Raw genomic sequence first — 57,671 nt, forward strand, 5'->3', positions numbered from 1 at the left:
GTGCGCTCGGCGCCGGCGCGATCCTCCCCATCACCCAGGAGACCTGCCCCCTCGGCGAGTCGCTGCGCGTGGCGCAGTGGCTGGCCGACGAGAGCGCGGGACAGTGCGGTCCCTGCTACCTGGGTCTGCCCGCCGCGGCGCGCGGTCTGGCGGACATCCTCAACGGCGGCGGCCCGGCGGCCCTGGAGGCCGTGAAGCAGGTCGCCAAGTCCGTGAAACGGCGCGGTGCCTGCTCCCACCCGGACGGTTCGGCGATGTTCATCGAGTCGACCCTCAAGGCGTTCACGGACGACCTCGCCGCACACGTCCTCGGAAACGGCTGCGGAAGGCCCGTGGAGGGCGTTCTGCCGCTCTTCGAGGACGGTCAGGTGCCGATGGGCATCCTCAGCGGCCCCGGCGAGCAGGAGGCGGGTCCCAGCCGCCAGAAGATCTTCGTCGACTGGACGCTGTGCCGCGGGCACGGCCTGTGCGCCGACATCCTCCCCGAGGTCTTCGAACTGGGCGCCGACGGCTTCCCGACCGTCGCGCAGGCCCCGGTGCCCGCGTACGCCGAGGCGAAGGCCCTGCGCGCGGTGCGCCGCTGCCCGGCGCTCGCCCTGCGCCTCGAGGAGGACACCAGGTCCTCCGCTCCGGCACGCAACCTGCCGGTCCTCTCCCAGGGGCGCGGTCGCCGCGCGCTCGGCAGCGGCCGCTGACACGAGGAAGCGGGCCACCAGGAACGGTGGCCCGCCTTCGGCACGTTCCGCGGGTCACCGGACGAATGTTCCGCGATGAGAGCTCAAGAACGAAGAAGCGGACCACCCAGATCGGGTGGCCCGCTTTCAACGTCTGTGGAGCTAAGGAGAATTGAACTCCTGACCTCCTGCATGCCATGCAGGCGCTCTACCAACTGAGCTATAGCCCCTTGTGGCCACGCGGCCAGGCCGCGTATTCACCGTGTCGCCCGGTTTCCCCGGCGGCGACGCCAACATTACACGGTTCTCCTGGTGCACCACCAAATCGTTTCCCGTCTGTACCGATTCGGCTCTCATGTCGCGCTTTATGGGCTTTGTCGCTCCCGCCTGCCCGCCCCGCTACGCCCGTTGGGCCGAACGGGTTTCCAGGGCGTCGGGAGGGATGGCGGGGAGGGTGGCCCTCCCGGGCCGTCACGCGGCCTCTGGCGGGCCGCTCAGGCCTCGCGGCGGCCGGTTGGCGGCGAAGGGCGCGGACGTCGCTCCTGGACGGCCGAGGCGTCCCGCGCGGGCGCGCGTGTGGCAGACGTCACGGCGGCCCGGCAAGCGGGAACTACACGGGACCGGCGCCGGATTGACGTCGCCGGCCCGCCACGGGAAGCGGGCGCGCGTCCGGCCGTCGCCGGGGTCAGGCCGTGGCGAACGAGTAGAACCGCTTGAGAGTGCAGTGCTCGTCGAGGAGCCGTGCGTAGATCGGCTCGCCCTCCAGCTCGCGGTACGTCTCGATGGGGTCGCCTTTTATGATCAGCGCCCGCGCGCACTCCTCACACCAGTACTGGTAGTCGTGGTTGACCGGCTCCATGTCGCGGACGATCGGCGTACCACTGCCGCACCAATCGCATTTCCGCCTGTGCGCACCCATCAATCAGCTCCAGCTGTGGCCGCAGGCCGTGCACACGTAGGAGATTCCACCGTTGTCACCGAGAACCTGGGCAACGTGGACCGATCCGCAGGAAGGGCAGTCGAGGAGGGTGACTTTCTTACTGTTCAGTGCCACTTCGAGGAGATCGTCGACCTCCTCGAGGATGCTGGCAGGCATCGCTACTCCCTCCCGTCGGGCCGCGCCCCCTTCCGGCCGTTTGATTCTGCCACGGCCGGAGCAATACGGTCAGCGACGCCTTCGTACCAGTCCGGACACAGGCACCCAGCGCAGCTGCAGCGGCCGGCGCATACACGCACGCCAGGAGCGCGTCCGCAAAGGTATACGCCCCGAGGGCCCCAAGTGACTCAAGCCGGTTCAAGAAGAGTGTGCCGAAGGCCACGGCACACGGGCCGAAAGCCACAGCACCGCCGGTCCGGCCGGTTCGGCCGAGCCGGGCGGAGACGGGGTCCGGGTGACCGCGGCCGCCGTCAGGGCGGCGCGTCCGGTGGTTTCCCACGGCGCGTCCGATGGCGTCCCAGGGCCCGCCCTTGGACGGCCCGGCCGCCAACTGCGCCCACTCCGGCGCCTTCTTCACACCCGAGGCTCCCAACTCGGGGACGAACAACGAAAAATCCCGCTCCCAGACGGGAACGGGATCTTTCTTCACCGATGTCCGACAACTCGCGAGAGAGTCGGTCTGTGGAGCTAAGGAGAATTGAACTCCTGACCTCCTGCATGCCATGCAGGCGCTCTACCAACTGAGCTATAGCCCCTTGCGTTCTTCCCGCCCTGCGGGCCGAACAAGAAGAACTTTAGCCTGCGACCAGCCGGAAAGTGAAATCCGGTCCCGCCGGGCCCGCGCGACCGGACGGAGGGCCGCCCGGTGCAGGTCAGTCGTCGTCGCCGAGCACCGGCTCCGGCAGTGTGCCGGCGTTGTGCTCCAGGAGCCGCCAGCCGCGGGCGCCCTCGCCGAGGACGGACCAGCAGCAGTTGGAAAGGCCGCCGAGGCTCTCCCAGTGGTGCGACTCCAGGCCGAGCAGGCGGCCGATGGTGGTGCGGATCGTGCCGCCGTGGCTGACGACGACGAGGGTGCCGTCGTCGGGGAGCTTCTCGGCGTGCTTCAGCACCACCGGGGCGGCGCGGTCGGCGACCTCGGTCTCCAGCTCGCCCCCGCCGCGGCGCACCGGTTCGCCGCGCTTCCACGCGGCGTACTCCTCGCCGTGGCGGGCGATGATCTCCTCGTGCGTCAGACCCTGCCAGACGCCCGCGTAGGTCTCGCGCAGGCCCTCGTCGTGGGTGACGTCGAGGCCGGTGAGCTCGGCCAGCTCGGCGGCCGTGGCGGCGGCGCGCTTGAGGTCCGAGGCGACGACGGCGTCGGGCCGCAGCGAGGCGAGCAGCCGGGCGGCACGCCGGGCCTGCCCGATGCCCGTCTCGGTCAGCTCGACATCCGTCGATCCCTGGAAGCGGCGGTCCACGTTCCAGGAGGTCTGGCCGTGCCGCCACAGGATGACGCGGCGGCCCCTGCCGGGCTTCTCCTCGCCCTTCGCGCCCGCCGTCCTCCGGGCCTCGGCGCTCACCGCAGTTCCCCCATGTCGGCGGAGTCCTCCTCGGCCTGGAACTTGGCGTGCTCGGCGCCCTTGCCGCGGGTGGCCTTGGCCTCTTCGGGCAGGTCCAGCTCGGGGCAGTCCTTCCACAGCCGCTCCAGGGCGTAGAAGACGCGCTCCTCGCTGTGCTGGACGTGCACGACGATGTCGATGTAGTCGAGCAGCACCCAGCGTGCCTCGCGGTCGCCCTCGCGGCGCACCGGCTTGATGCCGAGCTCCTTGTTCAGGCGCTCCTCGATCTCGTCGACGATCGACTTGACCTGGCGGTCGTTGGGCGCGGACGCCAGCAGGAAGGCGTCGGTGATGGAGAGCACATCGCTGACGTCGTAGGCGATGATGTCGTGCGCGAGCTTGTCTGCGGCCGCCTGCGCGGCGGTGTTGATGAGCTCGATGGAGCGGTCCGTGGCGGTCACTACGCGGCTTTCCGTCGGCGGTCGGTTACGACTCAAGGGTCTCACGGACCGCCGAGGACACCCCACGCGTTTCTCCGGCCACGCCCCGGGTGACCCCCGGGGCGTGATGCCGGTCACCCCTTCGGGGTGCTGCTGACCTTGTAGTCCAGGCCGAGGACGACGGACACGTCCGCGTTGCCGGTGACCGTGCCCTTCTTCACCGTGCTGGTGGGCAGGCCCAGGGTCTTGGCGACCTCGACGGCGTCGCCCTTCCTGGCGGGATCGCTGTAGGTGATCCGCGACACGCTCTGGGCGGCGCCCGCGGTACCGGAGTCCAGGAACGTGTAGCCGCCGTTGACCAGGACGATACGGGCCTGGTTCGTGGCCGCCTTGCCGCCGGTGGCGTTCTCGATGCCGACACGGACCGCGGACCCGGCGTCGGGGCTCTTCGCCGTGCCGCCCAGGACGTCCTTGATCACGCCGCTGGAGGCGCTCGCGCTCAGGGTGCCGTCCTGCTGCACCGGCAGCAGCGCGGTCTTGTAGTCGCCGCCCTTGGCGAGGTCGGCGAGCTTGGCGAGGAAGGCGCCGAGGTCCTGGTCGGTCAGGGACGGGTCGAGGATCTGGGCCAGGGTCTGCACGGTGGTGGTCGCCGCCTGCTTGTCCGAGGACAGCTTGCGCATGACTCCCTGCATGACCTGACCGAACCGCTCCAGTTGCGCGTCCTGGGCCTCGCCGGAGGCCCGGTAGGTGGCATAGGCGACGGCCGTCTTGCCGCTCAGCGTCTGGTCCGTGCCCTTCTTGACGAGCGGCGGGTCACCCTTCTTCTTGGAGTCGGGGTCCGGCACGTCGGTGTTCGTGGTGACCTCGATATTGCCGACGAGCTCGACGAGGTTGTTGAGGTAGGGGGTGTCGAGTCGCCAGGTGCCCTGGATGTTGGTACCGAGCACGGTGTCGAGCGCGTCCCGCGTCCCGGAGGAGCCGTCGCCGTCGACGGACTTGGCGAGCGTGGTCGTCGAGCCGTCGTCGTCCGTCAGGGCCAGGGAGTTGGGCAGCAGGACGGTGGTGCCCTGCTTGGTGGTGGTGTTGTCGACGAGCAGGGCGGTGGAGGTGCCGCCGCCCTTGGTGTTGTGCAGGTGGACGACGATCACGTCGCGCTTCTGCGCGGCGACGGCCGTCGTGGTCCCCGGCTTGGCGTGCGCGGCGGTGCCGGGCAGCTTGCCCGCGTACCAGAGGTAGCCCGCGCCACCGACGACGACCAGGGCGACGACCACGACCAGGGCGACGACCCGGCTGCGGGCTCGGCGCTTGGCCTCCTCGCGGCGCTCGGTACGGTTCTCGGTGAACTTCAGCCAGTCGATGACGTCCTCGGACTCGGCTTCCTGCTCCTCGACGAAGGCGAACTGCTCGGTGCGGTAGTCCCGGTCGGCCCGGGGAGCGCCGTCCTTCGCCGGCCCGTCCGGCGCAGGCCCGGCCTGCTGCGGCCCGGCCTGCTGCGGGATGTAGGCGGTCCGCTCGGCGCCCCGGGGCTGCCGGCCGGAGCTCGCGGCACCCGCCGTGTCGGCGGTCCGCCCGTAGGCGTCGTACGACGTCGGGGTGGCCCCGTTCCCGCCGGCTCGGGGCGTGCCGGTGCCGAACGGGTCGAAGGAGGGGACGGACGGCTGCTGGCCGGTGTCATAGGGCGACACGGTTTCGTGCTGGCCGGTGTCATAGGGCGACACCACTTCATGCTGGCCTGTGTCATAGGCCGACACCGTTTGGTGCTGGCCGGTGTCATAGGGCGACACAGGCGGTTGCCGGCCTGTGTCGTAGGGCTGGACAGGTTCCTGACGGCCCGTCGCATAGGGGTCGTAGCCGTAGCCCTGCTGCTGGGCGCCGTAGCCGTCGTACCCCTGGGCAGGCTGCTGCGGGACCTGCCGGTACACAGGCTGCCCGAACTCGTCGTAGCCGACGAGTTCGTACTGGTCGCCGCCCGAGTATCCGTCGTATCGGTCGTTCACCGGGTGCCCCTCTCGGCTCACTGGCCGCGGTACAGCTCACGCTTGTCGATGTAGCGCACCACACCGTCCGGCACCAGGTACCAGACGGGGTCGCCCTTGGCGACTCTGGCACGGCAGTCTGTGGACGAGATGGCGAGCGCGGGAACCTCGACCAGCGAGACACCGCCCTCCGGGAGTCCCGGGTCGGTCAGGGTGTGACCGGGCCGGGTGACCCCGATGAAATGCGCAAGGGAGAACAGTTCTTCCGTGTAGCGCCAGGTGAGGATCTGGCCGAGCGCGTCGGCGCCGGTGATGAAGAAGAGGTCCGCGTCCGGGTTGAGCGCGCGCAGGTCGCGCAGCGTGTCCGTGGTGTAGGTCGGGCCACCGCGGTCGATGTCGATGCGGCTGACCGAGAACTGGGGGTTCTCGGCGGTCGCGATGACCGTCATCAGATAGCGGTCCTCGGCCGGGGTGACCGTGCGGTCGGTCTTCTGCCACGGCTGCCCGGTCGGTACGAACACCACCTCGTCGAGGTGGAACTGCGCGGCGACCTCGCTGGCCGCGACCAGGTGCCCGTGGTGGATCGGGTCGAAGGTGCCGCCCATGACGCCGAGCCGGCGCTTGCCCGGATTCGAGGGGCCGTTGCCGGGGCCTGGCGTCAGGCGCTTCGCCGTACCGCCGACCGTGCCGCTCGCGCCGCCCGTGGCCTCGCCGACGGCGCCGCTCTCCGTGTCACTCGCCGGACCGGTAGGCATGTCCTGCTCTCCCATGCGTGCAGACCCTACCGGCCCGGCCGACGGGCTCCGGCAGACAGGGGCCCCGAAGCGGGCCCGGTGGGGCTCAGCGGTCGCGGTTGAAGCGCGTGGTGATCCACAGCAGCAGAAGCAGGATGAACAGGGCCCCGCCGCCGGTCAGGAACGGGCTGAGGCTTTCGTGGTTGCCGCCGTTCTCGCCCTCGGCGGCAACGGTGACCAACTGTGCGGCAGTGTGCTGGAAGCTCATCTCGGCAGGACCTATCCGATGGGTGTCCCCCGCGTTCGGCCGAAGCCTAGAGCAGGGGAGGGCGGGATAAAGACGTCGGCCCATCGTATGCGGGCGCCTCGGCCGTGAACACGCCGACTCCGCCGTTGGGGAGGCCGGTCGCGGCGACCGCGCCGGCCGGCGCTCCCGCCCGGCCGCGCCGGGCCGCCGACGGCGTCGGCTCAGTCCTCGCGCTTGTAGCCGCGCAGCAGGAACCAGGCGGCCAGCACCACGCCGATGATCATGACGATCAGCACGACGCGGAGCAGATTGCCCGGACCCTGCTTACCGGCCGCGTCGGCGGCTTCCGTGAGCCATGCGGCTGCGGGGATGTGCTCCATGTCGTACGACTCCTCCTCTGTACTGCCCGTCAACGGTATCTCCGCCTAGGCTGGGCTCTGCCTTGGGGGCACATACGGCACTCAGACGCGCATGGGGGAACACATGTCCGACGACGGCCACGACCAGAACGGCCACGAGAAAGCGCCGAGCAGGCAGCGCAGGCGCTTCGCGGGGATCTCCTCGCGGGCCTACGAACACCCGGCGGACCGCTCGGCCCTGGTGGCCCTGCGCAAGCTCAGCGGCTTCGACACGGTCTTCAAGGCACTGAGCGGCCTGCTGCCCGAGCGCAGCCTGCGACTGCTCTTCCTGTCCGACTCGGTGCGCGTCTCGGACGCCCAGTTCGCGCACCTCAACGACATGCTGCGGGACGCCTGTTACATCCTGGACCTGGAGAAGGTCCCACCGATGTACGTGAACCAGGACCCGCAGCCGAACGCGATGTGCATCGGTCTGGACGATCCGATCATCGTGGTGACGACCGGGCTCGTCGAGCTGCTGGACGAGGAGGAGATGCGGTCGGTCATCGGCCACGAGGCCGGCCACGCGCTGTCCGGTCACGCCGTCTACCGCACGATCCTGCTGTTCCTGACGAACCTCGCGGTCCGGGTCGCCTGGATCCCGCTGGGGAACCTCGCGATCATGGCCATCGTGACCGCGCTGCGCGAGTGGTTCCGCAAGTCGGAGCTGTCCGCGGACCGTGCCGGGCTCCTGGTCGGCCAGGACCTGCGGGCCTCGATGCGCGGCCTGATGAAGATCGCGGGCGGCAATCATCTGCACGAGATGAACGTGGACGCGTTCCTGGAGCAGGCCGAGGAGTACGAGTCGGCGGGCGACCTGCGGGACTCCGTGCTCAAGATCCTCAATGTGCTCCCGCGTACGCACCCCTTCACCGCGGTCCGCGCCGCCGAGCTGAAGAAGTGGGCGGAGTCCCGCGACTACCAGCGGATCATGGACGGCCACTACCCGCGACGCGACGCGGACAAGGACACCTCGGTGTCGGACTCCTTCCGGCAGTCGGCGGCCAGTTACGCCAGCGACATGAAGAACTCCAAGGATCCGCTGATGAAGCTGGTCAGCGACATCGCCGGCGGCGCGGGCGACCTCGGGGGCCGGGTGCGGCGCGGCTTCGGGGGCTTCGCGAGCGGCGCGCCCAAGGACGCCGGGAACACCACGGGCACCGGGAACGCCGGGGAAGCCGGTGCCGAGCAGGCGCCGCCCGAGAGCCGCTCCGACGACGAGGACACCCACGGCCGGGACACCGACGGCCAGGACTGATCACCCCCCGCCGGGTGCCGCCGCCATGACCCCGCGGCGCCGCCCGGCGGTCCGACTACCGGCCACCGGCCACCGGCTACATCTTCGGCTGCGCGCTCCTGGCCAGGGAACCGCACAGGGCGGTCGCGCTGCCGGTGGCGTACGGGTCGGTGCCGGCCGGGCCGCCCGCCTTGGCCGTCTCGCCCGCGAGCAGCGGCCGGAGCTTGCTGACCGAGTCGTCGGAGCAGGCGAGCGGGCCGGCCTGGACGTAGGACACCGCCAGCTCGGCCTGGTGCAGGCGCAGGTCGTCGCGGTCGAAGCGGAAGGTCAGCTCGCGCCGGACGGTGAACAGGGATGCCTTGGCCTGGGCGTTCGCGCCGGCCGGCTTCAGCGCGTAGACGAAGGTGTGGTCGGCGACGACCTCCAGGGTGTTCGCGTCGAACTCCGCGGCCTGGAGGGTGCCCTGCACCCGTATCCCCTTGTCGGCGAGCTGCGCCCGGGTCGCGTCGAAGCGGACCAGCCAGCCGGTCGGGGCGTGCCGTCCGTCGGCGACCGGGTGGTCGAAGCTCTGGTCGAACTGGTCGAACTGCCGCGGGTCGAGCAGGATCCGTACGGGCCGGGTGGCGCCCGCGGTCAGCACGCTCGGGTCGAGGGACGATTCGACGAGGTAGTCCTTGGCTGTGGTCAGGGCGGTGACGACCTGGCTGTCGGAGAAGTGCGGGGTGCGCCGGACGGCGGGGAACGTGATGCCGTCGGCGCCGATGCGGAACTGGGCGGCCGGGCTGTCGGCGTACAACTGGTCGGTGCTCGCGGAGCCGGGCACGGCGGTCTGCGGGGCCAGCGGGATCACGGTCATCCGCAGCGGTTCGGCCGACTGGGTGGCGGGGGTCTCGTACGGGTGGCGAACACCCATGTAGATCGCGGTGCCGAAGGCGATGGCTATCAGCAGGACGAGGATCAGTGCCTGCCGGGACAGTCCGCGCTGAAGGGGCGGGCGACGGCGTACGGCCGGGCTGTGGTCGGCCATGCGCTCCTGGGCGGAGAACTCCTGGAGACGGGCAGCCCGGACGAACGACTCGTCGAAGACGACGGATCGGTACTCGTCCTCTCCACCAGCGGGAGCACCCTCGGGTGTCCCCTCAGGTGGGTCTCCAGGCCCGCCCATACATTCAGAGTAGGTCTCCGGGAGCTCTGGTAAACGCTGTGGTACGCGACAAGTTCTGACAGGTTCTCACCAGGACGGTCACGCTGTGCGACGGATCGTCCGTGCCGTGGAAGGAAGACCGGCCTCAGGGCGTTCGCGGCACCGCCGACACCGCCGGCTGGGAATAGGAGGCGGAGGCGGAGGGGCCGGTGCCGGTGGCTTTCTCCCGGCCCTGTTCGAGGCCGGAGGAGGCGGGTGAGGGGACCTGGTCCCGGCCGCCCGAGGAGGCGCCCCGGTAGACCGCCGTGAAGGCGAGGGCGACCATGCCGATGCCCATGACGAGGGCGAGGATCCAGGCGACCGGGCGGTGCCAGCGGGTCTGCTTCCCGTAGGGCCTGCCGTACATCCCCGGGAAGCCGTAGCGGCCTTCCAGGACCTCGGTGCCGTCCGGATCGTCCAGGTCGGGGTCGTGGGCGAAGTCGCCGTGGTCGTCGGGGCCGAAGCCGTCCTCGTAGCGTTCGTCGTCGCTCCGGGCGCCGCGGGCGTGCGCCCGGCGCGCCTCGGCCTCGGAGGCCTCGGCGCGGGCCTGGGCGGCCGCGAGCAGCCTCTCCACGGCGGTCGGCTCGTGGATCACCGCCGCCCGGACGAAGTCCTCGTCGAAGACCACGGAGGCGAACTCTTCGTCCGCGCCCCCGCGGTCGTGGTCGTCGTCGGGCTCCCAGCCGTCAGGGAACGGCGTGCCCCCCACGTCCTCCGGCACGGATCCAGAGTAGACCTGGGGGGTCAATTTGGGCAGACGGTACGGAAATTCATCTGCCCGGGGGACCGCGCCTCAGCGGATCGCGGGCCGTGCGCCGTCCGCCGCGCGCCCCGGCGCTCGGCACCGCGCCGCCCGTACGCCCTGCGCGCGCCCTCGGCACACGGCTCACGGGCGCCCCGTACGCCCTCCCGGCCCGCCTCCGGGCCTTCGAGGGGTGCCCGGGTCCCGCGGAAGCCCGCGGCTCGCCCGGCGCGCGGCTGCGGCCGTACGAGGCCGCCGTGCGCCCGGTCCCGGCCGGGGGAACGTTTCCGCCCGCTCCGTGGCCGCGCCGCCCAGGGCGCGCCGCCCCCGCCGCTGTCTCAGCGGCGGATGTGGCCGTCGCCCGTGACGATGTACTTCGTGCTCGTCAGCTCCGGCAGCCCCATCGGACCGCGCGCGTGGAGCTTCTGTGTGGAGATGCCGATCTCGGCGCCGAAGCCGAACTGGCCGCCGTCGGTGAAGCGGGTCGAGGCGTTCACCGCGACCGTCGTGGAGTCGACCAGCTGGGTGAAGCGGCGGGCGGCCTGCTGCGAGGTGGTCACGATGGCCTCGGTGTGGCCGGAACTCCACAGCCGGATGTGCGACACGGCCTTGTCGAGGGAGTCCACGACGCCCGCCGCGATGTCGTAGGACAGGTACTCGGTGTCCCAGTCCTCGGCCGTGGCCTCCACGACGGTGGCCTTGGAGTCCTTGGCGTAGGCGAGGACGCGCTCGTCGGCATGCACGGTGACCCCGGCGTCCGCGAGGGCGTCCAGGGCACGCGGCAGGAACGCGGCGGCGATGTCCTGGTGGACGAGGAGGGTCTCGGCGGAGTTGCAGACGCTGGGCCGCTGGGCCTTGGAGTTGATCAGGATGTCGACGGCCATGTCGAGGTCCGCCTGGGCGTCGACGTACACATGGCAGTTTCCGGTGCCGGTCTCGATGACCGGGACGATGGATTCCTGGACGACCGTGCGGATCAGGGACGCTCCCCCGCGCGGGATGAGGACGTCGACCAGGCCGCGGGCGCGCATCAGCTCACGGACCGACTCGCGGCCCTCGCCGGGTACGAGCTGGACGGCGTCGGCGGGCAGTCCGGCGCCGCCCACGGCGTCGCGCAGGACCCGGACGAGGGCCGTGTTCGACTCGTAGGCGGAGGAGGAGCCGCGCAGCAGGACCGCGTTGCCGGACTTCAGGCACAGGGCGGCCGCGTCGACGGTCACGTTCGGGCGGGCCTCGTAGATGATGCCGACGACGCCGAGGGGGACGCGGACCTGGCGCAGGTCGATGCCGTTGGGGAGGGTCGAGCCGCGGACGACCTCGCCCACCGGGTCGGGCAGCGCCACCACGTCCCGGACGTCGGAGGCGATGGCGCGCACGCGCTCGGGGGTGAGCGTGAGCCGGTCGATGACGCTCTCGCTGGTCCCGGCCTCGCGGGCCTTCGCGATGTCCTTGGCGTTGGCGGCGACGATTTCGCTCGTACGGACTTCCAGCGCGTCCGCGATCGCGAGCAGCGCGTCGTCCTTCTCGGCCCGCGGCAGAGGCGCCAGGTCGGCGGCGGCGGACTTCGCGCGATAGGCGGCCTGGGCCACCGGGGACATGGAGTCGTACGGCGAGAGCGTGGTCATGAGGGAAGGGTAGTGGGCCGGGCGGGGCGGGCCGGCGGTTGTCCCACACGGCGAGACGGGTTCAAAAGGGGTGAACTCCGACGGGTGTCGCCGGCAGTGGTCCGTACCCTTCCGCGATCCGCTGGTGGTAGGTCTCGCGGTCGATGACCTCCAGGCCGACGATCTCCCAGGGCGGGAGTTTGGCGGTCTGCCGGTGCTCGCCCCACAGGCGCAGCGCGACGGCCGCCGCGTCGTGCAGATCGCGGGCCTCTTCCCAGTAGCGGATCTCCGCGTGGTCGTTGGCGTACCGGCTGGTCAGCAGGAACGGGTGGTCGTGGGCGAGCTGTTCGAGACCGCGTCGCACCTCGGTCAGCGGGGCTTCGCCGCCGGACACGCTCAGCGTGACGTGCCACAGCCGGGGCTGGTCGGCCGGCTGCTCGCCCTCGTAGGTGTCACCGGCGGCGACACTGGTCAGGGCCCGCTCCTCGCCCATCGCGCGCGAGGCGGGACCACCGCGGGACGCCGCCGCCCCAGGGCGCACTCGTCTCACGACGGCCTCCTTTACCCGATGGTGGTACCGAATCCCGGACTCTCCCTGCCACAAAGTTGAGCAGGTGAGAAGCCGCCGTGTGGCGGTTTTACGGAACGTCCCCCGGTGGGGGCGGGGGAATCGGCCGTTTACGGGTGTAGTGGACAGCCGTTTCGGCGACGCGCGCGGGGCTCCGGAACCGGCGCCCGGCCGGTGAGGACTCCGTGACATCCGCAGGACGGGACGCGTGTCTCAGGGACGCGGGTGGTGGAACGGCTGTTTCCGGGATGCGGACGGCGGAGATCGTCTTCTACGGATTCAGCAGGACGAGGTCGTCGCGGTGCACGACCTCGCGCTCGTACGCGGGGCCCAGTTCACGCGCCAGCTCCCGGGTGGAGCGGCCGATCAGCTGGGGGATCTCCTTGGCGTCGAAGTTCACCAGTCCCCGCGCGACGGCCCGGCCCGTGCTGTCGCGCAGCTCGACGGGGTCGCCCGCGGTGAACTCGCCCTCGACGGCCGCGATGCCCGCGGGCAGCAGCGAGGTGCGCCGCTGGACGACCGCACGCACGGCGCCGTCGTCCAGGGTGATCGCGCCCTGCGGGGTGGAGGCGTGCTGGAGCCACAGCAGCCGGTCGGCGGACCGCTTGCCGGTGGCGTGGAAGAAGGTGCCCGTGTCGCGGCCCGCGAAGGCGTCGGCGGCGTGGACCGCGCTGGTCAGCACCACCGGGATGCCGGCCGCGGCGGCGATCCTGGCCGCCTCGACCTTGGTGACCATGCCGCCGGTGCCGACGCCGGCCTTGCCCGAGCTGCCGATCTCGATGCCGGCGAGGTCCGCGGGTTCCCGCACCTGCGCGATCCGCGAGGTGCCGGGCTTGCTGGGGTCTCCGTCGTAGACGCCGTCGACGTCGGAGAGCAGGACGAGCAGATCGGCGCGTACGAGATGGGCGACGAGGGCGGCGAGCCGGTCGTTGTCGCCGAAGCGGATCTCGTCGGTGGCCACCGTGTCGTTCTCGTTGACGACGGGCAGGGCGCCCATCGCGAGGAGTTCGTCGAGGGTGCGCGAGGCGTTGCGGTGGTGGGCGCGCCGGCTGGTGTCGTCGGAGGTGAGGAGCACCTGTCCGACGCGGATGCCGTAGCGGGCGAAGGAAGCCGTGTAGCGGGCCATCAGCAGGCCTTGGCCGACACTGGCGGCGGCCTGCTGGCGGGCGAGGTCCTTGGGGCGGCGGCGCAGTCCGAGCGGCGCGAGTCCCGCGGCGATGGCACCGGAGGAGACGAGGACGATCTCCTTCTCGCCGCCGTCGCGCGCCTTGGCGAGGACGTCCACGAGGGCGTCGACCCGGTCCGCGTCGAGGCCGCCGGAGGCCGTGGTGAGCGACGAGGAGCCCACCTTGACGACGACCCTGTGGGCCTGCGCCACAGCGTCCCTGCCGGCGTGCGTCTCGGTGTGCCTTGCCGCTGCCACCTGCTGCGTGTCCCCTCGGGTCGGTCCGGGTGCCCCCGCCCCGCAATCTACGCGAAGGGGAAGGAGGTTGGCCCGCCGGTCCAGCAGACGGACGGCACCGCGTAGCCGCGCGATCACGAGCCGCTCACACAGAAAACGCCGTACGCGTTCCTCATGGCCCAGTAGGCCGGTGGGGCCTCGGCGGTTCAGGCCCGGCGCAGGGCCCTCCGTACCCGCCGTGCCACCCGGCGCAGGAGCCGGAGGCGTGGCGGACGGGGTTTGAAGCCGTCGATGGCGACCGCCTCACGGGCCGCCGGGACGTAGTAGCCGTCCGGGATGCCGGCGGCCTCGTCGCGGAAGTGCGGATAGGCGAGGTAGGCCTTGCGGCCGCGGGACTCCAGCACGACCCCTGGGGTCTTCTTCGCCTTGACGAACTCCACCACGTCGAGGAGGAGATCGCCGCGGCCGCGGGCCACCAGATGCAGCCGCAGCCGCTCGTGGACCTTGAGACGGGTGGCGACGCCGTCGTGCCAGTAGGCGTCCATCAGCGGCTTGGCCAGCTCGAGTTTGTGCCGCCGCACTTCCTCGCTCTGCTTCAGGAGGCCCGGGCCGAACTGCGGGAGCAGGGTGATCAGGAACGGCCGGACCATCAGGTTGTCGCGGCGCGGCCCGGCGGGTACGTACTCGGCTATGAGGCCCATCAGGGCGCGGGCCGAGTCGAAGCGCAGGCTGTAACCGCCGCTCTTGGTCACGTGCTTGCCGTCGTCGCGGCCGACCAGGTGGTAGCAGGCATAGTCGGAGATCACGGAGACGCCGTCGGCGCGGAGATAGGCCTCCATCGTGAACAGCGCGTCCTCGCCGGTCTTCAGCGACTCGTCGAAGACGATCCCGTGCCGGGTGAGCAGGTCGCGACGGAAGAGCTTCTGCGCGCTGAGGGTGAACTTGATGTTCGAGGAGAAGACGTCGGTACGGGGCTGGTTCTTGTCCCACATCGACCTCGGAGCGGTCCTGTTGACCCCGACGACCTTGCCGAGCACGACGTCCGTGCGCTGCTCGTCGGCCATGGCGACCATGCGCTCCAGGGCCTCGTCGCCGAAGTAGTCGTCGGCGTCGAGGAAGAAGACGTAACGTCCCCGCGCCTTGCTGAGGCCGACGTTGCGCGGGCCGCTGGGGCCGCCCGAGTTGGCCTGCCGGATCACCGTCACGGACATGGCCGCCCGCTCGGCGAACTTCTCCAGATACTCCCCCGTGCCGTCCGTGGACCCGTCGTCGACGGCGACTACCTCGATGCGTTCGGGGCCGAGCGTCTGGTTCTCCACGGATTCCAGGCACTTGACGAGGTACGGCATCGCTTCGTACGCCCCGATGACGATGGTCACATCAGGCAGCGTCACGTTTCCCCCTTGTTTGGAACATGTCACGAGAACATTTCCCGCTTATCACCTCAATCGCTACTTAGGAGACGACTGGAAGTACGGAACGGTTGCCCGGACCTCCTCATTTCGTGACTCAGGTCACAGGAAACGGCGGGTGACTTACCCGTGAAGAATTACAGAAGGATGTAAGAGAAACGGCTATAAGCGTAAGAAAGGGGCATGGCCCCGGGGAGAACTCCCCGGGGCCATGCCCCTGTGTGCCTACGGACCGGATCAGCCGGTGACCGTGGCGCCGTCCGCCTCGCCGGTCACCCGCTGGCCGGGTACCGCGGCCGCGAGGTTCACGGCCGCCGCCGAAGTGCCGTTCTTCTGGCCGAGGTTGCGCCGCTCGGCCTGCCGTGCCAGCTCCCGCACCGCGGAGTTGAACTGGTCGATCGAGGCCGGCTCGTCCGGGCCGAGCAGGTAGCGCTTGAGCTCCTGGCGGCCGGATGCCTGCGCGTCCGCCGCCGGGTCGGTCACCGCGTCGAGCAACTCGCCCAGTTCGGCTGCCGAGTTGGACAGGATCACGGCGCCGCGCACCGCGGTGTTCTGGCGCTTGAACTCCTCGGCGCCGAGCTCCGCGGAGTCCGTGACGGCGTACGGCTTGCCGCTCGCGATGAAGTCGGAGACCACGCTGGAGATGTCCGAGACCATCGCGTCGGAGACGTTGAAGCAGTCGTACAGACGCGGTTCGGCACCCGTGATGACGCGGTGCTCGGCGGTGCTGAAGGAACGCCAGTAGGCGTCGTTCCACTCGGCGCGCAGCCGGGCGACCTCGGTGTGCCGGGCCATGTCGACGAGCCCGTCGCGGGTGGCCTCGGCCTCGTCGCCGTTCCCGTCGGAACCGGTCAGCACGGCGATACGGGCCTCGATGCCGGCCAGTCGCTCCTTCGCCGCCGCCTGTCCGGCGGGGTCGGACACGAACTGCGGGTTGGCGGCGCGCCCGGCGCCCGCGGCCTCGACCAGCGCGGTGATCCGCCCGTGCGCGGCCTTGGCCGCCGCGCTGCGGGTCCCGGTGAACGGGTGCGGCTTGTAGAGGACCCGGACCGGCGGCTCGGCCTGCAGCAAGGAGCGCACGATGTTCTCGCCCGCGAGCAGGATCGAGGTGTTGCCGGGGTTGTCGTCCCAGCCCTCCCAGGTGGGGGCGTACAGCACGGTCGGTATGCGGCCCTCGGGCACGCCCTGCCAGGTCTGGATCGGGGCCAGCTGAGGACGGCCGACCTCGACGATGTCGTCGTCGCGGACACCGACGTCGGCTATCGCGTAACGGTCGCGGCCGGCACGGCCCGCCGTCCACACCTCGTCGTACACCTTGCTGAACGGGTTGACGCTGGCGAGCTTGTCGCTGTCGCCGTGGCCGATGAAGACGTGCTGGATGGTGGGCACGCGCAGCATGTGGATGTTCTTGCCGACGTTCGCCGGGTAGAGCGCGACCCGTACCGTCGACAGGTCCATGTTCATCAGGTGCACCCCTCCGGGCACGCAGATGACCGGCACCGTGGTGGGCGCCACACGCTCCAGGACCGCCCGCTCGCGGAGGATGATCAGCGGCCGGGTGTCCAGCTGCTCCATCGTCTCCAGCCACATGTTGGCCTGGTACGCGGAGTCCTTGGAGCCGGAGAAGTAGAGCACCGTCTCCGGACGGTACTCACGCAGCCAGTCGTCGACCGCCGCGAGGACCGTCTCGCCCTTGGGCGGGATCCTGCGGCCGCGCACGAACGGGACGAGGGCTACGACACAGCCCAGGGCCAGCACCAGCGACACGGCGATGCCCACGAAACCGTAGACGCTGTTGTCGGTCGCCCCCGTGATCAGGAGGCCGGCGACGGCCACCAGGTCGAGGTGGAGCATCTTCTCGGCGGACCGGGAGAGCAGAGCGCCCGGCGGCGCGTCCGGGATGCGCACGCTCGAACCCAGGTCGACGTTGCGGGTCGCGACGGGCAGCTTGCGGCGCAGCTGGATCAGCGTGACCAGCGCGCCGTGCGGTGCCTGCAGGCCGAAGAAGGCCAGGAAGCACGCGATGGCCGCGTTGAAGACCGTGCTGTCGGACAGGTCGAGCCGAGCCAGGAGCAGGACGAGCAGCAACTGCCGGATCAGGAACCTGATGGACAGACCGGCCCGCACCTTGCCGAGGCGATTGACCAGATAGCTGCCACGCCGGTGCAGATAGTGGTCCGCCAGATACGTCACGGCGGCCGCGGCCGCGAAGGCGTCGACGCTCGGCAGGAGCGCGGCGAGCATCAGGCAGGGGAAGCCCAGCATCATGAGGGCCGCCGCCGCCAGCTCGGCCGCGCTGCCCACCCGGGCGACGCGAATAGCGGTGGAAATCACGGAGAAACCTGCTCTTGAGGGGTGAGTGCCGGTTTGATACCAAAAGTTCTTTTGATACCGAAGATGAACCAAAAGCGAAAAGTGAACTTTACGGAGTCAGGCCTTTGTGAATACGCGGCGAACGCGCGGACACAAAGGCCTGAATTCCGAAAGACTATTCGTTTTTGATTATGCCACGCCGTCCTGGCGGTCCAGGACGCTGGCCAGAGCCGCCTCGAAACCGGAGGCCCTGCCCGCGCCCGCCGTGGGGTCCTGCTGGCGGACGTCGATGACGTGACCGGTGAGCTCGGAGAGCAGGACGTCCAGGGAGGTGCGCGCCACGGCCTCGGAGGACAGCAGCGAACCCGCGGGCTCCTGGCCGAACGCCTTGGTGCGCATGGGGGTCGCGGTGCGCTCGGGGTTGATGCAGTTGACGCGGATGGCGTCGCCCGCCCACTCGTCGGACAGCGCCTGGGTCAGGTTCACCATGGCGGCCTTGGTGGAGGAGTAGAGGCTGTACTCGGCGCGGCCCCGGGTGTAGCTGCTGGAGGTGTAGAGCAGCAGCTGCCCCCTGGTCTCCGCCAGGTACTTGTACGAGGAGCGGGCGATCTGCACCGGGGCCAGGTAGTTGACCTTCAGCGCTTCCTCGATGGTCGCGTTGTCCGTCTCGGCCAGCTTGCCGATGCGCAGCACACCCGCGGTGTTGATGACGTAGTCGATGCGCCCGGTCTCCGCGTACGCCGTGGAGAGCGCGTCGTCGACCTCCTCGGGGTTCTCGACGTGCGTGCCGGTGGTGGAGCGGCCGAGCGCGTACGTCTTCGCGCCGTAGGCCTCGGCGAGCTCGGCTATGTCCTTGCCGATGCCGTACGAACCGCCGAAGACGACGAGGGTCTTGCCGGTGAGCAGCTCGCGGTAGGCGGCCTCGTCGGCCTGCTCGGGCGCGGCGGTGGAGGCGAGCTGGAAGAGCTTGTCGGCGATGAAGACGTCGACGGGCTGGGTGACCTTCATGTTGTACTCGTCGCCCGCCACGACGTGGATCGGCACGTCCGGCAGATACTTGAGCACGACCGAGCAGTCGTCCGTGGCCTGGAAGTTGGGGTCACCGGCCGCGACCTGGTAGGCGCGGCGGATGGTGGACAGCTTGAACGCCTGGGGCGTCTGGCCGCGGCGCAGCCGGGAGCGGTCCGGGATCTCGGTGATGAACTCGCCGTCCTCGCCGTGGGTGCGGGTCACGATGATCGTGTCCGCGGACGGGATGGCGACGTCGACGGCCTGGTAGCGCTCCAGGGCCGTGACGCAGTCCTCTATGACCCGCTCGGACAGCAGGGGGCGCACGGCGTCGTGGAACAGGACGTTCGCGTCCTCCCCTTCGGCCAGGCCCTCGCCGAGGGCGGCGATGGCGCGCTCGGTCGTCTCGTTCCGCGTCGAGCCGCCCTCGATGACCCGGGTCACCTTGGTGAAGCCCGCCTTCGCGACGATCTTCTCGACGTCCGGCACATAGCCCGGGGCCATGAGAACGATGATGTCGTCGATCGAGTCGGCCTGCTCGAAGGTGGTCAGCGTGTGCTCGATGACCGCCTTGCCGGCGATCTTCAGCAGTTGCTTCGGAATCGACAGTCCCACCCGCTGACCGGTGCCGCCGGCCAGGATCACTGCGGTGGTACGGGGCTTGGCAGAGTGCTCAGACACAGGTGACCTACCTTGGGGCGACAGGGAACCCGGGAATGGTCCCACCTACGGTTACCGCCATGCAAGGTGAGCGCCGCCTGCCGCATATGTGCGCGCAACCGGCTATTCACCTTGCATGCAGGAGACTTCGGAAACACCGGTCCGGATTGTCCGTATTTGCTGTGAGTAACTGCACACGTCTCGCGCGCGATCCTCACGTTCTTCTCAGACGCCTGAGCGCCCGGTGGCCGAGCACACGGACGAGTTCCCCCGACGGCGTCCGCTGAACCGAACGGATCCCGGCGTCGCGCGCGGGCTCGGCGGCGGCCGCGGCGAGCGCTCCGTACAGCGCCTGGGCGGCGGCCTCGGGGTCGATCCGCGGCACCGCCGGCGCGGTGCCGGACCGCGCCGGGGACGGTACGGCGGACAGCAGCGCCGGATCACCGATGACCCGGACGCCCAGGGCGCCGATCCGTCCGGCCATCTCCGCGCCGATGGCCCCGGCCGCCTCCAGCGCCCACACCGGAGTGCTGATCCGGACGTCGTCCGACGGGGGACGGCAGGCGTTCTTGAGCCGCGGGACCGCGCCGTTCCGCACGAGCTTCGAATAGATCTCGTCCGGGAGCCCGTTGCCGCGGAATTCCACGTTGAGCAGCCGCAGCATTTCGGTCTCGGCCAGGGTGAGGGAGCGGTTGGCCGTGTCCGGGACCTCCGCCAGAAGGCCTCCGGGCAGCCCGAGCAGCGACTCGAAAACGCGCATCAGGCCGTCGCGGTCGCGGTCGTCGACCACCACGACCGTGATGTTCCCGGCGCCCACGACCCGCGTCCAGCGCTCGACGAGCCGGTCGTGCCGGTGGCGCCGCCAGAAGCTCGGGTTGGGCTTCTCGTACGGAGCGCGGCGCAGCATGTGGTCGAGCCAGTCCTCGTATCCCATGCGCAGACCGTTCTGCACGTACTGCTGCCACTGCGAGGGCATGATCTTCGCCAGCGGGCGCAGCGTGACCAGGACATGGACCCGGTCGCGGCCCAGGTCACCCGTGATCCGGGCGACGGTCTCGTCGTCGGGAGCGTCGGCGAAGAACTCGCTGCTGACCAGTGAGGTGCGCCCGCCGGTGGCGTGCACGGCGTCGAGCAGCCGACGCCAGTGCCGCTCGGCCGGCCGGGTGTCGCCCATCATGCCGGGCCGGCCGCAGACCGCGAGGGCGGCTTCCATCGGGTGTCTGCTGTGCGCGGGGAAGTCGACGCCGTGGGCGGCCATCGCGTCCTTCGCCGCGAACAGGGCGCCCTGGATCGAGGTGGTCCCGGTCTTGTGCGGGCCGATGTGCAGCAGCCGGGTTCCGACGGGCAGCGGCGCGGCCGCCACGGGGGCTGTCGTGTCAGGTGTCGAACAGTCGGTCTCCATGGTGTGAGGAGGCTAAGGACGGATGCTGAGCACCACGTGAGAATGCCCTGGGACTCCAGTGAGTCCCGGGGCTCTCGGGCCCGGGGGCGATCAGGGACCGGGGCGATCGGGGACCGGGGCGATCGGGGACCGGACAAGGCGGGAGCGACGTACGCGACGGGCGCGGCGCGTGCGACACGCACGACCGGCACGGCGAGCGCGACCGGCACGGCGGATGCGCCATGCGCGGCTGTACGCCGGTGGGCCGTGCCCGGATCGGACGAGCGTCCCGCCCGGATCAGCCGAGCCGTCCGCCCGGATCACACGAGGCGCACGCCCGGAACCCCGGCCTCGACCCGCAGGCGGGCCAGGGTGCGGGAGGCGGCGCCCGGCTTCAGCACCGTCTCCGGGACGCGCACCTGCGCGTCGATGCCGTCCCGCCGGATGTCGAAGAGGTGGTAACCGCGGTGGGCGTCGATGAACTTCCAGTGCGGGTTGTCCGGCATCCGCGCTTTCCACTCGCTGTGGAAGACCGCCAGGTCCTGGTCGCCGCCGGTGGAGATGGAGGTCCCGACGAACTCGGAGCCGACCACCTCGGAGTGCGGGTCGGCGAAGTCCTTCTTGAGGTCGCTGATCATCGTGTAGTGCCGGTCGCCGCTGAGGACGACCGGGTTGCTGACGGTCGCGAACTCCCTCATGAGGGCGTTGCGTTCGGCCTGGTAGCCGTCCCAGGCGTCGTAGTACCAGAGCTTGCCCTTGCCGGCCTGGAGGTCGGTCTCCGCCATCATGATCTGGGAGGCGATGACGTTCCAGCGGGCCGGCGAGTGGCGCAGTCCGTCGAGCAGCCACTTCTTCTGCCCCGCGCCGAGCATGGTGAGCGAGGGATTCTTGGCGCCCGCCTGGCTGGTCACCTGGTTGCTGCGGAACTGCCGGGTGTCGAGGACGTTCAGCCGGGCGAGGCGTCCGAAGTCGAGCCGCCGGTACATGCGGATGTGCGGCCCGTCCGGAATCGCGGTGGCCCGGACCGGCATGTGCTCGTAGTACGCCTGGTAGGCGGCGGTCAGCCGGGACACGAACGCTCGGTGGGTCTGCTTGTCCGGGTCCTGCGGGACCTCCCCGGCGAAGTCGTTGTCGACCTCGTGGTCGTCGAAGGTGACCACCCAGGGGGCGTTCGCGTGCATCGCCGCGAGGTGCGGGTCGGTGCGGTACTGGGCGTACCGGTTGCGGTACTGGACGAGGGTGTACGGCTCCCCGGCGCCCTCGTGCCGGCGCACGGCCGTCGCCGACGGCGGGGACTCGTAGATGTAGTCGCCGACGAACAGGACGACGTCGGGGTCCTGGCCGAGCATGTCCGTGTACGGGGTGAAGTAGCCGTGCTGCCAGTTCTGGCAGGAGGCGAGCGCGACGCGCAGCGAGCCGCCCGAGCGGGAGGGGTCCGGCGCGGTTCGGGTGCGGCCCTTCGGCGAGAGCTGGCCGTCGGCCCGGAAGCGGTACCAGTACACGCGGTCCGGTCGCAGCCCGCGGACGTCGACGTGAACACTGTGGCCGTACTCCGGACGTGCCTGCGCGGTGCCGCGGCGGACCCCTGTGCGGAAGCGGGCGTCCTCGGCGATCTCCCAGTCGACCGGCACCACCCGGTGGGGCATACCGCCGCCGTTGAGCGGGTCGGGGGCGAGCCGGGTCCACAGCACGACGGCGTCGGGCAGTGGGTCGCCGGAGGCGATTCCGAGGCTGAACACTCCCTCGGGCAGAGGGGGTTGGGCCGCACGCGCGGTGCCGGGCAGCCAGAGCTGGGCGGAGGCGGTGGCCCCGAGCACGGCGGCCGAGGCGGTGAGAAAGTGGCGTCGATCGCGTGAGACTGCTCCGGACATCGGCGAACTCCCTTGCGTCGGTTGCCTCCTGGACACCGGGAATCTCGCACGGCACGGCAGCCCGCCCCTTGAACTAAGCGCTTCATAAGCATGACAAATGCACGAGCAACGAACGACTCGCCACGGCGACGGACTCCGGCATTCCTCCAGCGGGGACCAGGGGGAACACCTGCGCCCCGGCGGGCCTGACACCCGATCAGTGAATGCCGGCCGGCCATCCGGAAACGCGAAGCGGGCGCGGAGAGGAAGTCCTCTCCGCGCCCGCTGTGCTTCTGTCCGGCCGGGTCGGCCGGTCGCCTAGAACGGCTCGAAGTCGTCGTACTCCTTCTGCGACTCGTCCCGCTCGGCCTGCTTGTCGCGGCGGCGCTGGGCGGCGGGGCGAGGCTCGTCGAGACGGTGGTCCTCGCCACGGCGGCCGAGCATCTCCGCACCGGCCATGACCGTCGGCTCCCAGTCGAAGACGACCGCGTTCTCCTCGGGGCCGATGGCGACGCCGTCGCCCGAGCGGGCGCCCACCTTCATCAGCTGCGCCTCGACACCGAGACGGTTGAGGCGGTCGGCGAGGTAGCCGACGGCCTCGTCGTTGTTGAAGTCGGTCTGGCGGACCCAGCGCTCCGGCTTCTCGCCGCGCACGCGGAAGAGGCCGTCCTCCTCCTGCACCACGGTGAAGCCGGCGTCGTCGACCGCCTTCGGGCGGATGACGATCCGGGTCGCCTCCTCCTTGGGCTTCGCGGCACGCGCGCCGGCGACCATCTCGGCGAGCGCGAAGGACAGCTCCTTCAGGCCCATGTGGGCGATCGCGGACACCTCGAAGACGCGGTAACCGCGGCGCTCCAGGTCGGGGCGGACCATCTCCGCGAGGTCCTTGCCGTCCGGCACGTCGATCTTGTTGAGGACGACCATGCGCGGACGGTTGTCCAGGCCGCCGTACTGCTTCAGCTCCTCCTCGATGATGTCGAGGTCGGAGATCGGGTCGCGCTCGGATTCGAGGGTGGCCGTGTCCAGGACGTGGACGAGCACGCTGCACCGCTCCACATGGCGCAGGAACTCCAGGCCGAGGCCCTTGCCCTGGCTCGCGCCGGGGATGAGACCGGGCACGTCCGCGATGGTGTAGACGGTCTCGCCCGCGGTCACGACGCCCAGGTTCGGGACGAGGGTCGTGAACGGGTAGTCCGCGATCTTCGGCTTGGCGGCGGACAGGACCGAGATGAGCGAGGACTTGCCCGCGCTCGGGTAGCCCACCAGGGCGACGTCGGCGACGGTCTTCAGTTCCAGGACGATGTCCTGGAGGCCCCCGGGCACGCCGAGCAGCGCGAAACCGGGCGCCTTGCGGCGGGCCGAGGACAGTGCCGCGTTGCCGAGGCCGCCGCGGCCGCCCTCGGCGGCGACGTACGAGGTGCCCTGGCCGACGAGGTCCGCGAGGACGTTGCCTTCCTTGTCGAGCACGACCGTGCCGTCCGGCACGGGCAGGATCAGGTCCTGGCCGTCCTTGCCGGAGCGGTTGCCGCCCTCGCCGGGCTTGCCGCTGGTGGCCTTGCGGTGCGGTGAGTGGTGATAGTCGAGCAGCGTGGTGACGGACTGGTCGACGACCAGCATCACGTCACCGCCGCGGCCGCCGTTGCCGCCGTCCGGTCCGCCCAGCGGCTTGAACTTCTCCCGGTGTACGGAGGCACAGCCGTGCCCTCCGCTACCCGCGGCGACGTGCAGCTCGACGCGGTCCACGAAGGTGGTCATGTGGGGTGCCTCCAGCACTTCGGTTACATCGGTTACTTCAGCGCGTACGTACTTCGGATACTTCAGTACGTACGGCAATGTCTCTTGCGTAACACGCGAAAGGCGGACCCGCTTCCCGTGGGGGAAGTGAGGTCCGCCTCGCGAAGAACTCTGTTCTACGGAGCCTGGGCCCCGAGGCACTGGATCCGGTCCGCGTGGAACCGGGTCAGCCTCGACGGGACTCGATCAGGCGACCGGAACGATGTTCACGACCTTGCGGCCACGGTGCGTGCCGAACTCGACCGCACCGGCGGCCAGCGCGAACAGCGTGTCGTCCTTGCCACGGCCGACACTGACGCCGGGGTGGAAGTGGGTGCCACGCTGGCGGACCAGGATCTCACCGGCGTTGACGGTCTGACCGCCGAAGCGCTTCACACCGAGCCGCTGAGCGTTGGAGTCGCGACCGTTCCGAGTGGACGATGCGCCCTTCTTGTGTGCCATGTCTCAGTCCCTACCCTTACTTCGCAGCCGCGGGGATCTCAGTGACCTTGATCGCCGTGTACTGCTGGCGGTGGCCCTGACGACGGCGGTAGCCGGTCTTGTTCTTGTAGCGAAGGATGTCGATCTTGACGCCCTTGTGGTGGTCCACGATCTCGGCCTGGACCTTGATGCCCGCGAGGACCCAGGGGTCGCTCGTCACGGCTTCGCCGTCGACAACGAGCAGGGTCGAGAGCTCGACCGTGTCGCCAACCTTGGCGGTGGGAATCTTGTCAACCTCAACGATGTCGCCGACAGCAACCTTGTGCTGGCGACCACCGCTGCGCACGATGGCGTACACGCGGATCTCTCTTTCGCTCGGAACGGACCCCGCAGTCCAGCCGCCCGGTAACGAACACGGGCGAGCCTCTCCCAGCCACTGCGGCAACCGAAGCGACCGGGAGGAAAAGGTTTACGGGGATGTGGCAGGTCATTCGACACGCCGACGGTCCAGGTTACGGGGCCGGGCTTGAGGGGTCAAACCGGGCCTCCGGCCGGTGTGCGGCCCGCGGTCCCCCGCGCTCCGGACGGGCCCACGGGACGCGGTGCGCCTCCAGGGACGCCCACCACGGGCGGGCACGCCTCCCCCCGTATGCTCCCCGAGCGAACCCAGACACCGAAAGGCAGACAAGTGAACTACAGGGTCCAGCCCAGCGCCCAGGTCGACGAGACCGCCGAGATCGGCGCGGGAAGCAGCGTCTGGGACCTCGCGCAGATCCGTGACGGCGCCCGCCTCGGCGAGGGCTGCGTGATCGGTCGCGGCGCGTACGTCGGCTCGGGCGTCCGTATGGGCGACAACTGCAAGCTGCAGAACTACGCGCTCGTCTACGAGCCCGCCGAGCTCGGTGACGGTGTCTTCATCGGTCCGGCCGTGGTCCTCACCAACGACCACAACCCGCGCTCCGTGGACCCCGAGGGCAAGCAGAAGCGCGGTGGCGACTGGGAGGCCGTCGGCGTGAAGATCGCCGACGGTGCCTCGATCGGTGCCCGCGCGGTCTGTGTCGCGCCGATCGGCATCGGCCGCTGGGCCATGGTCGCCGCCGGTGCCGTCGTCACCAAGGACGTGCCGGACTTCGCCCTGGTCGTCGGCGTTCCCGCGCGACAGGTCGGCTGGGTCGGCCGGGCCGGCGTCAAGCTGGTCGAGCACGCGACCGAGGCCGGCGTGTGGGAGTGCCCGCAGACCGGCAGCCTCTACGAGGAGAAGGACGGCGTCCTCGTCGAACGGAACGCCTGAGGCCGTACGAACCGGCTGAACGTCGTCGCGTGAGCCAGGGGGAGCGGGTCTTCCCCTTCTCCCGGCTCACTCCGGTTCAGCCTCCGGGCTCACTCCGGTTCAGCGGGATTCCCCGGCACCGGCGCGGCCGTCCTCCAGCGCTGTCACCGGAACCGGGGACCAGTGGCGGTCGACGAGGAGGGGCAGGCCCAGGATGACGGGCGTCCACATCAGGACACCGAGACGGTCGGCCTCCTGGACGAGCGGATGGGCCGCGACCACGCACGCTCCGGTGAGCGCGGTGGCGAGAGCGAGCGGGCCCAGTCCGTTGCCGTAGCGGACCAGCGCCCAGGCCGCGAGGGCTGTGAGGACCAGGAAGTACGGCAGCCCGGCCTGCTGGGCGGACCAGTCCCGCCCGAACCGGGCGGCGAGATCCAGCAGCGCGCTCCAGGGGTCGGCGATCTCCGGAGTGTCGAAGTGGTGGGTGAAGGTGTCCTGAAGGGTCACCTGTGAGGACGCCAGGCCGAGCATCCGCATCGCGGCGACGACTCCCGCGGCGGCCGCCGCGGAAGACACCAAGAGGACGGCCGTACCCCGGTGCCGCGACGCGCGGTGGCGGCACAGAGCCCACGTCGCCGCCGCGCCGAGGGCCGTCGCGAGGACCAGGACCGACGAGTAGCGGGTGACCCCGCCGGCCACGTACCCAAGGGCCACCAGGGCCGTGCCCTTCACCATCGACCGTCGTCCGAGCAGCACACCGCCCCAGAGCACGCACAGCACGCATGCCGTGAACAGCCCCTCGCCCAGAGCCTGGACGCTCCACCAGCCGAGCGGTGTGGCGAGGAACGCCACCTGGCCGACGACGGCGGCCCGCCGGTTCAGCCCCGCTGATCCGAGCAGCCCCAGAACGAGCAGCGAGCCCCCCGCAGCCAGGAGCACTCCCAGCAACCGCATCCCTCTGAGCACCCCGAGGGCCCCGACGAACGGCGCCGCGAGCAGGGGGTAGCCCGGCCTGCCGGAGAAGATGGCCTGGTAGCGGGGGTCGCCGGTGGTGATGTCGGGGGCGTCGGTCCACCGGTCGAGGCAGGCGCGTTCGGCGGCAGCCTTGAGGGCGGGGCCGCTCTCGGGGACCGTCGGCCGGAGCCGCTCGTCGTGCGCCGCGCGGTCGGCGCGGCTGGCGCAGAAGGCGGCGAGCGCCGTGTGATGCGCCTCCTCGCGCGAGGCGCCGAGGTACTGCTCCGCCGCCCGCGCGTACCGGTAGGAGTCCGGGAACATCGTCCACCGGGGCCCCGCGACGAGCTGGAACACCACGTACAGGAGGCAGACCGCCAACGGCAGAACGGAACGGCTGCGGCGCGCACGGGCGGCGATCCGTGCGGTGGCGGACGTGGGGACGTCTGTGACGTCGGTGACGACAGCGGGCACGTGATGATCCTGAGCAGTGAGCGGCCGGCCCCAGCAGCGTGGCCAGGGGCCGGATTTTAGACGACTTACGTAAGACCGGTTCCTTAACCACTGGTGAGGGGCCGCGCGCACCGTGGGGGCGAAGGACCCGTTCCCCCGGCTCCTCCCCGCCGGGGCACGGCAAGGGCCCGTCCGGTACGCCCGGACGGGCCCTTGGCTGCGGGTGGGGCGTCAGCCGCCGATGACAACCCGGCGGACGCCCTTCCAGGCCTCCGGGTCGGTCGTACGGCGTCCGTCGACCAGGACCGTGACGTCCGGCAGGTCCGCCGGGGTCAGCGTCCGGTACTCGGCGTGGTCGGCCTGGAGGATCGCCGCGGTGACCTTCTCACCGGCGTGCGGGGGCAGACCGTGCGCCGACAGCTCCTCGGCCGTGTACATCGGGTCCGAGACGAAGGGGACCGCGCCACGGGCCCTGAGGGCCTCGACGGTCGGGAAGACGCCGGAGAAGGCCGTCTCCTTCACGCCGCCGCGGTAGGCCGCGCCCAGCACGAGGACGTTCGCCCCGGTCAGGTCGCCGTACGCCGCCGCCAGCAGGTCCACCGCGTACTCCGGCATCGCCGCGTTCGCCTCACGGGCGGAGCGGACGACGGTCGCGGACGGGTCGTTCCACAGGTACATCCGCGGGTAGATCGGGATGCAGTGGCCGCCGACGGCGATGCCCGGCTGGTGGATGTGGCTGTACGGCTGCGAGTTGCAGGCCTCGATGACCTTCTTGACGTCGATGCCGTTGCCGTCGGCGAAGCGCGCGAACTGGTTGGCCAGACCGATGTTGACGTCGCGGTAGGTGGTCTCGGCGAGCTTGGCGAGCTCGGAGGCCTCGGCGGTGCCCAGGTCCCAGACGCCGTTCGGCTGCGCCAGGTCGGGGCGCTCGTCGAAGTCGAGGACCTGCTCGTAGAACTCCACACCGCGGGCGGCCGACGCCTCGTCGATGCCGCCGACCAGCTTGGGGTAGCGGCGCAGGTCGGAGAAGACGCGGCCGGTGAGGACCCGCTCCGGGGAGAACACCAGGTGGAAGTCCTCGCCGGCGGTCAGGCCGGAGCCCTCGGCCAGCATCGGCGCCCACCGGGTGCGGGTGGTGCCGACCGGCAGCGTGGTCTCGTAGGAGACGAGCGTGCCGGGCTTGAGTCCCTTGGCGATCGCCTTCGTCGCCGCGTCCATCCAGCCGAAGTCCGGGGTGCCCTCGGCGTCCACGAACAGCGGGACGACCACGATGACGGCCTCGGACCGCGCGACCGCGTCCGCGGTGTCCGTCGTCGCGCTCAGCAGTCCGGCGTCGACGGCCTGCTTGAGCTTGACGTCCAGGTCGTGCTCACCGGGGAACGGCTCGGTGCCGGCGTTGACCAGCTCGACGACCTTCTCGTTGACGTCCGCGCCGATGACCCGGTGCCCCTTGGACGCGAACTGCACGGCCAGCGGAAGCCCGATCTTGCCGAGGGCTACTACACAGATGTTCATGGACGGTCGCTACTTCCTTTTCGAACGGCTCGTGGGGGAACCGCTCGGCTTCGGGCCGGCGGATCGGAACTTCAGTCGCCGGGCGAGGGCCGACTTCGCCCGGGAGGCCAGTGACCGCTTCGGCCGGGACAGGGGCCCGGTGGTGATCACCACGCGGCCCTTGGGGTTCACCTTCGCCCTCGCGTGGTACGGGTCCTCGTAGGCGCCCCAGCGGCGCGCCAGCGGCATGGGCTTGCCCTCGCCGCGCACGGGGATCTCGTACGTCGAACCGGCGACGTCGACATAGACACGGACACCCAGTTTGGCCGTGCACCGCTCCAGCGGGATGCGCGCGCGCAGCACCGTGGCGGCACCGTCATCGGCGAGTTCGGTCGTGAAATCGCCCACAGGAGCCGGGAGTTCGTGTCCCTGCGGGAGCTTTCTGGCCTTGGGCTTGTCCGCCGACGCGGGCATGGCGCCCTGGGCGAGCCGCAGGACGGCTCCGCCGACGTCACCGAGGACACCCAGCCGCAGGGTGGCCGTGTACGTGATCCCGTCGCCCTCCTGCTCCCAGGTGGAGGCGAGCAGTTCGGTGCCCTGCGCGAGACGGCCGGGAACGGCCTCCCCGACGAGCTCGTAGCAACGGTCGGACAGACCGATGCGGGGATCGCGGAAGCCCGCGTAGCGGGCGTAGGCGCGCTCGCCCTCGACGACGAACGGCGGCGCCCCGTTCGCCTTCTCCGAGGTGATCGCCTCGCACAGCTCGTCGACCGCGCCGGCCTGGGCCAGACAGATGCGCACCCGGCGCTTGACGTCCATGGCGTCGCGGATGCCGTCGGTGAAGTACGCGTCGGCGAGCCGCGCGACGCCCGCGCAGAGCTCGCGCTGGAGCTCGCGGTCGAGCGCGGGGAAGTCGTCCTGGACGAGCTTGGCCACTTCCCAGGTGAAGTGCCGGAGCAGTACCGCGTCGCGCTCCGGGCCCGCCTCGACGAGACCGGCCGTGAAGTCCATGATCTCCACCGCGCACCGCAGCCGCGCCAGGTGATCGGCGCGGTAGGTGATGTTGCTGGCGTCGCCCCGCTTCACCGCGTAGTAGCAGGTGTAGTCGGCCACCACGGAGATCTTGCGCGCACGCACGCAGGCCTCGATGGTGAACGGCTGGTCGCTGCCCACGGGCAGGTGCTCGGGGAAGCGCAGCTTGTGCCGTTCGACCAGGTCGCGCCGGAACAGCTTGGTGTTGGCGAGCGTCCACGGCAGCGCGGAGTCGGTGAGGCCGACGTCCGGGTTGTTCTCCTTGTAGAGAGCCTGGTGGACGTACCGGCCGTTCGTGCCGACCATCTTGCCGACGACGACATCGGAGCCGTGCTCGTCGGCACAGGCCACCATGCGCTCCAGCGCTTCCTCGCCGAGGTAGTCGTCGGAGCCGATGAAGTAGACGTAACGGCCCGTGGCGATGTCCAGCGCGCGGTTGCTGGGGGCGGCCGGACCACCGGAGTTGGCCTGGTGAAGAACCTTGACGGTGCCCGGGTACCGCTCCGCGAAGCGGTCGAGCTCGGCACCGCTCTCGTCGGTGGAGCCGTCGTCGACCGCGACGATCTCCAGCCGGTCCCGGCCGATGCTCTGCCCGATCAGGGAGTTCAGGCACTCCGTCAGATAGGGCATGGTGTTGTAGACCGCGACGACGACGCTGACGTCGGGGGTGCCACTCATGTCCGCGCCTCCACCGGTCTCGGCTCGGCCGCCGGCCGGGCCCCGCTGCCGGGCAGCAGCGCGCTGTAGACCTCGTCCAGCACGTCGGCCTGGGCCTCCCAGGTCCACTGGTCGAGGAGCCCCTGCTTGTCGTAGACGCTGCGGTAGCGCTCGGCGTCGCCCAGAACGGACTTCACCGCGCGGACGTAGTCCTCCACGTCCTCGGCCCGGAACACCTCGCCCTGGCCGGTCTGCTCGACCATGGAACCCATCGTCTTCACATCGCTGACCACCAACGGCAGCCGGGCGTGGGAGTACTCGAAGAACTTGGTGATGAGCGCGATCTCGTGGTTCGGCCAGTGGTGGATCGGGATGACCCCGAGGTCTGCTGTCGCGAGGAAACGCACCACCTGGTAGTGCGGCACGTACGGCAGGATGTGCAGCCGGTCGTCCACCCCCAGCTCCTCCGCGCGCGCCCGAAGGGCCCGCATGTACTCGGAGTCCGTGTTGAGCACGACGAACGCGGTGTGCACGTCGGAGAGTTGGGGCAGCGACTCGACCATGGTGTCGAGGCCGCGCTGCGGAGCGGCGGCACCGCTGTAGACGGTGAGGGGCACGTCGTGCCCGATGCCGCACAGCTCCCGCAGGTCCGGAACGGGCTCGGCCGCCTGCTCCGGCGAGACCTCGGCGTCGGGCGCGTTGAGGACGACGGTGGGGCGGGCCTTGAGGCCGTGCCGCTCCTGGAGCATCCCGGCAAGGGTGTCCGAGACCGTCGTCACGGCGTCGGCGTGCCGCGAGTACTCCAGCTCGTGGGCGCACTGCGCGACGTGCCAGCGCGGATGCGGGCTCCACGGCTTGATGCCGGGCAGGAACTCGTGCGCGTCCCAGACGAGCTTGACCTTCCGGCCCTTCGCACGGGCACGCAGCGTGGCACGGGCTCCGACGCCCAGCATGCGGAAGTCGTTGGCGTGGACGAGGTCGGGCTTGAGCTCGTCGATGACCTTGCCGTAGGCGAGCTCGAAGTCCCAGAGATGAGGATCGAGCCTGCGCCAGGCGCGGGTTCCCATGGTCTTCCGCCAGAAGGCGGTGGTGAACCTGTCCAGCGCGGAGTCCATGTCCTTGCGCCGCTTCTCCAGCGCCATGGTGCTGCGGTAACGCAGTTTCACCCAGGAGTACAGGAAGCGGGCCAGGAAGCGGGGCACCAGGAGCCTCAGCCGGTCGAGGGCCGAACCCTCCTGCTTGGCGAGGATCAGCCGGACGTTGAGGTCGGCACGCCGGGCCTTGAGCTTCTGGCGCCGGTACGCGGCCAGCGGACCGGGCCGGTAGGCCAGCGGGGAACGCAGCACGGCACGCCGGTACTCGTGGCGCCGACGGGACATCGGGCCGGGTACCGACAGGAGACGGACCTCGGCGTCACCGATCTGCCAGGTCTGCTCCTTCTTCCCCTTGGCCTTGCCAAGCAGTACGACGTCCCAGCCCGCTTCGGCGGCCGACCTGGCCTCCTTCTGGACGCGCGAGTCGCCGTTCACCCCGTTGTCGACGAGCATCACGATCCGCCCGCGCACGGGCCGGTCCGCCGACGTGTTGTTCTCAACTGCCATGGATGGCCAGGTCCTCCGAAAGAAGCGAAACGCTGCGGTTGTTCAGCGCCGACTCGAGCACAGCAGCCGCCACCTCCACCGTCCGCGTGCCCTGGCGCAGGGTGCAGATGTCGGCGGGCTTGCCGAGCACTGCGTCGCGGAACAGCTCGTGTTCGACGAGGAGCGGCTCGCGCTTCGGGATGGCATAACGGATCATGTCGCCCTCGGAGACGCCACGGAAGGCCTGGAGGGCCTCCCATTCCGTCGCCATGGCGGAGTTGGAGTGGAACGTCAGGTCGGCGGTGAGCGTGTCGGCGATGAAGCAGCCGCGCTCGCCGGTGACCGAGGTGAAGCGTTCCTTGAGCGGGCTCAGCCAGTTGACCAGGTGGTTGACCATCGTTCCGTCGTCGAGACGGCCGACGGCGGAGACCATGTCCTCGTGCTCGCGGCCGCTCTTGGAGACGGTGTGCGCGGCGATGGACACGTACTCGCGCCCGGTCACCCAGCCGGTGAGGTCGATGTCGTGGGTGGCGAGGTCCTTGACCACGCCGACGTCCGCGATGCGGTGCGGGAAGGGACCCTGGCGGCGGGTGACGACCTGGTAGACGTCACCGAGCTCGCCGGACTCCAGCCGGGCGCGCATCGAGCGCAGCGCCGGGTTGCACCGCTCGATGTGGCCGACACCGGCCACCAGGCCGCGCGACTCGAACGCCTCGACGAGACGGTGCGCGCCCGCCACGGTGTCGGCGACCGGCTTCTCGATCAGCGCGCAGACACCGGCCTCGGCGAGCTGCATACCGACCGGCTCGTGCAGCGCCGTGGGGCAGGCCACGACGGCGTAGTCGATGCCGAGGGCGATGAGCTGGTCGACCGTGTCGAGGACCGGCGCGCCCTGGGCCGCGCCGAACGTGTCGCCCATCGGGTCGACGACGGCGACGAAGTCGACGCCCTCCAGACCGGACAGGACGCGGGCGTGGTGACGCCCCATGGAACCGAGGCCGACGAGTCCGGCCCGCAGCTTCTTCCCCGTGCTCACAGCTTCGCCCCCAGCGCGTTCACGGCGGACACGATCCGCTCCAGGTCCCCGGCGGACAGAGCCGGGTGGACGGGCAGCGAGACGACCTCGGCGGCGGCGCGCTCCGTCTCGGGCAGGTCCCAGGTACGGCCGGCCTTCTGGTCCGGCTCCCAGTACGGCTTCAGTCGGTGGATCGGCGTCGGGTAGTACACGGCGTTGCCGATGCCGGCCTCGGTCAGGCCCGCCATGGCGGCCTCACGGTCGCCCCGGACGCGCACGGTGTACTGGTGGAAGACGTGGCGCGCGCCCTCGGCGACGCTCGGCGTGAGCACGGACGGCGCGCTGATGTGCTCCGTCAGGTACGCGGCGTTGGCGATGCGCTGCTCGGTCCAGCCGTGGAGCTTCGCGAGCTGCACCCGGCCGATGGCCGCGGAGACGTCCGTCATACGGACGTTGGCGCCGACGATCTCGTTGGCGTAGCGCTGCTCCATGCCCTGGTTGCGCAGCAGCCGCAGGGTGCGGGCGATCTCCGCGTCGGCGGCGGTGACCATGCCGCCCTCGAGGCTGTGCATGTTCTTGGTCGGGTAGAAGCTGAACGTACCCGCGCTGCCGAAGGCGCCGACGGGCGTTCCGTGCAGGGCGGCCGCGTGCGCCTGGCAGGCGTCCTCGACCACGGCGAGTCCGTGCCGCTCGGCGATCGCCATGATGCGGTCCATGGCGGCGGGGTGGCCGTAGAGGTGGACCGGCATGATCGCGGCGGTGCGCGGTGTGATGGCCGCCTCGACCGCCGCCGGGTCCAGGCAGAAGCTGTCCGCCTCGATGTCGGCGAAGACCACGTCGGCGCCGACGAGCCGCACCGCGTTGGCGGAGGCCGCGAAGGAGAACGACGGCACGATGACCTCGTCGCCCGGGCCGACGCCGAGAGCGAGCAGCGTCAGGTGCAGCGCGGAGGTGCCGGAGTTGACCGCGACGCAGTGCCGCCCGTCCACCACGTCCGAGAACTCCGCCTCGAAGGCGGCGACCTCGGGGCCCTGCACGACCCGGCCGCTGCGCAGTACGCGCACCGCGGCCTCGATCTCTTCCTCGCCGATCACAGGTCTTGCGGCGGGTATCAACTCATGGGCGTCGGTCATCGACATCCCCTCCTCATCAAGCGGCCTCTAGGGCGCACCACGTTGTGCATAGGCCGGGAAGGAACGGTGTCGAGCGTGGCACGTCCGCATCCCTGGAAACCCGCCGACGCCTCGCGACGGCGATCGTCTCCCGCAAGACCCTGCCCGTGGGGTTCCTCGCGTGATCTACGGCCCGCATGTCACCAGCGGCCGAGTCCGCGGTCAGATTACCAGCAGAAGTACAAAGCTTTTCCTCAGGGTTGCGACAGAGAAACCCGGAGTTGGGGTGCTGTGCCTCACACATTCACCTGACCCGGCCCCCAGCTGGGACGGAGGGGGCGATGGCGCACGCGGGACGACAAAGCGCGGGGCACCGGTCGACCGGTGCCCCGCGCTTTGTCCGATGATCCGGAGGTCAGTCCTCGGTCGTCGCCGAGACGGACGGCGCCGTCTGCTCGGAGGCCACGGTGGACTTCTTGACGGCCGTCTTCTTCACGGTCGCCTTCTTGGCCGTGGTCTTCTTGGCGACCGTCTTCTTGGCCGCCACGGTCTTCTTGGCAGCGGCCTTCTTCGCCGTCACCTTCTTGGCCGTCTTGCGGGCGGCCGTCTTCTTGGCGGCCGGGGACCCGGTGTCGGCCTCGGCCGGCTCGACGGCCTCGGGCTCGGCGACCGGCTCGGCGGCGGCCGACGGGACGACCGTGACGGCCGCCTCCTCGGACGCGGTGGGCGCGGTGGCCTTGCGCACGGCACGGCGGCGCGGACGGGCCGGCGCGGCGCTCTCGGCGGGGGCCTCGGCCACCGGCTCGGGCGTCGGCGCGGTCTCGGGCGCGGTCTCGGCGACGGGCGCCGGAGCCGGCTCCGTGACCGTCACCACGGCCTCCTCGGCCGTCCGGGGTGAACCGGCCGGCGCCGACACCTTCCGGGTCGCACGACGACGCGTACGGCCCGGAGGAGCGGCCTCGACCTCCGTCACGGCGGCCACGGGCGCCTGGACCGTCTCGGCCTCGGCCACCGGCTCGACGAACGGCTGCTCGGCGACGGGCGCCTCGACGACCGGGTCCTCGGCCGCGAACGGCTCGGCCTCGGCTTCCTCACGGGACCGGGCGGCGGCCCGCTCGGCCCGCTCCTCACGCCTGCTCCGGGGAGCGCGCTCCTCGGTCTTCGGCGCACCCGCCGGGGCGGACGCGCGCCGGGGGGTCCGGCGCCGCGAACGGCCACGGGTGGCCGCGGCCTCGGCCTCGGCGGCGCTGCCGTAGAACTCCTCGTCCGGCTGGAACTCGGTCTCGACCAGCGCGACGGGAGCGGCGACCTCGGCGGCCACCTCGGCCTCGGTCTCGGCCTCCGGCTCCTCGGACGACTCGTGCGTGAACTCGTGCTCGTGGTCGTGGTCGTGGACCTGCTCGGCACCGCCACGGCCGCGCTTCTTGCGCTTGCCGCCGCCACCGATGGACGTCGGCTGCTCCATGTGCACGATGACGCCGCGGCCGTTGCAGTGGACGCAGGTCTCGGAGAAGGACTCCAGCAGGCCCTGGCCGACCCGCTTGCGGGTCATCTGCACGAGGCCCAGCGAGGTCACCTCGGCCACCTGGTGCTTCGTACGGTCGCGGCCCAGGCATTCGAGCAGGCGCCGCAGCACCAGGTCGCGGTTGGACTCCAGGACCATGTCGATGAAGTCGATGACGACGATGCCGCCCAGGTCGCGCAGCCGCAGCTGGCGCACGATCTCCTCGGCCGCCTCCAGGTTGTTCCTGGTGACAGTCTCCTCGAGGTTGCCGCCCTGGCCGGTGAACTTCCCGGTGTTGACGTCGACCACGATCATGGCCTCGGTCTTGTCGATCACCAGCGAACCGCCGCTGGGCAGCCAGACCTTGCGGTCCAGCGCCTTCATCAGCTGCTCGTCGATCCGGTACGTGGCGAAGACGTCGACCTCGGAGGTCCACCTCGACAGCCGGTCGGTCAGGTCGGGCGCCACGTGCGAGACGTAGCCGTGGATGGTGTCCCACGCCTCGTCGCCGCTGACGATGACCTTGGTGAAGTCCTCGTTGAAGATGTCCCGGACGACACGGACGGTCATGTCCGGCTCGCCGTAGAGAAGGGTCGGGGCGTTGCCGCTCTTCGCCTTCTTCTGGATGTCCTCCCACTGCGCCTGCAGACGCTCGACGTCGCGGCTCAGCTCGTCCTCGCTCGCGCCCTCGGCGGCGGTGCGCACGATGACGCCCGCGTCCTCGGGGACGATCTTCTTGAGGATGGTCTTCAGACGCGCGCGCTCGGTGTCGGGCAGCTTGCGGCTGATGCCGGTCATGGAGCCCTCGGGCACGTACACGAGGTAGCGGCCCGGCAGCGAGACCTGGCTGGTCAGACGCGCGCCCTTGTGGCCGATCGGGTCCTTGGTGACCTGCACGAGGACCGACTGGCCGGACTTGAGGGCGGACTCGATGCGGCGCGGCCCGTTGGCCATGCCGAGCGCCTCGAAGTTGACCTCACCGGCGTAGAGCACCGCGTTGCGGCCCTTGCCGATGTCGATGAAGGCCGCCTCCATGGACGGCAGCACGTTCTGGACCTTGCCCAGGTAGACGTTGCCGACGTACGAGGTCGCCTGCTCCTTGTTGACGTAGTGCTCGACGAGCACGTTGTCCTCGAGGACGCCGATCTGGGTGCGCTCGCCGCTCTGGCGGACGACCATCACGCGCTCGACGGCCTCGCGGCGGGCCAGGAACTCGGCCTCCGTGATGATCGGAACACGGCGACGGCCCTGCTCACGGCCCTCACGGCGGCGCTGCTTCTTCGCCTCGAGACGGGTCGAGCCCTTGATGGACTGGACCTCGTCCGAGGGCTGCGGCTCCTCGCGCCTGCCGCGCGGCTCGCGGACCTTGACGACGGTGCGCTCGGGGTCGTTCTCGCCGGCCTCGGCCTCGCCACCGGAGTCACCGGCGCGACGACGACGGCGACGACGGCGGCGGGAGCTGCTGGAGCCGCCCGACTCCTCGCGCTCGTCGGCCTCCTCGGCATCCTCCTCGGCCTGCTCGGCGGTGTCCTCGGCGTCCTGCTCGGCCTGCTCGGCGGCGTAGTCGTCCTCGCCGGCCTCACCGTCCGACTCGGCGGACTCGCCACGGCGACGGCGACGGCCACCGCGACGGCGACGGCGACGGGAGCCCGCGGACTCCTCCTCGCCCTCGTCACCCTCGACGGCGTCCTCGGCCTCGTCGGCGTCCTCCGCGTCCTCGGCGGACTCCGTGTCCTCGTCCTCGACAGGCTCCTGCGGCTCCTCGGCCACGGTCACCGGCTCGTCCTCGACGGCCCGGCGACGGCGGCGACGGCGTCCGGCGGCCGGCTCCTGGACGGCCTCGACCGGCTCGGAGGTCTCGACGACGGACTCGGTGGCTTCCTCGGCGGCCTCGGCGGCTGCCGCGGCGGCGGCCCGCTCGGGCGTCTGGAACATCGGCTCGGTGAACACCGGCGCCTGGAACACGGCGACGGCGGGGCGGCCGGGGCGCCGCGAGGACTCCTCGGTCTCCTTCGGCGCGGGCGCCGAGAAACCGACGGCGGCCTTGCGGGTGGCGCGGCGGCGGCTGCGGCGCGGGCCGCCGTCGCCTTCCTCGGGCTGCGCGGCCTCGGCCTCGACGGCCTCCGGCCGAGCGCCCTCCTCGGACTTGTTCTCGCTGGTCACGGGCGCCTCCACACGCTCGTCGGCGGTGTCGCCCTCGGGCGCACCGGCGGGGGCGGAGACACGCCGGGTGGCGCGACGACGGGTCGTACGACGCGGGGCGGCCTCTTCGGCGGCGGGCTCGGCGACGGGCGCCTCGGCCTCCTCGGGGGCGGGGGCGGCCACCGGCTCGGCGGCGGTCGTCACGACCTCGGCCGGCTCGGCCGCGGCGGGCGCGCCGGTGGGCGCGGAGACACGGCGGGTGGCGCGACGGCGGGTACGGCCGGCGGGGGCGGTCTCCTCGACCGCGGCCGGGGCCTCCCCGACGGGCGCGTCCTCGGGCTCCACGACCGCGGCGGCGGGCACCACGGTCTCGGCGGTCTCGGCCGCCGCGGGCGCACCGGCGGGGGCGGAGACACGGCGGGTGGCACGGCGACGGGTACGGCGCGGTGCGGCGTCGTCGGTCTCGGTGGTGAGGGCGGCCTCGGCCGGAGCCTCCTCCGTCTCCTCGACCGCGGTGACCGCGGCCGTCTCGACAGCCTCGTCGGCCTCGTCCGTCTCCTCGACCTCGTCGTTCACAGAGGCTTCGGAGGTCGCGGAACGCGCGGAGGCTTCGTCCGCCATGAGGTCGGCGGACGCCACGGCCGGTATGGCCGGCGCGGTGGTCTCGGCCACGGCCTCGGAGGCGGCGGCCGGCGGACCGGCGGGGCGCGACGCCGCACGGCGGCGGCGCCGCGGCGGCAGGGTGTCGCTGGGTGTGTTGTTGTCGGAACCCTCGGTGGGTTCGGTCGGCTCGAGCATGCGGGTGGATCTCCCGTCAGGCTCCCGGGCGCCGCGCCTGGTCCGGCAGTGCCGGTGACGTCCGCGGCTCGCGCGATGCGCGGTGCCGCCGTCCGGGGCGCGGGCGCCGCACGGGAGCTCTCTGTGTCCTGTCTCGCCGGTTCCGTACGCCATGTGTGCGTACGGCCTGGCGAAAGTCTTCTGGTCGGTGCGCTGCCCGACCCAGGTGGCTCCCGGATACGAGGGCGGCGTTACGACATCTGTCCTTACGCGGGACCTTCCTTACGCCGACGCCTTCGCGGCGGCAGTTTCGGCGGCCCCTGTGCGATCGGCTGGGGCGGCTGCGACTGCCTCGCGGTCGGGCGCGAGCGGGTCGGTCACCGTGCCGGTCTCTTCATCGAACAGCCCCTGCGCCAGCCTGGTCACCGCAGCGGCGACCGGCGGCGCCAGGTCGGCCACGGCGCGAAGACCGGACAGGACGTCGTCGGGTCGAACGGCAGGCGTCACGTGCCGAACAACCAGCCGCAGTATCGCACAGGGCTGGTCCGTCGGCCTATCAGCCTGTGGACTCTGCGTCTCAGGGGCTGTCTCAAGGCTTGCCACGGCACCGCGGGCGTCGAACGTCCGCATGCCGTTCTTGGCCTTGCGGCTGACCTCGACGGTGTCGGCCGCGTTGAAGGCCTCCACCGCGCGCTCCGCGACCGCCGGGTCCACGCCGTCGAGGCGCAGTTCCCAGATGGAAGCGGTGAGCCGCTCGGCGAGACCCGAGACGCGAGCCTCGACCGCCTCGATGATGTCGAGGCCCTGGGGCATCGACTCGTCGAGGAGCTCTCTCAGCTTCTCGGGGTCGCGCCTGTCGGTGAGCGCGATCTCCAGGTATTCCGCCTCGCTGCCGGTGCCGGTGGGTGCGGCATTGGCGTACGACACCTTCGGATGCGGCGTGAACCCCGCCGAGTACGCCATGGGTACGGCGGCACGGCGCAGGGCACGCTCGAAGGCGCGCTGGAAGTCACGGTGGCTGGTGAACCGGAGGCGGCCGCGCTTGGTGTAGCGCAGTCGGATGCGCTGCACCGCGGGTGCGGGCGGCGGGCCTTCGGGCTGTCGCTTGCCCAGTGTCGCTCAGTCCTTCATGAGTGCGGTCGTACTGCTACCTAGAGTACGTGTCTCACCGCCCGCTGGTTCCCGCCGGGCGACCGGCCGTGGCTCCGGGGGCGCCCCGAAGAGCATCCGCCGGAAGTCGGCGCGGGCCTGCCGGGCGCTGTCCCGGGCGGCGTCCAGCGCCTGCCGGGTCGCCCGCCGGACGCCGCGCGCCATCTCGGCCGCGGGCTTCAGCACCAGGTCGCGCACGACGTGCCCGGCCGGCGTGAGCACGGTCCGGTAGGCCCAGCGCGCCGGTTCCACGACGGTCCACCGGAAGAGGCGCGCGAGGAAACGTCCGACGGCGAGCGAGATGTGGCCGGCGACCCGCCACGCGTGCCCGAGGGCCTCGCCGATCTCCCGGGCGACGACGGCGAGGACGCGCCCGACCGGGACCAGGATCCAGCGCCACACCGCGAGCGCGGGCAGCACCAGCAGGACGCGCGCCGTCCAGTGGAGCGCGCCCCCGATACCCACGAAGACCGTCCGTACGGTCCACGCCATCCCTCCGGCCAGCAGGGCGATCACCCGGCCGACGGGCGTGAGGACCCGGGCGTGGAGCCACAGGGCCGGTACGACGAGGAGGTACCGTGCCAGCCAGGCCACGGCGGTGTACGCCCCGACCCCGACGGCCGCGAGGACCGGCCCGACAGCCTTCAGGAGCCGGCCGACGCATCGTCCGGCAGGCGTGAGCAGCCGTACGTAGACCCGGTCGAGCACGGTCACGACACCGGCGGCGATCCAGGTGACCACGGCCGCGACACCCGCGAACAGCAGGGCGAACCCGGCGCCGGTCCCCCGGGCCGCCCAGGCGACGGCGTGACCGAGCGGGGTCAGGACCGTGCGGTACAGCCACACGGCGGGCACGACGAGCAGCACCTGCCCGAGCCGGGCCAGCGCTCCGCCGACCGGCAGGACGACGTAGCGCCACAGCGCCACCCAGGGCCAGAGGAACAGCGCCCGCGCCACCCAGCCGAGCGCCCTCCCGAGCGCTCGCCCCAGTGGCCGCAGCAGGGTGTCCCGAAGAAGCCTTCCGCCGACGACGAGCGCGTCCCACGCCATCCGTACCGGCACGACGAGGACGAGCACCACGATCCGCACCGGAACGCGGATCGCCACGGCAAGACATCCCGCGGGCTGTGTGGCGGGCCGGCCGGCGGACGGCTTTTCCAGATCCATACCCGCGTAGACGCAGCGGCCGCCGCGATGGATGCGACACATCGGCACATCGGCACCCCGATGTGCCGACCGCCCGTCACCTCCGCGGATCCCACCGCCTCACCTCTTGGCTGGCCTGCCCGCGCGGGACGCCTTCGGCCTGCCGGGGACGGAGGCCGGGGCCGGGACGGTGGAGAGGCGCTGGACCGAGAACTCGCGGTTGATGCCGGTCTGGCGCCGGATGGCCTCGGGCAGGTCGGGCAGGGCCAGCAGCCGGTCGCAGGCCTGGACCGAGCCGGCGTGGTCGCCCACCCAGTACGCGGTGATCGAGTACTCGAAGAGCAGACCCCAGCGGTACACCCAGCCCCTGGTGAAGAGCAGGTCGTCGGGTTCGGGCCGGTCGAGGGCGGCGCCGAGCAGGGCGTGTGCCGTGTGGTGACGGCCCTGGACCCGCAGCCGGGAGGCCAGTTCGTAGCAGGCTTCGAGCCGTTGCGGACGCGCCTCCCAGGCACGGGAGAAGGCGTCCATCGCCCCCGGCCAGTCCCCGGCCCTGTCGGCCTTGAGGAGACCGGCCTCCAGCAGCGAGCAGTAGACCTCCTCCGGCCAGCCGCCCATCGCCGCGCGCCGTTCGTACAGCGCGATCGCCTCCTCGGCGTGCCCGAGGTCGCGTTCGGTGTTGGCGAGGTAGAAGACCGTGCGGGTGTTGGCGGGGTCGCGCTCCAGCTCGCCCCGCAGCAGGCGGGCGTCGCGTTCGAACTTGTCGGCGCGGCAGCCGCCGTCGGCGTGGTCCTCGATCACCAGCGCGTCCAGGTTCGCCTGGACGTCGGGCTCGTCGGTGCACGGGTACTCGTGGGTGACGCCCTCGTAGCGCCATGTCCTGTCGCCGCGCATCAGGTGCTTGAAGCGGTGCTGGGTGCCCGGAGTGTCGTAGCGCAGCATGTACGAGGTCGCCGTCAGCCGGGGCAGCGGGGCGTCCTGGCGCAGGACGTGGTCCGCGTCGATGGTGAGGAGGAAGTCGGCCTTGCCGCGGGCGTACTGGATGTTCCGGGTGCGGTTGTGGCCGAAGTCGACCCAGGCGTCCTCGCGGAGTTCGCCCGGGATGCCGGCGAGTGCCGTGCGGATCAGGTCCTGGGTGCCGTCCGTCGAGCCGGTGTCGGAGATCACCCATGTGTCGATCAGGTGGCGGACCGAGCCGAGGCAGCGTTCGATGACCCGCGACTCGTTCTTGACGATCATGCAGAGGCAGATGGTCTGCGGCTTCACGGCGGCCAATGTGGCACAGGCCGGGCGCCCGGGATCGCAGGGCGCGGGTCCCGGAGCCGAACAGCGCCCGATTGGCCGAAAGCACCTCCAACTTCGTACCAATAGCAGGTAATTGCCCCATCAGGGCACCCGTAATTGCGCTGATTCGATGATCCATGGGCGCGTCGACGGAGCGTGATGATCCGTTCTTCATCGGCGGGTCAAGCTCGCGATCGGTTCCAGGGAATTCCCCGCCACCATCGCCACGGCGCGTACCGGGCCCTCCCGGGCAAGACCTCCGGCGGCAAGGACGCATGCAAGGGCCCGACAGGTCCGGCGCACCCGACCGGAGCCACCGGGCTCCAGGGCGACCCTGGAGTCACCGGCCCCACGGCCCCACAGGCCCCACGGCCCCGACCGGAACCCCTCGGACACCCCTCGTCGGACTCGGTGCTTCAGCCCGAAGAACACCGAGCCGAACAGCACCCGATTGGCCGCAGTAAGTCCAACTTCGAACCAATGGCGGGCAATTGCACCACCAGGCCGCCTCCAATTAGTCTGATTTGATGATGTATAGGGCGCGTTTCGGCGGAATGCGCCTGTCCGACCGGCGTCGGCGGGTCAAGCTCGCGATCGGCTTCGGGGAATTCCCCACCGATCGATCCAAGGAGCACCCCCGCATGAATCCTGAGTCCAGGACCGCCCGCTTGCTGGGCCCACCGGGCCGCGGCCGGTTCAAAAGGGCTGGCGTGGTCGCCTCGCTGGCGCTGGTGACGGCGTCGGGAGTGGTCGGCCCCGCGACCCCGGCGACCCGAAGCGTGTCCGATCGCACGACATCGGCGGCGGGCGGTGCCGACCGGTGCAGGCCGCGCCACCACGAGGTCCAGGCCCTCCCGGGCGAGTCCGCCGACAGCAGGGGGTGCAGAGGACCGCGGGGTCCGCGGGGCGCCACCGGCGCGACCGGGCCCATCGGGCCTCAGGGAGAGACCGGCGCCATCGGAGCCACCGGCCCGCAGGGGGAAACCGGCGCGACGGGCCCGACGGGACCCTGTGTCGCCCTCGACGCCGATCAGGCCTCGGAGGATTTCGAGATCCGTGTCGCGCTCAGCGGCGGAAGGACGTACGCGGGCATCCGTGACCAGCGGACCGGCGAGAAGCAGGACTTCCTGTGGACCGACCTCACCGGCCGTCCCGACTATCCCGCGGGCGGCACGGCCGGCCTGCCCTGCGACGTGTCCGTCAACGCGCACAACCGGAACACCACGGTGAAGCGTGTCAAGTTCGACGTCATGACCACCACGGGCCAGATCTGGGAAGCCGCCTGCGTCGCGTTCACCACCACCCACCCCGCGACCCTGAACTGTGCCGACCGTACGGGCCATCCCAAGCCCTGGATCCTGGTCGCCCGGCAGCCGACGCCCGACGCCCTCAACGGCGGCGTATGACCATCGGCTCGCCGCCACCGGCTTCCCGTGCGGCCCGTACACCCCGTATCTGAACCGGCCGGACGACCGCCAGGCGAAAGGGGTGTCCGACGGGTCGGCACCCGACCCCTAGGACACCCCGCGCGACGGACGGCGGTCGGGACAGCCGCGCCCGGTCAGTCCTCGGTCCAGTCCCCCACGTAGAACAGCTCCAGTTGGCCGTACGGTTCGTCGATGTTCGACAGTTCCTCGGCCAGGCTGTGCAGCACCGTCACGGACCGCACGAAACCGTGCACGTCCGCGCGCAGGAACGAGTGGGCCGCCGTGAACACCATGGCGATGAGCCACGGACGGTCCTCACCGCGCTGCTGAAGGAGGTCGCGGAGCGCGTCCCAGTTGTCGGCGTACTCCTGCGGCCTGACCAACGCCCGGCCCAGCGCGGCCTTGAGCTGCCGCTCCTCACGAACCGTCGCCAGGTCGATCTCCAGTACGGAGAAGCCCGACCGTTCCAGTTCCTCCACCAGGAGGCCGTGCCGTTCCTCACCCACGAAATAGGGGTCGAGCGGCAGCCAGGGCAGCCGTTCCTCGACGTCCACCCAAGCGTCAAGCATCTCGTCCTCGGTACTCACCAAGTCCCCCGCACGCAGTCTTGTGATGATCGCCGGATGAGTACACCACACGCGGCTTGATCGCGATCCGGCTGTCCGCCCACGAACAGGGAACGGCCGGGGGCCGAGCGCACTGTCCGGCACGACGAAGCCGCCCACCAGGATCTTTCGTGGTGGACGGCTTGTGTCCGGGTGTTCAGAGATCGGAGTCGGCGGCGGCGACGTGACGTCCTGGGCCGCTGGACGACACCGGCCGGGGCCGGCGACGGGATTCGAACCCGCGTTGTTCTCTGTACAAGGAGAAGTAGCCGCAGCCTGCGCACCTGAACGACGCCCACACTAACGGCGGTCGGCGCGTCGAGCATCCGACTTACCGTACGTCCGGACCGAGTTGAGCCCGCCGGAACGGCGGGAACGCGGGCGCACACGACCGCGTCCTCGGCCGCCGGGTTCGGTCCGCGTCATCATCAGCGGGCCTTCCCAACAGGTTCTAGGCAGTGGTGCCGCCCGCGTAGTCGCTGTTGAAGGTGGTCTCGACGGTGGTGGCGACGGACTGGGCCACGCCGGTGCCCGTGAGGATGAGGCCCAGTTCCCGATTGTTGCTCAGCGAGTTGCTGCTGATGTTCATGGAACCCGCCTCCACCTCCTGGGTGGACAGGCCGTAGTCGGCGACCATCGCCTTTGCGTGGATGTAGAACCCGTTGGGGTCGGAGTATCCGACGACGGTGCCGCCGGCGGCCTTGATCGCGGACACCTGGGTGGAGTAGCTGGACGGGCTCTCCAGGACCACCCGTACGGCGACGCCCGCCTTCGCCCTGGCCACGATGGCGTTGACCACCGTGCTGTCGCTGAACTCCAGTTCCTCGACGTCGAGCGTCTTGGTGGCACTGTTGATCACGGACACCAGGCGGCCGCGGGAGTCGGTGGGCGACCAGAGCAGATGATCGCCGTCGGTCGGGGTGATCGCGGTGCCGGCGTAGTCCGCGTTGAAGACCTTCTCGATCGCGGCGACGTCGCGGCTGTCGTCGTCGAAGACGCCGTAGTCACGCCCGGTCGGGTAGTACTGGGAGGTGAGGTTGCCGGTGAGGATCAGCGACTTCGTGCCGTCCACCGTGACGGTCTTCTGGTGGGTGTAGACGAAGGTGGACGACGACCAGGCCACTCCCGCGCCCGCGCTCGTCAGGGAGTTGTACGCCGACTGGTTGGCGGACTTGTGCGCGCTGTCCAGGATCACCCGCACCGTGACGCCCTTGTTCTCCAGGGCTATGAGGTCGTTGACGGCCGTGGTGTCCTCAAGCTCGTACATGGTCATGTCGAGCGACGTGGTGGCCGAGTTGATGAAGCCGTAGATCGTGGGCTGGCTGCTGCTCTGCGAGAAGGCGAACGCCGTGTAGCTCGCGGCGTTGGCGGGGATGGCAGTGGCGAGCACGGCGGCGCCCGCTGCCAGCGTGACACCGGCGCGGCCGAAGACCTTCCACAACATGCGTGACTCCTAGTCGAGTTGACGCCCACCCGGGGGGATGGTGGGCGTGTGCATGACACCACGCGCGTAGACTGCCGAGGAAGAGAAGATGAGTGAACGCGCAGTTACCGGTCCGCCGTACGGTCGGACAAAGAGGACTCCGCGCAGATGGAAAGCGGTTCATGCGATCCCCGCGCGATCGCAAAATCTTCGTAGCGAGCCCTGAGAGGTACGCGAGCCGCCCCCGGAAGGGCCCGGCCTCAGCGCCGCGACACGGGCGCGGTACGGCAGGAACCCTCCACCACCGCGCCCCCGAGCGGTTCGCGTCCACCAGGGTGACGAACACGCGTCCCACCCCGGTCACCCCTGGCCGCCGGCACCGCCAGGTCCTCGACGACCTCCTCCGGTCCGGTGTCCAGCGGCGCGGTCTCCTCCACCGCCGCCACGCGCAACGGATCCGACGGCGCGGCGGGAAGGCCGTCTGCCCTCAGTCCCCCGGCGAAGTCGACCCCGCCCGCCACGCGTCCGTCCTGTCCTGAACCTGATCCGGCCCCAAGACAGCCAGATCGACTTCCTGCAGGTCAGTGTCGCAATCGGGAGGAGAAAAGCACCCGCGGTCAGTCCCGAGAACGACACGCGCGGACAGCCCGGGCGGCGAGTCGCAGCCGTCGACGGCGGGACAGGATTCACCTCGCCCGGCTGAAAAGCTCCGATCGGGGCACTCGCTCTGTGCGGCACCAATGGGTACCGCTCCCCGAAGGAAAGAGAAACCCGTGTACATAGGCCTGGGTACCGTCGTCCTCATCATCGTCGTCGTCGCTGTCGTCATGATGCTGCGCCGCCGCTGACACACGCCCCCGCCCGCAGGTCACCTGTGAGACCTCCTGGACGGGCGGCGCGCCCGCCATTGCCTGCTGCCCCGGGAGACGGTCCCTGAGGCGCCTCCAGGGCCCGGCAGCGCAGTGCGGGACGAGGCCGGCCGGCGGCGCGCGAAGGCGAGAACACGAAGCGCCTTCCGCAGCCGCCGCGGCGGCGACCCCATCCTCGCTCGCCCCCCGGCAGAGCGCCCATCGGGCAGAGCGTCGCTCACCGATCGAATGCCCCGTCCACGTCTGTGGCTGTGACCGCTCGGTGCCGACGTGGTGTTCCTGACCGTCAGAGTCAGAGGCGGCAGCTTCTTGCCGGTGGGGCCGATCTGAACGCTGTGTGTCGACGGACGGGCCACTCCACCAGCAGCCGAAGAAGTGAAGGACCGGGTCTCTGACCTGTGACTGCGGACTTGATCAACGCTGCGACCGCGACCCTGCCGAGACCCACCGATGAGTTCCGCCGACTGCGCCGGTCTACCAGGACGTACGCCACCGAGCTGCCGACTGGAGACCCACCATGACCCATCCCGCACACGCCGGCCGCATGCTGTTCGTGAACATGCCCGTAGCGGACCTCGAGCGCAGCAAGGCGTTCTTCGCTGAGCTCGGGTTCAGCTTCAACCCGAAGTTCACCGACGAGAGCGCCGCCTGCATGCTGGTCGGCGAGCACGCTTTCGTCATGCTGCTCAGCCGCGAGAAGTTCGCGGAGTTCTCGAAGCTGCCGATGGCCGATCCCACCACGCACACGCTGGCGCTGTACTGCTTCAGCGTGTCGTCCCGCGACGAGGTCGACGCGGTCAGCGCCACCGCGCTCGCGGCCGGCGGCACCGAGGCGGACGGCGCCGAGGACTACGGCTTCATGTACTCACGCAGCTTCTTCGACCTCGACGGCCACGGCTGGCAGGTCATGTGGATGGACCCGGCGGCGGCGGAGCAGGGCCCCGAAGCGTTCGCGGCCTCCATGCCGGACGCCAACACCCCGGCCTGACCCACCGCGTCCCGCACGTGCGCCGCCGTGCGGCCGAGCGCCCCTCCCGGACAGGGTGGAAGACGCCGGCGGCGCCGGGCGAGGGGACGAAACGACGACCACAGCCACCACCTCCCCCTCGCTCACCCCGCCGGCGTCTCAGCCCGTTCGCGTACCGTCGGCGCCGCACTTCCTGTTGCATCGGTTGAGCCGGCACTGCTGAGCCGGGATCAGGCATCACCCGCCTGTGGGGCGCTGAGTGTGTAGGTGGTTCCGACGCTGGTCTGCACCCATGCGTCCGGGAGGGCTGCGGCGAGGGTGTGCTGGGCGCGCCAGCCGGTGCAGTGACCCGGGACGATCAGCTCGGGTGCGAGTTCGGTGAGCGCGGCCACTGTCGGGCCGATGACCGGTTCGAAGGCGGGGCCGGTCAGGTGGAAGCCGCCGATGAGGGCCAGCAGTTCGCTGATGCCGGTCAGCCTCATGGCGTGCCGGATGATGTTGACCACTCCGGCGTGGCCGCACCCGGTGATGACGACAAGTCCCCGGCCGCGCACGTTGATGACGAGTGCCTGATCGTCGATGACGGTGGGGTCGTGTCGCCAGCCGTTCCCGTCCCAGGCCTGGTGTGCCTGCGGCATGCCGTGCTCGAACTCGGTGACGCGGTCCACCTCGCCGGTGATCAGAATGCCGCCTGCCAGCAGCGACGGCTGCCGCCGCTCGATCACCTCGAACCCTTCGCGTTCCAGGGCACCCCGTGACAGCGTGGGCATCTCCAGACCCTGGCCGGCGGGTAGTTCCAGGCGGCGGCGGGTCCAGACCGCGGGGTGGACCGTCAGCGGCAGGCCGGAGCGCCCGCGCAGCCGGGCCAGGCCGTCGAAGCCGCCCGCGTGGTCGAAGTGTCCATGGCTGAGTACGACGCCCTGCAGGCTGCCGGCATCGATGCCAAGACGCTCGGCGTTCACCGCCAGCCCGTCCGGCGACGCGCCGGTATCGAACAGCAGCGTGCTGCTCACGTTCCCACTTCGGACGGTGACCAGGGCGGAGAAGCCATGCTCGGCACGCAGCCCCGCGAGGGCCTCGCCGCCGGCGAACTGTCGCGCGGCGGTCCGCCCGGCACCCATCGACGCCCGGGTGACGCCTTCGGCAGAGGCCAGCAGGGCGTCGAAGGTGTTGTCGACCATCGTCGTGACCCTGACCTCGTCGACCTCGGGCAGCGTCACCGGGTCAACAGCCGGTCCCTCCGCGACGCGAGGCGCCGACCACGCCGCCGCGGCCCCCGAGTGCCCGTGATCGTCGCACATGCTAGAAAGCGCCTCCCCGCCGATACGACCGGCCGGGGAAGCAGATCCCGGTACAAGCCGCAGGCCCACGGCGGTCGCGCCGGCCGCAGGCGCCGCGCGGTGTCATGCTTCCACTCGCGCGGGCGGGACGACGACGTCGATGAGCCCGGTGGCCACGTAGTACACGAGCCCTGAGACGAAGACTCCGGCCGGAAGCTTCCGCTTGAGGATTTCGACGTCGACGCGGACGGCGGAGACCGGATCGGTGACCGCCTTGGCGTCCAGGTCCCCGGCCGGAACTTCGAAGTAATCGGCCAGCAGCTCGGGGTACGCGGCCAGGTCCGTGATCCCGCAGTCGGTGTGGTGCAGGACCGCATAGTGGACGTCACCCGGGCGAGGGCCGCCCGTGCGGGCCTGGACGACATTCGCCAGCATCTCCAGCGTCCGGAGTGTCTCCGGCGTCACCCGCCCTCCGACGTTGCGGATCACCGCTGCCTCGCCGAGCTTGAGCCCGAGCACGTCGGACGGGTCGACACGAGGGTCGACGCATCCGATGACCGTCAGGCTGCCACTGGGCATGAGCTTCAGGTCGGCGAATGATCCGCCGTCGGCGAACCCGGCGTTCCGCTTGGCTAGTTCGTCCGTGTCGATCACTGTGACGGTAACCCCTTGCCGCTCTGAGCCTGGACCCCGATGACGCCGACGGCGACCTCCGATTGCCGTCAATCCTGGCCCGCCGCCGCCTCCCGTGCCACTCGACTTTGCGGCACATCGTGGTCACGCAGGTCAACGCCTTCCGTGATCCGCCAGGCGAATCGGCGTCGAGGACGATTCAGCCGGCGAGCCCCCTTCCCGGTCAGGAAAGGGGACTCGCGGCCACACCGTCACGTACAGCCCGATACGGACCTCGGACCCGCTCCACCTCGGAAACGATGTGCGCCGAAGCCTCAGGTCCCGGCAGCGGCGTCCGAGAGGGTACCGACGACTCCGGCGGGCGAGGGACGGAAACGCCGGCCGCAGCCGGCGCAGCGGTCACCTCGTCCTCGCCCCCCGCCGAACGCCTCGATCACCCGATCGAGTGCCCCGCTCACGTCAGTGAGAGTGACCGCTCGGCCGCGGCCTTTACCGTGCGGACGACCTCACACCCGCTCTCGGGCAGTGCCCGCCGGATACTCAACACGGCATACCGGAAGTGGCTGAGATGAGCGAGGCTAGCGAGCCCCCCATGGTGTGCACGACCGCTCGTGAAGACTGTGCGGAGCAGCCTTTCCATGCCCCGCGCGAGACACCGGATCGGAGTCCATGACCGACACTCCCGACCCCCGGGTGGCCCCGCCGCGTCAGATGTGGCCGTTGTACGCGGCCGGATTCACGACCGCGTTCGGCGCCCACGGCATCGCCGCGAACCTCGGCGGCCACGGGAGCGGCGCGGTCACCTCGCTGATGGTGCTCGGCGGTCTGCTCGCCCTGTACGACGGCGCCGAAGTGCTGCTCAAACCGGTCTTCGGCACGCTCGCGGACCGTGTCGGGGCGCGCCCGGTCCTGCTCGGCGGGCTCGTCGCGTTCGCCGCCGCCTCCGCCGTGTACGCGCTGGCGGACAGCCCCGGATTGCTGTGGGCGGCGCGCCTCGGTCAGGGCGCCGCCGCGTCCGCCTTCTCGCCCTCGGCCTCCGCGCTGGTCTCCCGGCTCAACCCTGCGGCGAAGCAAGGCAGGGCTTTCGGCAGTTACGGCTTCTACAAGTCCGTCGGCTACACCCTCGGCCCGCTGCTGGGCGGAGTGCTCGTGTGGGCCGACGGGCTACGGCTGTTGTTCACGGTCCTGGCGGTACTGGGCGCGGTGGTCGCCGTGTGGGCGGCGCTCGCCGTTCCGGTGGTGCCGCCGCTGCCGAAGGCCCGGCAGACCGTGTTCGACCTTGCCAGGCGACTGACACACCCGGATTTCCTGCGTCCGACCGCTGCGTTGGCCGCCGCGACCGCCGCGCTCTCCGTCGGTGTGGGCTTCCTGCCCGTCTCGGGCCGGGCGGCCGGTCTGGGCACGGTCGCGACCGGCGCGGCCGTGTCGGTGCTCGCGGCCTGTGCCGCCGTCGTCCAGCCCCGGGCCGGACGCGCACTGGACGCCGGGCGCCTCACCGCGCGCGGCGGCATCTTGGCCGGGTTGCTGCTCGCCGCCGCGGGTTTGGGCTGCGCGACCCTGCCGGGCGTGCCGGGGGTGCTGTCCGGCGCGGCCCTGATCGGCACCGGAACCGGCCTGATCACCCCCCTCGGCTTCGCTGCTCTGGCCGCCTCGACTCCCGCCGAGCGGCTCGGCCAGACCATGGGTGCCGCCGAGCTCGGCCGCGAACTCGGCGACGCGGGCGGCCCGTTGCTCGTCGCGGCCGTCGCCACGCTCACGACCCTCGACCACGGTTACGCGACTCTGGCCGTGGTCCTCGCTCTCGCACCCACGGCCGCTCTCGTACGCCGAGCCGCCGGGCTGCGTACCCCCCGCTGACCGGCTCAGCAGGGCACGTCGAGCGTGACGGCTGCTCCCGTGGCTCCCGTGGCTCGCGGTGGGACGTTCTCGGCGCGGGCCGTTCCGCCGTGTGAGGCCGCGACCGCCGCCACGAGCGCCAGGCCGAGGCCGGCACCGGGCGTGGTGCGGCTCGCCTCGGCCCGGCTGAAGCGGTCGAAGGCGTGCGGCAGGAAGTCCGGCGGGAAGCCAGGTCCTTCGTCGCGGACCGACAGGGACAGCCCGCCGTCGTATGTCTCGGCGCGCACCACGATCGCGCCGCGGCCGTGGCGCAGGGCGTTGTCGAGGAGGGTGCCCATGGCCGGTTCCAGCCAGCGGGGGTCGACCCGCACGGTGGCGTGGTCGTACGTGACGGTCAGGGCGCGGCCGTCGCGTTCCGCGGCCGTCCGGTACTGCGCGCAGGTGCCGTCGAGGAGACGGTCGAGAGAGATCGGGACGCGTTGGATGCGTTCCCCGCTGCCGAGTTGCTCGAGGTCGAGGAGGGCATTGGCGAGGGTGACCAGACGGCGCGCCTCGGCGTCGACGGCGTGCAGGGTCTCGGTCAGCTCCTCGGCGGTACGCGGCCGGTGCAGGGCGACGTCGAGTTCGGCGCGCATCAGAGTGAGCGGGGTGCGCAGCTCATGGCTGGCGTCCGCGATGAACTGGTGTTCGCGGGCGGCCGAGGCGGCCAGTCGGTCGAGCATCCGGTTGAGGGTGTGCCCGAGCCGGGTGATCTCGTCGTCGCGGTCGGTCGGCACTTCCAGCCGCAGTCCCGGTGCCGCGTCGGCGCCGTCGGCGAGGGCCGCGGCACCCACCCGGTAACGCTCGACCGGGCGCAGGGCGGCGCGGGCGGTGCGGTAGCCGACGTACGAGGCTGCCAGCAGCGTCAGCCCCGAAGCGAGGGCGAGCTGGGCGAGGAGCTCGCGCAGCGCTTCGTCGCGGTGGCCTCGTTGGACGGCCGCGATGACGATGCGCGGCTGTCCGCCGGCGGTGACGCGCTGCGCGCGCAGGCGCAGAGTGCCGTCGGTGATGGGCAGCAGGGCGCCTATGTCGCGCCGGACGACGGCTCCGTGCGCGGCGGCGGCCCGTTCGGTCGGCGTGAGCAGTCGCTGATCGCGGACGACGGAGCTGGAGCGCAGCACACGGCCGTCCGTGTCGAGGACCTGGCTCAGACTTCCGTTCGGGCCGGCCGGCAGCTCCTGACCGTCGCGGACGGCCCGGTCGAGGGTCTGCTGATAGGCGGCGAGATCCTCGTCGAGTTGACTGTCCAGCGCCGTTTCGACGCGCCAGTAGACCAGGCCCGCGGCGCCCGTGAGGACAAGTGTCATGGCGAGTGCGACGGCGAGCACCAGACGGCCGACGACGGGCAGCCGCTGGAACCGGGTGAGGAGCGGTCCGGGCGGCCGTGTCACGGGGTGGTCTCCAGGCGGTAGCCCCGGCCGCGGAGTGTGGTGATCGTGGCACGGTCGAAGGCACGATCGACCTTGGCCCGGACCTTGGAGACATGGACGTCGATGGCGTTGCTGCGCAGATCGGTCTCGCCGTCCCAGACCTCGTCGAGGAGTTGGAGCCGCGAGACGACCCGGCCGGCGTTCTCCATCAGCACCCGCAGGACGTCGAACTCCCGGCGTGACAGGTCGAGCTCGCAATCACCGCGCCAGGCCCGCTGCTGCTCGGGGTCGAGGACGAGATCGCCGGCCTGGAGGCGACCGGCCGGATCGGGGCGGCGCCGCGATATCGCGCGCAGCCGGGCCAGCAGCTCCTCCATCGCGAACGGCTTGACCACGTAGTCGTCGGCGCCCGCGTCGAGTCCGGCGACCCGCTCGCTCACGTCACCGCGGGCGGTGAGCAGGATCACGGGGACGTCGATCCCCTCACCTCGCAGGGAGCGGCACACCTCGACGCCGTCGACACCGGGGAGCATGACGTCCAGGACCACCGCGTCGAGCCGGGGGTCGCGCGCGGCGGCGAGGCCGGAGGGGCCGTCGTAGCGGCCCTCTGCGGTGTGGCCGGATTCGCTGAGGTAGCGGACGACCAGATCGGTGAGGCGGGTCTCGTCGTCGACGACCAGGCAGTGCATGCGGGTCAGGCTAACCGGGAGCGGGACCATCCCTTACCCGGCCCGGGACTTCCCAGCACCGGAAGCGAGATCACCCCACGGGGAGCGCGAGGCCGGCCCTGCCGGGCGCCAGGAGCCGGGTGCTCGGAAGCCTTCATGGTCTGTTCATGCGTCGTCCCTAGCGTTCCTCGCGTCGCGGTGCTCCGCGGACCGAAACGGGTCCGCCGCTTGACGCACCGCGCGGAAGGAACCGCCATGCACGCGCCGCACACGGTGGCATCGCTGCTCGCCGCCAAGGGGATCACGAGCCACATCGCCCCCATGGACCTGATCACGCGAGGCGCCCTCGACGTCATAGCCCTGCTGATCCTGGTCGGCTGGCTCTACCGGCGCCGCCGCAGCGCGCAGGAGATGCCGCTCGTCCTGACCGCCCTGAACATCGGCCTGTTCGCCGCGATGAGCGCGATCAGCGCGGGCAAGTTCCCGACCGGGGTCGGCTTCGGCCTGTTCGGCATCCTCTCCCTCGTCCGGCTGCGCAGCGCGGCGTTCACCCTCCGGGATGTCGCCTACACCTTCGCCGCTCTGGTCATCGCGCTGTGCAACGGGCTGCCGCAGCGCGCGAGCTGGCTCGCCATCGCGCTGGACATCGTCGTGCTGGTGGCGGTTCTGCTGGTCGACGACCCGCGGACGTACAACCCGACCCGCGTCGTCAAACTCACCCTCGACCGGACCTACGCCGACCAGGCCGACATCCTGTGGGACGTCGCGGCACGCTTCGGCCGGGTGCCCCTCGCGGTGGAGGTCGACGAGGTGGACTACGTGCGCGAGACGACACGGGTCGCGGCCCGCTTCCCCGTGGACCCGGGGCAGCCCGCACAGGCCACCGAGATCTCCGCGCTCACGGAACCCGACGTACCGGTGGCCCAGGAAGCCGGGAGCATCCAGTGACCCCAGCGGCTTCCTTCGCCGGCGCGCTCGGGCTTTTCGCGCCGCGCGGAGCGACACTCGCCGAGGTCGACGCGGCCGCGGCCCTGCAACACCGCACCGACCGCAAGTACCTGGTCCCCCTCGGCCTCGCCCGCCGCCTGGTCGAGCGGTTGGCCGACGGTCACCGGGTCCTGGACCTCGACGGCCGCCGTACGACCAGCTACCACAGCACCTATTTCGACACCCCTCAGCTCGGCGCGTGGCGCGCCCATGTCCAGGGGCGCCGCCGCCGCTGGAAGGTGCGTACCCGTCTGTACGCGGAGGACGGGCTGTGCCGGGTGGAGGTCAAGACCAAGGACGGCCGCGGCGCGACGGTCAAACACGCGCTCCGTGCCCCGGCAGCGGAGTACGGCCGGCTGAGTGTCCAGGCAGCGGGGTTCCTGGACGAGGTGCTCGCCGGATCATCGATCCCCGTCCGCGCCGCCGACCTCGTCGCCACCACGGAGATCCGCTACGTCCGCGCCGCGCTCGCCGACCTCGACCACGGCACCCGCGTCACCCTCGACGGCGTCCTCACGTGCCACGACGGTGACCGCTCGGCCGCCCTCGACCCGGACTTCGTTCTCGTCGAGACCAAGGGTGGCGTCCGTCCGGCCCCCGCCGACCGCATGCTTCTGGACCTCGGCGTCCGGCCGGTCTCTCTGAGCAAGTACCTCGTCGGCCAGGCCCTGCTCACCCCGGGCCTCCCCGACAACGACGTACGCCGCCTCGCCCGCACCCGCTTCCGCACCGGCCCGCAGACCACGCCGGGCCCGCTCCTCGAAGGGACCCACGCCGCATGAGCGTCTTGCGCAACATCAGGTGGCCGTACGCCGTGATCGCGGTCATCGCCGTCGCGGTGGCCTCCATCGGCCTGCTCCGTCCGCAGCTCGCCTCCGTCGTCACCGGCGGACCCGGGTCGACCGCTGTCATCGGGCAGAACCCACCGCCCACGCTTTTCGCAGACGTGGAGATCACACCTCTCGGCAAGCAGGTCGCCGCGCAGCGCACGAAGGCGGACACCCTCTTCGCCCAGTGGACGGCCCAGCACGGGACGACAAGGGACGACACGGCGTTCGTCTCCTGGGCCGCCCAGCAGATTCCCGCGGCTCCCTCGGCCACGGCCCGCACCGCCGAACTCCACCAGGTCCAGGATCTCGCCAAGACCCGTACCGCCGCCGGGAAGAAGGCCGCGACCTGGCTGGAGCTCTACGGCAAGAAGGACATCTGGAAGCTCTACCAGCACGACCAGCGTGAGCTCGTTCCCGCCGCCAAGGGCGCGGACCAGAAGGCCCGGCTCAAGTCGGCCCTGAGCCTGGCCAAGACCGTCAGCGACCAGCTCGCCGCACGGGACAAGCAGCCCGCCCCCTTCGTCCTCGACCCGAGCCTGCGCCCCGACAAGCACATCACCCCCGGCGCCAAGGGCCCGTACTCCTACCCCTCCCGGCACGCCGCCCGCTCCGCCGCCGCGGTCACCCTGCTCAGCACCTTCGCCCCGCACCGCACCGAGGACTACCGGTGGATGCAGGACGAGGTCGTCTACTCCCGCGTCTACATGGCAGGCCACGTCCCCAGCGACATCCTCGCGGGCACCCTGCTCGGAGACCTGATCGGCGACTACGAGGCTGCGGTCAAGGGAACCTGACGCAGCGGGTGGGATCGTGCGCGGCAGGCATCACGGGTCCGCCCGGCCTTCCAGCACCAGCGGGGCCGTCGTTGACGACCGCGCGAGGAGAGATGCGGCGGCTTCGACCCCGCCGACACGCACATACGTCGTCGGCAAAGGGGCCGAAGGTCTCGCCCACCCGCAGCACAACCACCGCGGGCCCGGTCACCGGGAACCCGACACCGGGTTCCCGTGTCGGGCCGGGCGCTCGCCCAGCGGACAGGGTGTCGCGGAACACGGTCGCGAAGGCCCTGTCATCTCCGGTGCACTCCCGCTCCGGTCACCGAGGTTCTGGGCATCCGGGTGGACATCGCTATTCCCAGGCCCTTCGATCCACTGCGCTACGACGCGGCCCGCGCCGAGGCCGATCCACGTGCCGCCGTGCTCGCCTTCAACGAAAGCGCCTACCAGGCCGGGGCCGGATGCGCCGGATGGAATACTGCGCCGCTCGCGTGCCCGGCGGAATCACGGACCCGGTCCGTCGCTCCTGACGAATTCGATCAGGAGTACAGCACAGAGCAGTGGCGAGGTTTCGATACCGGTGCACGCCAGGATGCCCTTGGCACGGCTTCAAGGGCTCGCTCTCTCTTCCTGATTCGGCGTCGACGTGATCCCTGTACGGCTCCGATGAAGCCCGCCAACGCTGACGTTGACGGGCCCGGGCGGCAATGGAGTGCGCTCATTTACGGGGCGGTGACCACGTCCACGTTGGCGACCTTGGCGCAGATGGCGTACGCCCTGAGCTTGCCTGGGGTGTTGGGGTCCATGTTGGTGGCGTAGGCCCACCACTGCTGGTTGCCATTCGGGAAGCTGGAGACGAGCTTGTAGTTCTGGGTGTAGGCGTTTCCGGATGTCACGTTGGCTCCGCCACCCGTGAGCGTTTCCCCGGCGGGGCAGCTGGCGGTGGCCGCGGCGTTGCCGGCGAAGCTGCCGGTGGCCGGAGGAATCGTGACCTCAGCCCCCTGCACGATGTGCAGATCCGAGTTGGCCTGCGCCAGCCCGGCCGTTCCGAACACCATCGCGACGGCCGCGGCGGCCACGAGAGACTTCTTGAGCACAGAATTCTGTTTTCGCTAGGTCAGGTGGGAAAGCTCGCCGCCTCTTGAGTGAGCTTGCCATAGGCATATCCGAGCACTTCGGAGAACCTGACACGCTTCGCGAGAGGATCATCCGTTCGACGTACACGTTTTCGCCCAACCCGGCCGTGGTGCCTTTGCGGGTGATCATCAGGGCAATTCTGGCCAGGCAGGGGCTCCCGGCGCCCGACTCGATCTCGCCGAAGGCGCAGAGGGGCCAGAGCCCAAGGGCCAGCCCGCGCTCGTGCGGGCACTTGATGACTGGAGCAACTCGTAACTCAGCCACGCAAAGCACTCCCCGGCGTCAAGGCCAGCGGCTTACTCGCCGACGAACGCCAGCGAGCCCCCTTCCCGTTCAGGAAAGGGGGCTCGCGGCCACACAGTCACGTACAGCCCGATAGGGACCTCGGACCCACTCCACCTCGGAGACAATGTGCTGCGAAGCCTCAAGGCCCGGCAGCGGTGTCCGAGAGGGCGTTAGCGACGCCGACGGGCGAGGGACCGAACCGCAGACCGCAGCCACGGCAGTGGCCACCTCGTCATCGCTCACCCCGCCGACGCCCGATCACCCGATCGAGTGCCTCGCTCACATCAGTGGCTGTGACCGCTCGGCGTCGACGCCCCGTTCTTGACCGTCAGCGGCAGCAGCTTCTTGCCGGTCGGGCCGATCTGGATGCTGGTGTCCATCTGCGGGCACACGCCGCAGTCGAAGCACGGGGTCCAGCGGCAGTCCTCGACCTCGGTTTCGTCGAGGGAGTCCTGCCA

At 70.9% G+C, this 57,671-nt stretch carries 49 protein-coding genes, 2 tRNA genes and 1 pseudogene (2 of these 52 cut by a window edge); 10 read left to right on the top strand and 42 right to left on the bottom strand.

Annotated elements, in window-relative coordinates:
• Positions 1-695: the final stretch of an NADH-ubiquinone oxidoreductase-F iron-sulfur binding region domain-containing protein gene (locus ACIQRL_RS04455; protein ID WP_401326867.1), read on the top strand. The gene continues 922 nt to the left of window position 1, outside the view; the window shows 695 of its 1,617 coding nt (coding positions 923-1,617); its start codon lies beyond the left edge, outside the window; it ends in the stop codon at positions 693-695.
• A gap of 136 nt (positions 696-831) precedes the next feature.
• Here ACIQRL_RS04455 and ACIQRL_RS04460 read toward each other — a convergent pair.
• The 11 genes and pseudogenes from ACIQRL_RS04460 to ACIQRL_RS04510 all read right to left on the bottom strand — a co-directional run bounded on the left by ACIQRL_RS04460 (position 832) and on the right by ACIQRL_RS04510 (position 6,959).
• Positions 832-904 (bottom strand) — tRNA-Ala (locus tag ACIQRL_RS04460).
• Between the two features lie 455 nt (positions 905-1,359).
• On the bottom strand, positions 1,360-1,593 hold the full coding sequence (locus ACIQRL_RS04465) for a hypothetical protein (RefSeq protein WP_037618755.1): 234 nt from the start codon (positions 1,591-1,593) through the stop codon (positions 1,360-1,362).
• Positions 1,594-1,596: 3 nt separating this feature from the next.
• Entirely contained in the window at positions 1,597-1,770 is a 174-nt protein-coding gene (locus ACIQRL_RS04470; protein WP_401326871.1) for a hypothetical protein, read from the bottom strand.
• A gap of 69 nt (positions 1,771-1,839) precedes the next feature.
• A pseudogene (locus ACIQRL_RS04475) lies at positions 1,840-1,987 on the bottom strand (MFS transporter); the annotation flags it as partial.
• A gap of 306 nt (positions 1,988-2,293) precedes the next feature.
• Positions 2,294-2,366, bottom strand: a tRNA-Ala gene (locus tag ACIQRL_RS04480).
• Positions 2,367-2,483: 117 nt separating this feature from the next.
• Positions 2,484-3,170, bottom strand: a complete 687-nt coding sequence (locus tag ACIQRL_RS04485) for a histidine phosphatase family protein (RefSeq protein ID WP_401326874.1) — start codon at positions 3,168-3,170, stop codon at positions 2,484-2,486.
• Positions 3,167-3,610: a ribosome silencing factor gene (gene rsfS / locus ACIQRL_RS04490; protein ID WP_365871313.1), complete on the bottom strand. Its 444-nt coding sequence runs from the start codon at positions 3,608-3,610 to the stop codon at positions 3,167-3,169. The genes ACIQRL_RS04485 and rsfS overlap by 4 nt, the downstream gene beginning before the upstream one ends.
• Positions 3,611-3,723: 113 nt before the next feature.
• Positions 3,724-5,586, bottom strand: a complete 1,863-nt coding sequence (locus tag ACIQRL_RS04495) for an LCP family protein (RefSeq protein ID WP_401326877.1) — start codon at positions 5,584-5,586, stop codon at positions 3,724-3,726.
• A gap of 17 nt (positions 5,587-5,603) precedes the next feature.
• Complete coding sequence (gene nadD, locus ACIQRL_RS04500; protein ID WP_401326880.1) at positions 5,604-6,335, bottom strand: nicotinate-nucleotide adenylyltransferase; 732 nt, start codon at positions 6,333-6,335, stop codon at positions 5,604-5,606.
• Positions 6,336-6,405: 70 nt separating this feature from the next.
• Positions 6,406-6,567 (bottom strand): hypothetical protein, encoded by a 162-nt coding sequence (locus ACIQRL_RS04505; protein WP_401326883.1) that lies wholly within the window; start codon positions 6,565-6,567, stop codon positions 6,406-6,408.
• Between the two features lie 200 nt (positions 6,568-6,767).
• Complete coding sequence (locus ACIQRL_RS04510; protein ID WP_401328172.1) at positions 6,768-6,959, bottom strand: hypothetical protein; 192 nt, start codon at positions 6,957-6,959, stop codon at positions 6,768-6,770.
• A 70-nt stretch (positions 6,960-7,029) separates the two neighbouring features.
• Between ACIQRL_RS04510 and ACIQRL_RS04515 the strand changes: the two genes are divergently transcribed.
• Positions 7,030-8,202 (top strand): M48 family metallopeptidase, encoded by a 1,173-nt coding sequence (locus ACIQRL_RS04515; RefSeq protein WP_401326886.1) that lies wholly within the window; start codon positions 7,030-7,032, stop codon positions 8,200-8,202.
• A gap of 76 nt (positions 8,203-8,278) precedes the next feature.
• Here the strand turns inward: ACIQRL_RS04515 and ACIQRL_RS04520 are convergent, their stop codons facing one another.
• The 13 genes from ACIQRL_RS04520 to rplU all read right to left on the bottom strand — a co-directional run bounded on the left by ACIQRL_RS04520 (position 8,279) and on the right by rplU (position 24,876).
• The gene (locus ACIQRL_RS04520; RefSeq protein ID WP_401326889.1) at positions 8,279-9,346 is read right to left on the bottom strand and encodes a hypothetical protein; all 1,068 of its coding nucleotides are present in this window, start codon (positions 9,344-9,346) and stop codon (positions 8,279-8,281) included.
• Between the two features lie 124 nt (positions 9,347-9,470).
• Complete coding sequence (locus tag ACIQRL_RS04525; RefSeq protein WP_401326892.1) at positions 9,471-10,112, bottom strand: hypothetical protein; 642 nt, start codon at positions 10,110-10,112, stop codon at positions 9,471-9,473.
• A 332-nt stretch (positions 10,113-10,444) separates the two neighbouring features.
• Entirely contained in the window at positions 10,445-11,731 is a 1,287-nt protein-coding gene (locus tag ACIQRL_RS04530) for a glutamate-5-semialdehyde dehydrogenase (protein WP_401326894.1), read from the bottom strand.
• Positions 11,732-11,792: 61 nt separating this feature from the next.
• Positions 11,793-12,251 (bottom strand): hypothetical protein, encoded by a 459-nt coding sequence (locus tag ACIQRL_RS04535; RefSeq protein ID WP_401328087.1) that lies wholly within the window; start codon positions 12,249-12,251, stop codon positions 11,793-11,795.
• Between the two features lie 298 nt (positions 12,252-12,549).
• On the bottom strand, positions 12,550-13,656 hold the full coding sequence (proB, locus tag ACIQRL_RS04540) for a glutamate 5-kinase (protein WP_401328090.1): 1,107 nt from the start codon (positions 13,654-13,656) through the stop codon (positions 12,550-12,552).
• 230 nt (positions 13,657-13,886) lie between these two features.
• Entirely contained in the window at positions 13,887-15,074 is a 1,188-nt protein-coding gene (locus tag ACIQRL_RS04545) for a glycosyltransferase family 2 protein (protein ID WP_401326897.1), read from the bottom strand.
• A gap of 255 nt (positions 15,075-15,329) precedes the next feature.
• Positions 15,330-17,426 (bottom strand): hypothetical protein, encoded by a 2,097-nt coding sequence (locus tag ACIQRL_RS04550; RefSeq protein ID WP_401326900.1) that lies wholly within the window; start codon positions 17,424-17,426, stop codon positions 15,330-15,332.
• Positions 17,427-17,594: 168 nt separating this feature from the next.
• Entirely contained in the window at positions 17,595-19,094 is a 1,500-nt protein-coding gene (locus tag ACIQRL_RS04555) for a D-ribitol-5-phosphate cytidylyltransferase (protein WP_401326902.1), read from the bottom strand.
• A 193-nt stretch (positions 19,095-19,287) separates the two neighbouring features.
• A complete protein-coding gene (locus ACIQRL_RS04560; RefSeq protein ID WP_401326904.1) occupies positions 19,288-20,475 on the bottom strand; it encodes a hypothetical protein in 1,188 nt (395 codons plus the stop codon).
• Between the two features lie 299 nt (positions 20,476-20,774).
• Complete coding sequence (locus ACIQRL_RS04565) at positions 20,775-22,325, bottom strand: alkaline phosphatase D family protein (protein ID WP_401326907.1); 1,551 nt, start codon at positions 22,323-22,325, stop codon at positions 20,775-20,777.
• 297 nt (positions 22,326-22,622) lie between these two features.
• Positions 22,623-24,059: a GTPase ObgE gene (gene obgE, locus ACIQRL_RS04570; protein ID WP_401326910.1), complete on the bottom strand. Its 1,437-nt coding sequence runs from the start codon at positions 24,057-24,059 to the stop codon at positions 22,623-22,625.
• Between the two features lie 225 nt (positions 24,060-24,284).
• Positions 24,285-24,539, bottom strand: coding sequence for a 50S ribosomal protein L27 (rpmA, locus tag ACIQRL_RS04575; protein WP_037618784.1), 255 nt, complete (start codon positions 24,537-24,539; stop codon positions 24,285-24,287).
• A gap of 16 nt (positions 24,540-24,555) precedes the next feature.
• The gene (gene rplU / locus ACIQRL_RS04580; RefSeq protein ID WP_164320786.1) at positions 24,556-24,876 is read right to left on the bottom strand and encodes a 50S ribosomal protein L21; all 321 of its coding nucleotides are present in this window, start codon (positions 24,874-24,876) and stop codon (positions 24,556-24,558) included.
• A gap of 330 nt (positions 24,877-25,206) precedes the next feature.
• On the opposite strand from rplU, the gene ACIQRL_RS04585 reads away from it, so the two are divergent.
• A complete protein-coding gene (locus tag ACIQRL_RS04585; RefSeq protein WP_401326915.1) occupies positions 25,207-25,809 on the top strand; it encodes an acyltransferase in 603 nt (200 codons plus the stop codon).
• A 99-nt stretch (positions 25,810-25,908) separates the two neighbouring features.
• Here ACIQRL_RS04585 and ACIQRL_RS04590 read toward each other — a convergent pair whose 3' ends face one another.
• The 10 genes from ACIQRL_RS04590 to ACIQRL_RS04635 form a co-directional block, all read right to left on the bottom strand.
• Positions 25,909-27,213 (bottom strand): hypothetical protein, encoded by a 1,305-nt coding sequence (locus tag ACIQRL_RS04590; protein ID WP_401326918.1) that lies wholly within the window; start codon positions 27,211-27,213, stop codon positions 25,909-25,911.
• Positions 27,214-27,423: 210 nt separating this feature from the next.
• Positions 27,424-28,707, bottom strand: coding sequence for a nucleotide sugar dehydrogenase (locus ACIQRL_RS04595; protein WP_401326921.1), 1,284 nt, complete (start codon positions 28,705-28,707; stop codon positions 27,424-27,426).
• Positions 28,708-28,716: 9 nt separating this feature from the next.
• Positions 28,717-30,396, bottom strand: coding sequence for a glycosyltransferase family 2 protein (locus ACIQRL_RS04600; protein WP_401326923.1), 1,680 nt, complete (start codon positions 30,394-30,396; stop codon positions 28,717-28,719).
• Positions 30,393-31,976 carry a glycosyltransferase family 4 protein gene (locus ACIQRL_RS04605; protein WP_401326925.1) on the bottom strand — a complete coding sequence of 528 codons (1,584 nt, stop codon included), beginning with the start codon at positions 31,974-31,976 and terminating at the stop codon, positions 30,393-30,395. The genes ACIQRL_RS04600 and ACIQRL_RS04605 overlap by 4 nt, the downstream gene beginning before the upstream one ends.
• The gene (locus ACIQRL_RS04610; protein WP_401326928.1) at positions 31,966-32,991 is read right to left on the bottom strand and encodes a Gfo/Idh/MocA family protein; all 1,026 of its coding nucleotides are present in this window, start codon (positions 32,989-32,991) and stop codon (positions 31,966-31,968) included. The genes ACIQRL_RS04605 and ACIQRL_RS04610 overlap by 11 nt, the downstream gene beginning before the upstream one ends.
• Complete coding sequence (locus ACIQRL_RS04615; RefSeq protein ID WP_401326931.1) at positions 32,988-34,103, bottom strand: DegT/DnrJ/EryC1/StrS family aminotransferase; 1,116 nt, start codon at positions 34,101-34,103, stop codon at positions 32,988-32,990. The genes ACIQRL_RS04610 and ACIQRL_RS04615 overlap by 4 nt, the downstream gene beginning before the upstream one ends.
• Before the next feature lie 394 nt (positions 34,104-34,497).
• Complete coding sequence (locus tag ACIQRL_RS04620) at positions 34,498-38,526, bottom strand: Rne/Rng family ribonuclease (RefSeq protein ID WP_401326933.1); 4,029 nt, start codon at positions 38,524-38,526, stop codon at positions 34,498-34,500.
• Between the two features lie 261 nt (positions 38,527-38,787).
• Complete coding sequence (locus ACIQRL_RS04625; protein WP_401326936.1) at positions 38,788-39,576, bottom strand: TIGR03936 family radical SAM-associated protein; 789 nt, start codon at positions 39,574-39,576, stop codon at positions 38,788-38,790.
• Between the two features lie 48 nt (positions 39,577-39,624).
• The gene (locus tag ACIQRL_RS04630; protein WP_401328092.1) at positions 39,625-40,821 is read right to left on the bottom strand and encodes a hypothetical protein; all 1,197 of its coding nucleotides are present in this window, start codon (positions 40,819-40,821) and stop codon (positions 39,625-39,627) included.
• Positions 40,822-40,920: 99 nt separating this feature from the next.
• Positions 40,921-42,063: a tetratricopeptide repeat protein gene (locus tag ACIQRL_RS04635; protein WP_401326939.1), complete on the bottom strand. Its 1,143-nt coding sequence runs from the start codon at positions 42,061-42,063 to the stop codon at positions 40,921-40,923.
• Between the two features lie 659 nt (positions 42,064-42,722).
• Here ACIQRL_RS04635 and ACIQRL_RS04640 point away from each other — a divergent pair.
• Positions 42,723-43,487 (top strand): hypothetical protein, encoded by a 765-nt coding sequence (locus ACIQRL_RS04640; protein WP_401326941.1) that lies wholly within the window; start codon positions 42,723-42,725, stop codon positions 43,485-43,487.
• A gap of 155 nt (positions 43,488-43,642) precedes the next feature.
• Here ACIQRL_RS04640 and ACIQRL_RS04645 read toward each other — a convergent pair whose 3' ends face one another.
• A complete protein-coding gene (locus ACIQRL_RS04645; RefSeq protein ID WP_401326942.1) occupies positions 43,643-44,077 on the bottom strand; it encodes a barstar family protein in 435 nt (144 codons plus the stop codon).
• 487 nt (positions 44,078-44,564) lie between these two features.
• Positions 44,565-45,557: a phospholipase D-like domain-containing protein gene (locus ACIQRL_RS04650; RefSeq protein ID WP_401326944.1), complete on the bottom strand. Its 993-nt coding sequence runs from the start codon at positions 45,555-45,557 to the stop codon at positions 44,565-44,567.
• A 1,365-nt stretch (positions 45,558-46,922) separates the two neighbouring features.
• Between ACIQRL_RS04650 and ACIQRL_RS04655 the strand changes: the two genes are divergently transcribed.
• Positions 46,923-47,393: a VOC family protein gene (locus ACIQRL_RS04655; RefSeq protein ID WP_401326947.1), complete on the top strand. Its 471-nt coding sequence runs from the start codon at positions 46,923-46,925 to the stop codon at positions 47,391-47,393.
• 209 nt (positions 47,394-47,602) lie between these two features.
• On the opposite strand, the gene ACIQRL_RS04660 is transcribed toward ACIQRL_RS04655, so the two are convergent.
• Together ACIQRL_RS04660 and ACIQRL_RS04665 are read right to left on the bottom strand one after the other, a co-directional pair.
• Positions 47,603-48,592, bottom strand: coding sequence for an MBL fold metallo-hydrolase (locus ACIQRL_RS04660; RefSeq protein ID WP_401326950.1), 990 nt, complete (start codon positions 48,590-48,592; stop codon positions 47,603-47,605).
• Between the two features lie 183 nt (positions 48,593-48,775).
• Positions 48,776-49,306: a carbonic anhydrase gene (locus tag ACIQRL_RS04665; RefSeq protein ID WP_401326953.1), complete on the bottom strand. Its 531-nt coding sequence runs from the start codon at positions 49,304-49,306 to the stop codon at positions 48,776-48,778.
• A 648-nt stretch (positions 49,307-49,954) separates the two neighbouring features.
• Here ACIQRL_RS04665 and ACIQRL_RS04670 point away from each other — a divergent pair.
• A complete protein-coding gene (locus ACIQRL_RS04670) occupies positions 49,955-51,142 on the top strand; it encodes an MFS transporter (RefSeq protein ID WP_401326956.1) in 1,188 nt (395 codons plus the stop codon).
• A gap of 5 nt (positions 51,143-51,147) precedes the next feature.
• On the opposite strand, the gene ACIQRL_RS04675 is transcribed toward ACIQRL_RS04670, so the two are convergent.
• Both ACIQRL_RS04675 and ACIQRL_RS04680 read right to left on the bottom strand, forming a co-directional pair.
• Complete coding sequence (locus ACIQRL_RS04675; protein WP_401326958.1) at positions 51,148-52,551, bottom strand: sensor histidine kinase; 1,404 nt, start codon at positions 52,549-52,551, stop codon at positions 51,148-51,150.
• Positions 52,548-53,219: a response regulator transcription factor gene (locus ACIQRL_RS04680; protein WP_401326961.1), complete on the bottom strand. Its 672-nt coding sequence runs from the start codon at positions 53,217-53,219 to the stop codon at positions 52,548-52,550. The genes ACIQRL_RS04675 and ACIQRL_RS04680 overlap by 4 nt, the downstream gene beginning before the upstream one ends.
• A 234-nt stretch (positions 53,220-53,453) precedes the next feature.
• On the opposite strand from ACIQRL_RS04680, the gene ACIQRL_RS04685 reads away from it, so the two are divergent.
• From ACIQRL_RS04685 to ACIQRL_RS04700, 4 genes are all read left to right on the top strand, one after another.
• Positions 53,454-54,146 carry a DUF4956 domain-containing protein gene (locus ACIQRL_RS04685; protein ID WP_401326963.1) on the top strand — a complete coding sequence of 231 codons (693 nt, stop codon included), beginning with the start codon at positions 53,454-53,456 and terminating at the stop codon, positions 54,144-54,146.
• Positions 54,143-54,967, top strand: a complete 825-nt coding sequence (locus ACIQRL_RS04690) for a polyphosphate polymerase domain-containing protein (RefSeq protein ID WP_401326965.1) — start codon at positions 54,143-54,145, stop codon at positions 54,965-54,967. Before ACIQRL_RS04685 ends, ACIQRL_RS04690 begins: the two co-directional genes overlap by 4 nt.
• Positions 54,964-55,809 carry a phosphatase PAP2 family protein gene (locus tag ACIQRL_RS04695; protein WP_401326967.1) on the top strand — a complete coding sequence of 282 codons (846 nt, stop codon included), beginning with the start codon at positions 54,964-54,966 and terminating at the stop codon, positions 55,807-55,809. Before ACIQRL_RS04690 ends, ACIQRL_RS04695 begins: the two co-directional genes overlap by 4 nt.
• A gap of 402 nt (positions 55,810-56,211) precedes the next feature.
• Positions 56,212-56,610, top strand: a complete 399-nt coding sequence (locus ACIQRL_RS04700; protein ID WP_401328094.1) for a hypothetical protein — start codon at positions 56,212-56,214, stop codon at positions 56,608-56,610.
• Here ACIQRL_RS04700 and ACIQRL_RS04705 read toward each other — a convergent pair.
• Together ACIQRL_RS04705 and ACIQRL_RS04710 are read right to left on the bottom strand one after the other, a co-directional pair.
• On the bottom strand, positions 56,514-56,888 hold the full coding sequence (locus ACIQRL_RS04705; protein ID WP_401326969.1) for a hypothetical protein: 375 nt from the start codon (positions 56,886-56,888) through the stop codon (positions 56,514-56,516). The genes ACIQRL_RS04700 and ACIQRL_RS04705 overlap by 97 nt on opposite strands.
• 609 nt (positions 56,889-57,497) lie before the next feature.
• Positions 57,498-57,671 carry the 3' portion of a TIGR03960 family B12-binding radical SAM protein gene (locus ACIQRL_RS04710; protein WP_401326971.1) on the bottom strand. Its footprint extends 1,791 nt past the window's final position, so only the last 174 of its 1,965 coding nucleotides appear in the window; its start codon lies beyond the right edge, outside the window; its stop codon occupies positions 57,498-57,500.

The sequence above is a fragment of the Streptomyces sp. NPDC091209 genome (assembly GCF_044757755.1).
GTDB lineage: Bacteria > Actinomycetota > Actinomycetes > Streptomycetales > Streptomycetaceae > Streptomyces.

Excerpts from the sequence above, each read along its gene's own strand:
- ACIQRL_RS04465 (WP_037618755.1), bottom strand. The coding sequence starts at position 1,593 with ATGGGTGCGCACAGGCGGAAATGCGATTGGTGCGGCAGTGGTACGCCG.
- ACIQRL_RS04470 (WP_401326871.1), bottom strand. The coding sequence starts at position 1,770 with ATGCCTGCCAGCATCCTCGAGGAGGTCGACGATCTCCTCGAAGTGGCA.
- nadD (WP_401326880.1), bottom strand. The coding sequence starts at position 6,335 with ATGGGAGAGCAGGACATGCCTACCGGTCCGGCGAGTGACACGGAGAGC.
- ACIQRL_RS04505 (WP_401326883.1), bottom strand. The coding sequence starts at position 6,567 with ATGAGCTTCCAGCACACTGCCGCACAGTTGGTCACCGTTGCCGCCGAG.
- ACIQRL_RS04515 (WP_401326886.1), top strand. The coding sequence starts at position 7,030 with ATGTCCGACGACGGCCACGACCAGAACGGCCACGAGAAAGCGCCGAGC.
- ACIQRL_RS04520 (WP_401326889.1), bottom strand. The coding sequence starts at position 9,346 with ATGGGCGGGCCTGGAGACCCACCTGAGGGGACACCCGAGGGTGCTCCC.
- ACIQRL_RS04530 (WP_401326894.1), bottom strand. The coding sequence starts at position 11,731 with ATGACCACGCTCTCGCCGTACGACTCCATGTCCCCGGTGGCCCAGGCC.
- ACIQRL_RS04560 (WP_401326904.1), bottom strand. The coding sequence starts at position 20,475 with ATGGAGACCGACTGTTCGACACCTGACACGACAGCCCCCGTGGCGGCC.
- ACIQRL_RS04565 (WP_401326907.1), bottom strand. The coding sequence starts at position 22,325 with ATGTCCGGAGCAGTCTCACGCGATCGACGCCACTTTCTCACCGCCTCG.
- obgE (WP_401326910.1), bottom strand. The coding sequence starts at position 24,059 with ATGACCACCTTCGTGGACCGCGTCGAGCTGCACGTCGCCGCGGGTAGC.
- rpmA (WP_037618784.1), bottom strand. The coding sequence starts at position 24,539 with ATGGCACACAAGAAGGGCGCATCGTCCACTCGGAACGGTCGCGACTCC.
- ACIQRL_RS04595 (WP_401326921.1), bottom strand. The coding sequence starts at position 28,707 with ATGAACATCTGTGTAGTAGCCCTCGGCAAGATCGGGCTTCCGCTGGCC.
- ACIQRL_RS04600 (WP_401326923.1), bottom strand. The coding sequence starts at position 30,396 with ATGAGTGGCACCCCCGACGTCAGCGTCGTCGTCGCGGTCTACAACACC.
- ACIQRL_RS04605 (WP_401326925.1), bottom strand. The coding sequence starts at position 31,976 with ATGGCAGTTGAGAACAACACGTCGGCGGACCGGCCCGTGCGCGGGCGG.
- ACIQRL_RS04615 (WP_401326931.1), bottom strand. The coding sequence starts at position 34,103 with ATGACCGACGCCCATGAGTTGATACCCGCCGCAAGACCTGTGATCGGC.
- ACIQRL_RS04620 (WP_401326933.1), bottom strand. The coding sequence starts at position 38,526 with ATGCTCGAGCCGACCGAACCCACCGAGGGTTCCGACAACAACACACCC.
- ACIQRL_RS04630 (WP_401328092.1), bottom strand. The coding sequence starts at position 40,821 with ATGGATCTGGAAAAGCCGTCCGCCGGCCGGCCCGCCACACAGCCCGCG.
- ACIQRL_RS04640 (WP_401326941.1), top strand. The coding sequence starts at position 42,723 with ATGAATCCTGAGTCCAGGACCGCCCGCTTGCTGGGCCCACCGGGCCGC.
- ACIQRL_RS04645 (WP_401326942.1), bottom strand. The coding sequence starts at position 44,077 with ATGCTTGACGCTTGGGTGGACGTCGAGGAACGGCTGCCCTGGCTGCCG.
- ACIQRL_RS04650 (WP_401326944.1), bottom strand. The coding sequence starts at position 45,557 with ATGTTGTGGAAGGTCTTCGGCCGCGCCGGTGTCACGCTGGCAGCGGGC.
- ACIQRL_RS04655 (WP_401326947.1), top strand. The coding sequence starts at position 46,923 with ATGACCCATCCCGCACACGCCGGCCGCATGCTGTTCGTGAACATGCCC.
- ACIQRL_RS04670 (WP_401326956.1), top strand. The coding sequence starts at position 49,955 with ATGACCGACACTCCCGACCCCCGGGTGGCCCCGCCGCGTCAGATGTGG.
- ACIQRL_RS04680 (WP_401326961.1), bottom strand. The coding sequence starts at position 53,219 with ATGCACTGCCTGGTCGTCGACGACGAGACCCGCCTCACCGATCTGGTC.
- ACIQRL_RS04685 (WP_401326963.1), top strand. The coding sequence starts at position 53,454 with ATGCACGCGCCGCACACGGTGGCATCGCTGCTCGCCGCCAAGGGGATC.
- ACIQRL_RS04695 (WP_401326967.1), top strand. The coding sequence starts at position 54,964 with ATGAGCGTCTTGCGCAACATCAGGTGGCCGTACGCCGTGATCGCGGTC.